Here is a 51,320-nt window from a genome sequence, read left to right as displayed (position 1 = left end):
GCTTTACGCAATGAAGCTTGAAATCAAAACTGTGTTTCTTTTTTTTTGTCATAAAAATGCCCCCAGAAAGTGTCTAACTTTTTGGGGGCATTGCATTATGTGATTGTCGGGAGCTCCTTTAAGAGATTCAAAACCAAATGCATGTATCAACGCACATCAGTTTGTAAACAAAGAACAGCCGGACTGTCGTATTTGAATATATATCGAAACCTGGTACAACCATGAAAAGCTATATTGGTCATTGGGGCTCGTGTCCCTGAGGAATTTGGTCAAAACTTAATTAAACAAAATATTGCGGCTTAATCCAATTTCCATTTTATTGTTGCAATTCCAAATATAATTAATTTCAATTAAGCAGACACTAATTGTATCAATTGTTCATTATTTAGGTCGTTTATACGTTATACATTACAGTGACTCTGTTCTAATAATAATTATCTATATATTTGATTTTTTATGTGTAAAGAAATTTTATGAAAAAATCATATTATAGTTTTAACTTTTTTTAGTGATTATTGTTTAATAAATGCTAAATCTATAGTATCATTTTAATAAATGAACCTCGGCTATTTAAAATTGGTCGATTTTTTGATTAAATTTGCTCATTATTAAAAATATAAAATTTTGTTCAGTCAAATCAACATAGTACCTAGATGGATAATATTTACGCTTGATTTAACGATATGTTTTGCATCGCTAACATTGGCCTATCTAATCAAAAGAAATTTTGACCTCTCTACATTGGATTATGTAGAGTTTAGCAGGAACGTATTGATTACAACCGTGATCAGTACGTTAGTTTTTCTGAAAGTAAGAACCTTCTCAGGAATTATCCGTTATACCAGTGCTCAGGATACTTTTCGTATTTTGTATGCGGTAATTGTATCCAATAGTACTTTCTTCCTGATTAATATGGCTGTTGTTGCTACAGGTAATGTAGCTTTAATCCCAAATAGCGTATTGATAATAAATGGCCTTGCCAGTTTCTTGTTGCTAATCACTTACCGTGTACTGATTAAATACTTCTTTATTTATATTAAGAATCTTAAACTTGATAAGATCAGAGTCATGATTTATGGAGCTGGTGAAGCTGGTGTAGCAACCAAGCGTACTTTTGATCATGATCCGAATGTGAATAAGAATATTATCGCCTTTGTAGATGATGATCAGCGTAAGATGGGTAAGACTATTGATGGAATTAAAATTCTCGATGCAAAGGATCTGGTAAATCTGATTGTTGAACACGAACTGGATGAGATCATTTTTGCCTCTTACACTATTCCTAAAGAACGCAAAAATCAAATTATAGATGTCTGTCTTGAGAATGGTATTAAGGTTCTTAATATTCCTCCACCTAATGTATGGACAGATGGGAAATTACAGCCTACCCAGATTAAAAAATTAAATATCGAAGATTTGCTTGATCGCAAGTCAATCCATATTGATATTGAAGGTATAGGGCATCAACTGAAAAATAAAAGAATTTTAATTACTGGGGCTGCTGGTTCTATTGGAAGTGAAATTGTGCGTCAGTTATCAAAATTCGAAGTTGGATTGATTATTTTATGTGATCAGTCTGAAACAGCTTTACACGAATTATATCTTGAGCTAACTGAAACGGTAAAAAATCAGAATTTTCATGCTTTCATTGGTGATGTAAGAGATGAAAGAAGAATGGAAAACCTATTCAGTACTTTTAAGCCTCACTACGTATATCACGCGGGCGCATATAAACATGTCCCTTTAATGGAAGATAATCCATGTGAGGCCATTAAAACTAATGTCCTTGGGACAAAGACAATTGCTGACAAGGCTGTGAAATATGGAGTACAGAAATTTGTAATGATCTCCACTGATAAAGCGGTAAACCCTACAAATGTAATGGGGGCTTCAAAACGTATTGCCGAGATTTATGTTCAGTCACTCAATAATTCGTTACATCATAAAAATCATATTTTTAGTAATGGTTTAAGTTATATTAATGAACTTGAAGTTAAGCCAATTACGAAGTTTATTACTACCCGTTTTGGAAATGTTTTAGGATCTAATGGCTCAGTGATTCCAAGATTCAAGCAACAGATAGAAAAGGGTGGGCCTATTACAGTTACTCACCCGGAGATAACCCGTTATTTTATGACTATACCTGAAGCCTGTCGTCTGGTATTAGAAGCAGGCTGTATGGGAGATGGTGGGGAGATATTTATCTTTGACATGGGTAAATCTGTAAAAATCGTTGATCTGGCTAAAAAAATGATTCAGCTGGCAGGTCTAGTGCCTAATCAGGACATTCAGATAGAATATTCAGGACTGAGACCGGGAGAGAAACTTTATGAAGAACTACTAAATGATAATGAGAATACTATGCCCACTCACCATGAGAAAATTATGATTGGTAAAGTAAGGGAGTATGCATTTGATGAGATACAACTTCAGATTTATGCTTTGATAGAACATGCCAAAAGATGTGACGATCTTCAGGTCGTTACTTTAATGAAAGAGCTTGTTAAAGAGTATAAAAGTAAGAACTCAGTCTTCGAAGATTTGGATGTAAAATCCTGATAGTTATTGCTTAATCCAAAGTTTTAATGCTTCTCCGGTAATATGTTGAACCCTCTTGTAGGCAGGAGGGATATATTCATTACTGCAATGAAAAGTGGCCACTCTTGTGCCAGAAGGTTTGTCTTCCAATAATTCATAAAACATCTTAAGATATTCATCGTAGATATCCTGTGAACAATTAATCAGATTGTCAATTGGTTTGTAGTGAAATAGATTTTCACTGAAAGAGTTGTAAAAATAAATATGATCATATTCATCCATATTGAGCTCGTTAAAGTTCGCATGGATGAAATTTACATTGATAAGCTTTGTTGCATTTTGGGCAATAATTGCCTCGTCTACCAGTGCTTTCCTCTGTTCCACACCATGAAAAATATAGTCCGGAAAATTATGGGCGGCCACGAGGCAGAATTTTCCAACACCACTTCCAATATCTATAATATTCCTGCCTTTCCCTCCGGTAAGGTATGTAGCTGCCTTTATTGCGATATCAATGGGAGTCCAGTGGATAGAAGAGAGTTGTTGTGCTCTTAGAGAATATAAATTGTCGAATGCGGCATCACTTGAAAAATTGTCAATCATATTTTTTAATTGCTCTCTCCAAAGTTACGGCGTAAATTTATCAAAGCTATTATGGTTTTAAGAAAAGATGGAGTAACTTTTGCTATTTTGTATTCAACTATTTAAAAATCTATGAATACAACAAGACCTTCTCTCGTTATATTGGCTGCTGGTATGGCGAGCAGGTACGGGGGGAACAAGCAGATAGAATCTTTTGGCCCTGCGGGAGAAACTATTATGGAATATTCTATTTTCGATGCCATAAAAGCTGGATTTGGAAAAGTAATATTTATCATAAGAGAGGAATTTTCAGTTGCGTTTAAAGAAGTAATAGAACCAAAATTAGCAGGTAGAATTGCAACTGACTACGTATATCAGTCACTGGAAAGTTTTAGCGGGGGTAGAAAGATCGCTGCCGGCCGGACAAAACCATTCGGGACCTCGCATGCTTTATTATGTTGTAAAGATGTATTAGATGGGCCATTTGCTGTAATTAATGCGGATGATTTTTATGGCTTTGATGCCTTTAAACAGGCTTATAATTTCCTGACGACAGGAATTCAAACTGATAAATATGCATGTATAGGTTATGAACTGAAGAATACACTTAGTGATAACGGGTCAGTAACACGCGGGGAGATAAACGTAAGTGAACAACATGAAATTGTAAGTATCACTGAGCGTAAGGAGATTTATAGAAATAATAATAAAGCGTTTACTAAAAATGGAGATGCTGTCATAGAACTACCAATGGATACAAAGGTGAGTATGAATTTTTTCTGCTTCACGCCAGATTTTGTCGACTGGTCAGAAGGGGAGTATTACAAATTCCTGGATAATAACAGAAATGAGTTGAAAGCAGAGTTTTTGATACCGGAGGTGGCTGATATATTGATTAAGTCAGGTAAAGGAGTTGTCAAAATGATCCCTACCCAGGCTAAATGGTTTGGTGTGACTTTTAAAGAAGATGCACCCGTGGTAAGAACTGCATTGCAGAAACTTGCAGAGGAAGACGTTTATCCGATTAATCTTTGGGCATAAAAGGATATGTTTTCACTTAGAGAATATTGGTGGAAAATTAAAAGCCTGATTGAACAGGCCGTACTGAGGAACTCTGATCCTTCTGAGGAAGAGCATGTTTTCTGGCGGAAAAGACTTTTTACCAATATGATAAGTTATGGCTTTATCGTTAGCTTAATAGCATTTGTCTCTTCAATGACTTTCGGTTTTTTTGCAGGGAGTGCTATAGTCCAGTGGTTCAACATTGTTTTTGTATTTGCTTTACTATCTATTATTTTCAATAAGAAAATTATGATTCATACCAGGAAAATATTGGCACTTTTTCTCTTATACGTTCTGGCCATCATTTATATAGCAGTATTAGGTTCAGAAGGTCCGGGAGTACTTTATCTGATTATTATTACCATATTCTCTGCAATGATTTTCCCCCGCCCGGCTGCTTACTGGCTCGTTGGGCTCAATGTGTTAATTTGTGCAGGTTTTGGTGCGGTAATACAATATAAATTATTTGCAAGTCCCCTCCTGGAAAGTTATGATTTGCCATTATGGGCATCTTATTCAGGAAATCTGATCTTTGTGAGCCTGATCAGTGTGATGCTGATTAGCAAAGTTTTGAATGGTCTGGAGCAGACCATCAAAAAAGAGGCAAATCTCATCTCCAGGCTTGATGCATCAGAGCGGTATTTTCGTAATACTTTTGAAGCTAATCCAGTTCCGATGTATGTTTTTGATATGGAGAATGGTAAATTCCTGCATGCAAATGATGCAGCCTGCACTAAATATGGATATACAAAGGAAGAGTTCCTCACGATGAGCATTGGAGACATCCGGCCTCAGACGGAGAGTAGTAAACTGATGGACCTGAACAGCATGGTTAACAACAGGGATTATTCAGGAATATTGATTCATGTCAATAAAAATAAAGAGGTATTTCCGGTTGAAATTGAAACCAATACTATCCGTTTTGAAGAACGTGAGGCAAGATTAGTCTTAGCTACTGATGTGTCGGAGCGAATTAATTATATTCAGAAAATTGAACGTCAAAACAGGGATCTGAAGGAAATTGCCTGGATGCAGAGCCATATGGTAAGAGCTCCGCTGGCTAATATCATGAGTCTGACGGAATTTCTGATCAAATATCCGGGAGAAGATACCCAGCAGACTTTAAATTTCCTTAATGATTCTTCTCAGAAATTAAATATGGCTATAAAATCTATTGTAGGACAGGCTGGGGGCTCTGGTTTAACAAGTTAGCAGGTTCTCCTTTGAAAGTAATTGTAAACGTGGTTCCTTCATCAATGTTACTGTTTACTTCGATACTGCCTCCGAGAGAGACGATCTGTGACCTGGTTATGTATAAGCCAACTCCGTTTCCGTTAATGTGACTGTGGAATCGCTGATGGAGGCCAAAGAGCTTGTCTTTGTTCATGCTCATATCGATGCCTGTTCCATTGTCTGCGAAGGTAAGGACACAATTGTTTATTTTGTCTTTGGTTAAGGTCAGCTGTATTTCCAGCTGTCTGCTTTGTCGGCGGTATTTAATTGCATTAGACATTAGATTTGTCAATATACTTTCCAGATAACTCTTGTTGAAAATAATATGGTTGTAATTGAAATTACAAATTAGCTTAACCCCTAATTGTTTTATCTGATCATTGAAAGACAGACAAACCTTTTCGAACACTTTTTGCACATTTACCTTCGTCACTTTTACTCCCTGATTATCTTTAAGTGTTAATATATGGGTCAGATCAAAAACGGTTTCAGTTAGTCTATCTGTGGAAGATTTGAATAAGTCAATAATTCCTTTGTTATAGTCATCAAGGAGGTCGATTTCCAGGATGTTGATGAGCCCGATCAAATTAGATAATGGGGTTCTTAGATTATGTGATATAATATAAACAAACTGGCTAAGATCCTGATTTCTTTTGTTGAGTTCCAGAAGTTGTAAAGTTTGTCCCTGTTCATTGAGTACACGATTATTGATATCATCGAATCTGATTATAAGAACATCCATATTATCGTCCTGCATATTGATAATTTTACCCTCTATCCAGCAATATCCACCTTGTTTGTTGAGGCTCCGTAATTTGAAGTTGACCCTGGAATTTTGTGAAGATAAAACAGTTCTGATTTTTTCTCTCACTTCTTCGAGGTCATCGGAATGAATAATATCTGTGATGTTGAAATTTCTGTATTCCTCGGCAGTAAAGCCAAATAGTTGTTCAGCGGCTGAAGATACATGAACAAAATCCCCGTTTTTTTTGGTACAGAACATCAGTTCATGGCACTTTTCTATGAAGGTGATAAAGCTTTTGTTCATTTCAGTGTATGGTAACGTATGTTCGGTATTATATCCTGTATGACGCCTAAAGTTTTGTCTCATAGTTATTTAAAACTCTAAATTATTCAAACATCCTGACAATTTCTGATTTTTTTACAGACAATGAACAATACATCCGACTGTTATTCACATATTTATTGGTACAGTGAATAAAAAGAACGACAGTTTACTTTGAAGCAAGATTGAATGTGGAGAAAAAATTCTATCTTGGATAAATGATCAAAGGTGATTTTCTTTTTTAACAAAAGAATCAATCTAATAACTAGCTTTGTATTGTCAAAATTGTTGACTGAAACCTGCATATGATTAATATCCCATCACTTAGGAATGAAGCTGATAGAATTGCTGCGCTTTATGTGTTGGAAATTTTGGATACCGGTGAAGAACAGGAGTTTGATAATATTGTCAAACTTGCGTCTATTATAACACATGCACCAGTTTCGGCAATTACTTTTGTGGATAAGCACAGAATCTGGTACAAAGCGAAATTGGGTATCGAATTGAAGGAAACACCCAGAGATAATTCAGCAACGGATGATTATCCTTTTTTTATTGCCATACCAATTATTGTAAACAAAAATTTGGTTATCGGGCATTTGAGTGTAGCGGGGCCCGTTCGGATTGTATTGAATCAGGAACAACACAAAGGACTTGCCTTACTGGCACAGCAAATTACTACGCTATTGCAACTCAAACTTCCGGTAATAAATAATAGCATTAAAGAATTTTATGAGAGCATCCTGAATAATATTCCACAGGATATTGTTGTGTTTGATGCGGATCACAGATACCTCTTTGCTAATCCTATGGCAATTAAGAATGAGGAATACAGGAAATTTATTATTGGAAAGGACGATTTTGAATATGGTGCTTTCAGGAACCGGGACCCTAAAATCGCGGAAGCCCGCAGAGCACAATTTCTGGAAGTTAAAAATACTGGAAAAGCAATAGGTTGGGAGGAGAGCCAGAAAGACCCGGAAGGAAATACAATTACTTTTCTACGAAGAATGTTTCCGATGCATGATGAAAGTGGGAATTTTATCATGGTTATTGGCTTCGGAATAGACATTACGGAACGTAAAATCCTGGAAGAGAAGCAAAGCATGATTATGGAGCAACTGGCTATTCAGAATACCCAACTGATAGATTTTTGTAATGTCGTTTCCCATAATCTAAGAGGCCCATTAATCAATATGGCCATGCTTGCAGAATTTATTCAGGAAGCTGAAGATGCAGATGAGCAGAAATTATTAGTCTCTAAACTGGAACCGGTAATTGAAAACCTGAAGAGTACATTTAACGAACTGGTAGAATCTATCCAGATCAGACTGGACCGGGATATCAAGTTGGATAGACTGAACTTCAGTACGTGTTTACAGGAAGCATTGGATGGTTTATATGTTGAAATACAAAAAGCAAAGGCGAAGATTAAGGTTGATTTCGATGATGCTCCTGCTGTTATGTACCCGCATAAATATCTGGCCAGTATATTTTATAATCTCATTAGCAATGCCATTAAATACCAATCTCCAGAAAGACAGTTGTCATTAAACCTGGCTTCTAAAATAAAAGAAGGAAATATCGTTCTGACGGTTCAGGATAATGGACTGGGTATAGATCTCGTCAAACACAAGGACAATATATTTAAAATTGGAAAAGTATTCCATCGTCACCCCGATGCTAAAGGGCTTGGACTATTTATGACTAAAACCCAGGTAGAAGCAATGGGAGGTAAGATTTGGGTGGAAAGCTTACCTGATCAGGGCTCTATATTTTCTATTGAATTTGTAAATCAAAATATGAACTGGTGATGAAGAAAGTATATCTTATTGATGATGATGATATTTTTGTTTTTCTTACAAAGAAAACGATCTTAAAAGTGTCTGAAAATGTAGATGTTGAAGTTTTTTCTGATGGACTGCAAGCCATCACTCATCTTAAAGAAATTCTCGGTAAAAAGGAATTACTTCCGGATGTTATCTTTCTGGATTTGAATATGCCCGTTATGGATGGATGGGAGTTTCTGGCTGAGTATCGGGAATTATATCCTTCTTTTGCAAAAACTAATGAGTTGTATATTGTATCCTCTTCTATCTCTCCTCATGAAATGGAACGGTCCAAAAATATCAATGAAGTCAGCGAATTTATTATTAAACCTCTGGTCAAAGAAAAATTTCTGGAAATTCTGGAAAATTTATAGTTTAGAGGATGTTTCAATCCCAATCCGTTAACCTGGATATTCTAAAAAAAAGAGCATTTAATTTAAGATGGGCTACTGTGCCTGAAGGAGTAATTCCGCTTACAGCTGCTGATCCTGACTTTCCTAGTGCACCGGAAATTGCAGAAGCCATTATCCGGTTTACCAGAGACAGATATTTATCATACGGGCCTCCTGCAGGGCTTCCGGAGTTTAAAGAAAGTGTTGCTACTTACTTTTCTGTTAAGCGTAATATCCCTGCAAAACCAGAATTCATATTCCCTGTTGATAGTGCTGCATTTGGGATTTATTTGACCTGTAAGGCTTTTTTAACCGTCGGAGATGAAGCAATTATTTTTGATCCTGTAGATTTCCTTTTCAGATACTCTATTGAAGCAGTAAACAGTATTGCAGTCCCTTTTGCTATTCCACCTGGATCAGATACAGTTGATTTTGCCCATTTGGAAAGTCTGATCACTCCAAGGACCCGGATGATCTGTCTTTGTAATCCATTAAATCCTACGGGTAAAGTTTTTAACAAAGAGGAGTTACTCCAGCTCGGTGAAATAGCCTGCAAACATAATCTGGTAATTTTATCCGATGAAATATGGAGTGACATTGTTTATACACCCCATTTATATACAAGTATAGCTTCATTAAACGAAGAAATCAGGAATCAAACAATAACAATAACCGGGTACAGCAAGTCTTATGGCCTTGCGGGATTGAGAATCGGGGCCGTAATGGCATCTTCTCAGGCTCATTATGACCGCTTGTTTGAAGCTTCACTCCATGGTTCCACTATACATGGAGCTAATATCCTTTCTCAGGTTGCGGTAGTCACCGCACTCAACGATTGTGATTACTGGTTGGATAGTTTTCTTGTTCATCTTCAGAAAATGAGAGATCTATGTGTCAGAGAACTGAATGCAACGCAGGGATTCCAATGTATTTCCCCTGAAGGCTGTTATGTGGCCTTTACGAATATCACCGGAACACAAAAAAACAGTACAGAAATTTATCAGCTACTTCTGGATAAAGCCAAAGTGGCTGTTGTTCCGGGAGCGAAGCAATGGTTTGGTGAGGGAGCTGAAGGATTTATAAGAATGAGTTTTGCTACTTCAGAAGAGATTTTGGGGCAGGCTTTATATAATATACAGCATACGATCAATAATTTATGAAAGTAGTTGTTTTGGGCGGTGGGATCGCCGGATTATGTATGGGGATTTACTTACATCAGCATGATATTGATGTTTGTGTGAATGAGCGCCAGGTTTTCACTGCTGTTGGAGGCCATGCTTTTCTCATGCACCATGATGGGATAACAGTCCTGAATGAACTGGCAAATGAGAGTGAACTGCATCTTCCGGGTAGGGCAGTACATACATTTATGCTTAAAGATCCGGATGGGGGTCTTATTATGGAATTGCCTCTGGAAGACTGGCAGTGTTTTAAACGTACAGATCTGCTAGCCTGTTTAAATCAGCTTCTGCCAGAATCACATATAAATAACAACCGTATATTTTCCCATTTTATTTATGAGGATCAAAAGATTGTTGCAGCTGCATTTTTAAATGGGGAACGGGAGTACGGTGATATCTTTATTGGAGCAGATGGGGCAAATTCTCTTGTGCGGAAGGCATTATTCGGAGAAGTGAAGTTTGAGCCTGGCAGGGTGAAAGAAGTGGTCGGTATTATAGAGCATGCTGAACTTGCAAATCTGCTTAATGGAAAGTTTACCAAATTTCAGCAACAAGATAAAGGACTCTCCTTTGGCCTCATTCCAACATCCGGAATAGAAATGGTTTGGTTCATGCAATATGACCCATTACTTGGTGACATTCCTGACGGAATCACTGAGCGCACTTCTGAACAGTACCATACACTTCTGCATGGGTTATGTTTAAATTTGCTGAAGGATTTTCCTGTTGAAGTAAAGACTGTTTTAAATCACAATGATTTCCAAACCAGTTACATCTGGAATACCAGAGATTTCGATCTGCTGCCCGCTTTCCATTCTCAAAATGTAGTATTAATCGGAGATGCTGCCCATGTTGCTCTCCCATTTACAAGTGCAGGTACTACGAATGCTATGCTTGATGCGAAGATATTATGCCAGTGTTTATTGGATTACCCTGATCATGACAAAGCATTCTCTGCTTATTACCAGGAAAGGGCAAATAGTATAAAAGAACACGTAAATATGGGTAGAAATTTAAGAGATTCTTTCCTGAATCCAGTTTCTGAATTTGTTATTCCATTGATTAATAAGTAGTTGGTTTTTGTTGTTTCTTCTGTTATTAACGTTTGCGAATGAACAGAATGAACAGGAGAGCATTTAAAGTATTGCTTAACTTTATTTCATATCATTTCAAGCTATTTACTTAAAGAGGTTAAAGAAGGGGAGAACTATGATTAAAGTAGGAATTATAGATAATAATCAACAGAGCAGAACTATGGTGCGTGTAATGCTGGATCATCAGCATGAGCATAATTTGAAAGTAACCCTTGATATTGGGTCAATTGGTGAATGCAAGAAGGTACAGCCTTCACAAGAGCCAAATGTTACTTTACTGGATATTGAAGTCAACGGAATTGGTGTTATCCCTGATATTTACCGTAAATTTCCAAATACAAATGTGGTTGTCTATAGTAATATTCAGGATCATAATACAGTCCTAGCCTGTGTAAAGGCAGGCGCAATGGGATATCTGACAAAAGACACCTGCGTTAATGATGTGATTTCTACTATAGTAACTACCTATCGTGGAGGATCAGTTTTTAGTCCTTCCATCTCCAGGAATGTAATTCAACAAGTACAACAGACAATAGACTATCAGTCTAAGCTTAGTTATAGGGAACGCCAGATCGTGGAAGGACTTCAGCATGGATTGAGTTATAAGCTGATCGGTTACAAATATGGAATTTCACTGGATACGGTACGTCAATATATTAAGCGCACCTATAAAAAACTGAATATTAACAGTAAAGGTGAATTGCTTGCCCAATTCAAATAAAAACCAATAGGCGATATTCCTGCTCTAAGCAGGATGTGCTTTTATCATTCTCTCATGATGCATAAAATCGGCTATTTGAATATACTATATGTGATTCTTTGCTGTCTGGTTGTAGCGAATGCTTCAGCCCAGGTAAAATACAATTTCACCAGGGATACATTAGAAGTTAAAGGAGGGGAGACTTTCGCTAATCTATTAAAGATTACCAATGCTACACAGATTACAGTAACACTTAAACAGGATAAAAAGGAAAAAGAATTGTCAAGAGGATTGATTTCTTTACCTGATAGCCTCGTACTAAAAGCAGGTGAAACCAAAGTTTTTCCTTTGAAGTATATCGCTGACCGGCAGACTATTATTAGTAATAGTCAGTTGTTCGTACTCCATCTGATTGCGCAGACTCCAGGCATTGAGGTGCAGCAATCAGCAAGATTTATGACACAGCTTACAGATGTTGGCGGGCTGACCATCGGTACAGAAGAAAATGAAGTTTATCTTAGTCAGCTGAGTAACCAGGCACAGGTAATTGTACGCTGTGCAAATAATGGTTTTGTACCCATAACCTTCAGGCTGCTATTATCTGGTATTCCGGACGGATTAGAGTTTACCGGGCAAACTATGAATCTTACCCTTCAACCAGGGACACAACAATTACTTCCTTTTCTGGCTAGAAATAAAGTTAATACGAGTATACCCGCCGATTTTACTGTTACTATACAAGCTGTGGATGCCGCTAATAACCGGCTTGCTGTTAAAATACTTCGTATAGTGAATGTAACTAATGCCAGGAGGATGAGTATGGGGAATGATCAATACAGTGGAGCTCTGGCAAATACTGTGGCTTTCAGATATGCGAATATGAGTAGTAATTCTTCTTTCTACCAGCTGCAGGCTAACGGTAAGGTGAAAACAGGAGATAACAGCATGCTGGAATATCGTTTAAATGCTGACCAGTACCACCAGCAAGATGTAAACGGAATTAATATTTATAATACCTACGTAGATTATCAGGCAAAAGACTGGGGGCTTAAGTTGGGCAATATATACGAAAATGTAGACTTTTCTTTAGGTGGACGAGGAATTAAAGCGAGTTTAAAGCTGAAAGATAATGGAACATTATCCGTCTACGGAATTCAGAATAACTTTCTTTTGTATGACCAGATCAGTACCACTATTCCAGGGGCGAAGATTCTGGCTGTTGATTATAATCTGACTACACCTGACGGTAAAGGAGATAAACGTATTACTTATATCCATAGTCATGACTCATTTACCGGAATTGATGCGAATCAGTTAAGTATTAAAACCAATTTTAAACTTAAACAGGGACAATTACTTGGGCTTGAGGCAGGGTATTCTTTAGAGGATCAGAAAAAATCTGCCTCATCCCCTAAACCTGCAGTCTCAGCGGGGGTAAATTATGCGCTGAATAGTGCTGACTATCAGTTTTCTGCAAATGGGTACTATAGTAGTCCATATTACACCGGTTTAAGACGTGGTTTATTATTAGGGGACCTTCGTTTGGTCCGTAAATTTGAAGAAGCTGGTAGTCTCTCTTTTCATATCAGTACACAAGATAACAATCCAAAATATCAGTATAATCAAAACAATGTTTTTAATACGGGCATAAATAAAAATGCCATTTATCTTTATGAACTGGGCTACAATACTAAAGTGGGGAATATCTTTATGGGCTTTGGGCCTTATTTCATGAACCAGCACTTAATCTCCACTGTACTGACTGACCCTTTATCGGGAGATGTTAACTGGAAATCTTCTTCTATGCGTTTTACTGCAAATATGTCCTATAGTGGACGTGTGCAAAGTTTCTCGATGACAGCAGATTACGGTTATACCTATATTAACACTTCCGAAAGGCCAATTGCTCCATTTCATTCCATTAAAATCAATACCAGTTACAATATGCCCATCCTGGGTTTCAGTGGTTATATACAGTTAAACCCTTATTATCTTTCCGATGTTTTATCATCTACCGGAAGTAACAGATACAGGTTATATTCTTTTGGCCCAAATATTCATTTTGATGTTTTACAGCGCAATCTTAACCTGCGCTTTGGTGGAATGTATAATTATTATGGGTTTACGCACAGTAACAACTACTCAGTAACAGGAAATATAAGGTGCCAGTTAAGAGGTAACTGGGCACTAACCAGCGATTTCTTATATACAATGACAAAACAAAAACCAATAGTCCTTCTGGATAATCAGGGACAGAATACAGGGAACCTTAATAATCTGTATTTTGAGAGCAGACAATTGCGTATTGGGATAGAGAAACAATTCGGTGCACAGTCAAGAGGAGGTTCTATGAAACTGGAACTTACCTATTATGAAGATCGGAATAGCAATGGAAGACGTGATGTGGGAGAGGTTGCTGTGGATGGATTATTAGTTAAGATTAACGGGGAGGCTGCACTTACGAATGGTAAAGGTGTCGTTGAGTTCAGAGATATGAAAAAGGAGGCTTATACGGTTGCGGTGACTAATACAAGAGGATGGAGTCTGCAGGAGCCAACAGTAGTTTTTCTTGATAAGAGTAAAAAATTAGAAATTCCATTGGTTAAAACCCAGGCATTAAACGGCTGTATTAAATTGAAAGCTAAGAAATATGCAGACGAGAAACCTGTTCTGGCAGGTATCAGGATTAATGCTGTAGATCCGAATGGACGGATCCATCAGACCTTAACAGATGATCAGGGGAATTTTTGTTTTTATCTGCCAAGGAATAAATATACCGTTTATATTGAAACAGCGGGTATGCCCTTTTCTATTGAAAATGACAAAGAAGAAGTTACGTTACAGGGAGGGACAGTCGGTATGCTCACTTTCCTTTATAACGATGAACGCAGAAAAGTTATAGTTAGTCGTTTTTGATCAGGGGGCAACAATCGTATAAGTGATTGTAGTACTATAACTACCTGCTGCTTTATTCAATAGATTGGCTGTTTGTGAAGATGGTATGGTATATTGAAGACTGAGGAAGTTATCTATCACCGGATTAGCCGAGGTCATTAATGCCTGGGGGCTTGCAGAAAGGACAACAGGAGTAATTCCAGTCTGTCCGGTCATTCCCTGAATCGTAATTACCCCAACTGGAATCTGAACTCCTCCCGATGAAGACAATGTACTGCTACTTGCCTGAACTGTCACATTATAAGGGACAGTACTGCTTACTTTGACATGATTAGGCATTTGTGTGGAGGTACCCTGTGCATATAATGCGGCGGTATTCACGGTTAGCGTTACACTGGGATCTTGAACGACCAGTTCCATTATATTACTCACATTTACCTGAACGGAGGTATTCATGGTTTGAGAAGCCAGTGTACTGGGAAATGTAGCAGCTGTTTTAGCGACGGTGTATACTGCCGGTACGGTATAAGTCCCGGCCTGTACAAAATTACTTTTAAGATTGGCTCCGCTAATACTTAATGTAGAATTATAGGTTGTACTTTTATTAGTCAGAATTACCGGGACCCCTGTACCAACAGTTAAAAGTTGACTGGTAGTAGACAGATTAATAGCAGATCCTGCATATGGCCCTGAAATCAATGCACTCATCAGGTTTACATTATTTGCAGCGGGCAAACTATTGTAAGGTTGAGTTGTAGAGAAACTAAAAGTACTGCTGTTGGTATTGAGGCTGAATAGAGTAGGTACAGTCGTGAAGTAATCATAGTTATTGGCTGCACTGCTTACTCCTCCCACACTTCGGAAAAGAGCCAGCGAGTTTACATTCAATGTAGTAGTAGCAGGTATTTGTGTGTTTAGTGCAATAAAGGCAGGTACTGTAATGGCAAGGTTCTGTGTTCCCGGTGTTATTTTACCTGCTGGTGTAAAAATCATGGGTATTGTATAAGTTCCCGCGGCCCATATAGTTCCTGGAGTAATAACCGTGTAATTTACGTTCATTACTCCTCCGCCTAATCCCAGAAGTACATAGTAAATAGTCTGAGGACTTGTGGTAAACGTTATAGCCGAAGAGCCAGATAGAAGATTTATGCCGCCGATAGAGCTTACCTGGAATGACGCAATACTAAGCGGAAGATTCGGTAAGGTACTGGGGGCCGAAGTAAAAGTTGACTGTCCGGATTGTCCATATATAGATGAGAGTAAAGATAGTGCTCCGGAGCTCCCTGTGGCGACAGCTGTGGCTACATAATTAGTCTGCCCGGTAATATTAGCCTGTGGTAGGCTGAGAGCTACCTGTGCGCTGACATTTCTAACTGTAAGACAGCAAAAAATAACACTAAGGGCGATATATAAGCTCTTTTTCAGCAACTTTTAAATCATAAGAAGATCCGGCATCAAGTAAGGCCACAACAAGGAATTTACCCTTCAGATCTGTTGGGAGATCGAGGATGACTGATTGCGTTGCGTCAGGTAACATAGCGAGTGTTATAGGGTCAATTTTTATTTCTTCACCCGTTTCTTTATTAGTGAGTTCGAAACGAACAAAGGCATCTCTGTTCAGACTGCCCTTATTATGTATCTTTAATGCCATCCTGCGTTTCTTTACTTTTCCGTCAGTATGGATCCCACGGTCATCAAAGGACAGAAATTCAAAATCCCCCTGGTTCAATCCTCTGGGAACATAATAAACTTGGATTCCAACTTCCATTAAAACATTAATGCCAATTTTATCCGTTTTTTTTTGTTGTACTTCCTGCTCCTTAACCTGAGTAAAGAACAGCATACTGTTAGTCAGTTTTTTTGCATCTGCCGGAATAGTCAGGGATATAATAATCTGCTTATTTTCACCGGGCTGAACAGAAACAGCATTACCAGAAAGTGTAATCCATCTGGCATTTGAAGAGGGTAACGTATTACTGTCGTAATAGATTTTATTACCCAGTGAGTCCCTGTCCCAGTCCTGTATCCTCGATACAAAAGAAAGTACCTTGTCCGAAGAATTGCCGAAAGTGATTGTCTGAGTAACTGTTTCGCCTGGATTTCCACTGAAGAAAATCCTGGAGGGAGAAATGGAAAAGCCTTGACCTTTCACCGGGTTCAACAGGGAGGAAAAAAGAAATGCAGTAAGTAAAGTAGTAAATAACCTCATCAATATGTTTAGGGTTGTGTAATCGTGTAAATCACATTTGTAGCATAAGTACCATCGGCTTTACCAATTAAGCCTGCGGCTGTGGCAATAGTGTAGTTTACGTTGTAGGCGGTACTTACAGTTGCTGATGCGGCAGAGACCAGTGACTGGCTGGTTGTTGTTAATGCCGGGGTTGCGTAAGTAGCTCCTGTAGCAGGGGTACTTGGGTCAATGCTGACCTGTACAACACTTAAAGATACTGGTGTTGCATTTCCTACAATGGTATTAAATTCAGCTGTGGCTTTCACTGTGATACTATAAGACTTATTGCTGACTACGGTAAAATGTCCCACTTTTGCAACAGTTTTACTTCCAGCATAATCTGCAGCTGTAGCGTAGGTGAATACTACGGCAGGCGTTGCACCTAAAGTAATAGAGAAAGCATCTGAGAGCACTATACTAAGCGGAACATTCCCTGTGACAGACTGTGCTCTTGTTTTTTGACTAAAAAGTGTAATAGCGGTTAGCAGGACTAAGATAAAGAGCAGGTTTTTTCTCATATTAGGTAATTATGGCTGAGTAATCGTGTATATTACATTGGTGGCGTAAGTCCCATCAGCTTTACCTATAAGTCCGGCAGCAGTGGGAATAGTATAATCAACATTATAAGCGGTGCCAATAGTTGGTGATGCTGATGTGATAAGGGATTGACTGGAAGTAGTGAGTGCAGGAGTAGCATAAGTAGCTCCTGTAGTTGGCGTGCTGGGATCAATGCTCACCTGTACAATACTTAAAGATACTGGTGTGGCATTACCCGCAATGACGTTGAATTCGGAAGTAGCCTTTACGGTGACGCTGTATGATTGATTACTAACTACGGTGAAATGGCCAACTTTAGCTACCGTTTTGCTCCCTGCATAATCTGCTGCAGTTGCATAAGTAAATACGACAGTTGGCGTTGCACCAAGGGTGATAGAAAATGCATCAGACACTACGATACTTAGCGGAACATTCCCTGTTACAGTTTGTGCATTAGCTTTTAGATTGAAAAGAGTAATGATAGCTAATAAGGCGGCGATGATGAGTAGAATTTTTTTCATGTCCTTGAGAAATACGTTACTAACAAAATTAGTGGTAAAACAGTATCGAATTACTCATAGAATGACACATATTGATGTCACATAAATGCTTGTTTTTTAAAGATTACAGTAAAAACAGCCCCCCTGTCTACTTCGCTCTCAACTGCGATTTCGCCTCCCATGGAGACAACTTGCGTTTTAGTAATAAACAGGCCGACCCCACTTCCGTTAACATGATTATGGAAACGCTCATTTAATCCAAAGATCCGGTCTTTATGCCTTATAAGGTCGATTCCCATGCCGTTGTCTGCAAAGGTAAGAACAATATTTCCATCTGTATTTAACTTAGTCGCAAGTTCGATTTTGAGCGGTCTGTCTATTGCACAATACTTTAACGAATTAGACATTAAATTCATCAGTACACTTTCCAGGTAACTTTTATTAAAGGGAACCAGTTCGTATTGAAAATCAGTGTGTATATTAATTCCCGTACTGTGGATTTGTTTATTGAAATAATTACATACTTTTTTGAAGATGCAGGTGATATCCACATTTTCAATGATTTTTTTTTTGTTGCTTTTGATACTTAGCATCTGTGTAAGATCATAAATTGTTTCATTTAATTTATGAGCCGAATCCCTGAACATATCTACAATTGTTCTGTTATACTCGTCGAGTAAATCATAATTCAGGATATCGATAAGACCAATCAGGTTTGATAAAGGGGCACGCAGGTTATGAGATGTGATATAAGCAAACTGATTCAGATCCTGATTACGGGAAGTTAGATCCTCTATTAACTGATCCCTTTCTTCAGCGACTTTGTTTCTTGCGATATACTCTCGGAAATTAGCCGCCAGTGCACTAATGTCAGAATTCTTAATTCTATTTTTATTGATCTGATTTGACATGAGTTTATCTTATCGATGATGTCTGATGATGTTCAAACACCTTGCCATATCCTGGATGATTATCTATATTTTAACAAGCATTTTTATTCCTGCAGGATGTAAAGTTGTGGAAGCTTTGTCTGGATTAAATAAATTACATTATTTGTGGTTATCTAGTTGTTTACTAGTGTTGTATGTTTGTTTTTCTGATTGTTTTATTTCTTGAAAAGCTGAATGTTTTTTGCTCTTGAGTATGATTATTGAATGCTGGTTAAATACTATTGGTTTGATCAGTAAATTGATATGCAAGTTCAGTAGCTACTGCTGATCCGGCAGTCAGGTCTGGCTGATTATGTTATGGAGTTTATTTTCAGCCCCTAACTTTAGAGTAATCGGTGGATGTTTATAACCAATGTTAATTGTTTATAACCGTTTTTGTAGGATTTAAAGTTTGTATGTTGTGTTAATGTGTTGATTTTTAGTTTGTTGTTGTTTGTTTGTTAACCCTGCTAAAGCATCACACCTCGTGCTTAATTAACATTTTCAATAGGTTATCCACAAGAAAATGTGGATAACTGGTGCCGTGATATCTAGGGAAATCTAAATCTGCCGGACAAGAAAAAACCCGCCCCTTTACAGGGCAGGTTTTTAGTCTTTAAATAGATTTCGGTTATTGAATAACAACGCCGTCTTTACCAATTTTTAAGGAAGCAGTTTCATTTCCTTTTTTTGCATCAACCTGGTAGTATTCTGCTTTTTTTGCATCTGTAATTTTGAATGCTGCTACCGGAGCCCAGTCTTTATACTTGTCTGATGACAAAGTTGCTTTTACAGCATCAGGTAACTCTTCGATTTTAACAGGAGTTTTAACTGTGCTATCCTGTTGAGCCACTACAGCTACCGGATTTTTAATATCGTTTGCTTTAACTGTTGAAACTCCTGCAAATGCTAATATGGCTGCGCCTAAAATTAAATTTTTCATCTTTATAGTTTTTTATGTTTGATACAATGATTTGTATTAGCGATACAGAATAATGATGCCAGTCATTGTTTTTGTTGTAATTTGTTGATATTTAGGTTGTTATTGTTTTTGTTAGGTCTGAGTGCTGTAGAGGTATTCCACACTTTGATGCGAATAGAATCACATTTAATGCTCTTAAAGCTAAAACGTATTAACTATGTGTCATTTGTCACGAAAAATGAGGCAGTAGTTTTATTTGGTGTAAATAAATCTTTAATTGACTAGATTTACACCTTTATACTAGAATAATATGTGTGGAATAGTAGGATATATAGGTTATAGAGAAGCCTGGCCAATAGTACTTAAAGGCCTGAAGAGATTAGAATACCGGGGATATGACAGTGCGGGGATCGCACTGATCAATCAGAACGGATTGAATATTTATAAAAAAGCAGGTAAAGTTCAGGAGCTGGAGAACTTCAGTGAGGGAAAAGATAAATCGGCAACGATTGGTATGGGACATACCCGTTGGGCCACTCATGGTGAACCTTCTGACAGGAATTCACACCCTCATACTTCTAATGACGGTAAATTAAGTATAATTCATAATGGAATTATAGAAAACTATGCAACGCTGAAAGAAGAACTTCTTTCCAGGGGGCATAGTTTTAATAGTGATACAGATACTGAGGTTCTGATTCATTTAGTAGAAGAAATCTATAAAAAGGAAAATACTGATTTACTGGAAGCTGTGCGTCTGGCTCTGCACCAGGTGAATGGTGCCTATGCTATAGTAATTATGGATAATGATCATCCTGATCAGCTGATTGCAGCCAGGAAAGGTAGTCCAATGGTTATTGGTGTAGGAGAGGGAGAGTACTTTATTGCTTCTGATGCTACCCCGATCATTGAGTATACAAAGAATGTAATTTATCTGAATGACAATGAAATAGCATTTGTTAAACGTGATGAGTTATTGATCAAACGATTGGATAACGTAGTACAGACACCATATATCCAGGAGCTGGAGCTTAAACTGGAAATGCTGGAAAAAGGTGGATATGAACACTTCATGTTAAAGGAGATCTTTGAGCAGGCAAGGTCTATCAGAGATTGTATGAGGGGTCGTATTTATCCAAATGAAGGCAGAGTACAGCTGGGAGGGATTAAGGAGTATGCGGATAAACTTAAAAACATTGACCGCATTATCATTGTAGCCTGTGGAACCTCCTGGCATGCTGGGTTGGTTGGAGAGTACTTAATAGAAGAATATGCCAGGATACCTGTTGAGGTTGAATACGCATCAGAATTCCGCTATAGAAATCCTATTATTACAGAAAAAGACATAGTTATTGCAATTTCACAATCTGGTGAAACTGCGGATACAATGGCTGCTATTGAGATGGCTAAGGAGAAGGGGGCAACAATTTTTGGTGTTTGTAATGTTGTTGGTTCTTCTATTCCACGTCTTACTCATGCAGGTGTTTATACCCATGCGGGCCCTGAGATTGGGGTCGCTTCTACTAAAGCATTTACTGCACAAGTTACAGTCCTTACCTTGATGGCTTTCTATATGGCACAACAGAAAGGCACTTTAACACAAGCCAAACTAGTAGAATTATTAACAGAACTTGATTGTATTCCTGAAAAAATTACCAGGGCTTTAGAATCTAATAGTTTAATAGAGGAGATAGCCCATAAATTTAAAGATTCAAGAAACTGTCTTTTCCTGGGTAGAGGAAGTGGATTTCCGGTAGCCCTTGAAGGAGCCCTGAAGTTAAAAGAGATCTCTTATATACATGCTGAAGGTTATCCTGCTGCAGAAATGAAGCATGGTCCTATTGCTTTGATTGATGAAGAGATGCCAGTAGTTGTCATTGCTACCAAGAACTCTTCTTACGAAAAGGTAATCAGTAACATCCAGGAAGTGAAAGCAAGAAAAGGAATTGTGCTGGCTATTGTTACTGAAGGAGATACTGAAGTACGTAAAATGGCTGACTATTGTATCGAAATCCCTGATTCAAGTGAAGCATTCCTGCCTTTACTGGCTACTATACCTTTACAGTTGCTTTCTTATCATATAGCTTTACTGAGAGGGTGTAATGTAGATCAGCCAAGAAATCTGGCTAAATCAGTGACTGTAGAATAGCAGAGCAAGTTTTATTTATATAATAAGTCCTGTTTGCTGACCAGCAAACAGGACTTATTTGTTTTATATAGATATGAGAAGGCAGTTCTTAAGATGCAATGGTAGCGGTTGTCCTGCTGATTGTTATCTTCTTAACTGTTTCTATAATTGAGTTCTTATCATAACCACAGATTGACCATAATTCGGCCTGCTCACCATGCTCAACCACTTCGTCAGGCATACCCAGACGGATCACATTGGCCTGGTAATTATGATCAGCCATAAATTCCAGCACTGCAGATCCCATTCCACCTTGCAGACATCCATCTTCTACGGTAACTATCTTTTTATAACGGGTGAAAACATCATGTAATAATGCTTCGTCCAGCGGTTTAACAAAACGAATATCGTAATGTGCCGGGTGGATTCCATCAGTGTTAAGTTCTTTACAGGCCTCAACAGCAAAATTACCCACATGTCCGATAGTCAGGATGGCTACATCTTCACCATCACATATTTTTCGCCCTTTTCCAATCTCAATGGCTTTGAAAGGGCGTTTCCAGTCAATCATAACTCCATTCCCTCTCGGATAACGAATTGAAAATGGTCCCTTGTTCTCCAACTGAGCTGTATACATCAGGTTTCTCAATTCTTCCTCATTCATTGGTGCAGCTACAGTCATATTTGGAATACAACGCATATAGGCAAGGTCATAGGCTCCATGGTGAGTCGCACCGTCAGCCCCGGCAACACCTGCACGATCCAGACAGAATACAACATTTAAATTTTGTATCGCCACATCATGGATCACCTGGTCGTACGCACGTTGCATAAAGCTGGAATAAATATTACAGAAAGGTAACATCCCCTGAGCAGCCAGTCCTGCCGAAAACGTTACAGCGTGCTGCTCTGCAATGCCCACGTCAAATGCGCGCTCAGGCATAGCCTTCATCATAATATTCATAGATGAACCAGAAGGCATGGCAGGTGTGATACCTACAATCTTCTGATTGGCTTCAGCTAGCTCAACTAATGTGTGCCCAAAAACATCCTGATATTTAGGGGGTTGTGGTTTGTCGTTGACCGATTTCTTGATTTCACCGGTTATCTTATCGAAAGTACCAGGAGCGTGCCATTTGGTCTGGTCCTTCTCAGCCAAAGCGAAGCCTTTACCTTTAACTGTTACACAATGTAATAGCTTAGGACCAGGAATATCTTTCAGGTCTTTCAGGATAGAAGCCAGTTTTTTTACATCATGACCATCTACCGGGCCAAAATATCTGAAATTTAAAGCCTCAAATAAATTACTCTGTTTGAGTAAGGTACCTTTGATACTTTTTTCTATCTTTTTTACAAACTTGTGCGCATTAGGCCCAAGTTCAGAAAGTTTGATCAGTACACTTGAGATATCGTCCCTGAAACGGTTATATGATTTAGAAGTAGTTATACTTGTAAGATACTCTTTAAGCGCTCCGACATTGGGGTCAATGGACATGCAGTTATCATTCAGGATAACCAGCAGGTTTGAATTCTCAATCCCGGCATGATTAAGGCCTTCAAAAGCCAGTCCGGCAGTCATCGCACCATCACCGATTACGGCGACATGCTGACGGTCTTTTTCGCCTTTTAACTGAGAGGCGACAGCCATTCCCAGTGCAGCAGAAATCGAGGTAGAAGAGTGGCCAACGCCAAAGGTGTCATATTCACTTTCACTGATATTCGGGAAACCACTGATCCCGTTCAATACCCTGTTCGTATGGAAAACAGATTTCCGCCCCGTAAGTATTTTATGGCCGTAAGCCTGATGACCTACATCCCAAACCAGTTTATCATAGGGAGTATTAAGCACATAGTGTAAAGCAACAGTAAGTTCTACAACGCCTAGACTGGCCGCAAAATGACCGCCATTTACACTTACTGCATCAATGATATACTGTCTTAATTCCTGGCTGATTTGCTCCAGATCTTCTTCTTTATACTGCTTTAAATCAGCAGGATAGTTTATGTTAGGTAGTAATGGAGAGTTGAAGTTTTCCATGCATGTTTTAATAGACAACAATATACAAAGTACGGGATTTTAGTTAATATAACTGCAAAATAATAGTCATTCAAGTTATATGAACCTTCTGAGCTATCCTGACACCATATTTATAGGTTGTATTTCTATGAAAAATGACGTGACCCTGGCGATACGATCCTGGATATAAAAGGAAAATAAATGCTGTGAAAGATGAGCCCGGGCAGAACCGGATTCAATTCAAATGGTCTTATAACTGACTTATGAACACAAAAACAAGATAAGAACTGATGAAAAATAAATTTATACTGATGAAACCATCATGATTTTTCAAATCACACAATGGAATGAGAATAAAATCATGAGAGCTTCATTACCATTAAAAAACAATATATACTCCAATGAAAATGATTATTTTTACAGAAATATACTTTGATAAATGGAACGAGATACTTTAATTTTTGATTTGATTGACAGGGAATTAGACCGTCAGGAAAACGGCCTTGAGCTGATTGCTTCAGAGAATTTTGTAAGCAAACAAGTTATGGAAGCTGCGGGTTCAGTATTAACCAATAAATATGCTGAAGGCCTTCCGGGCAAACGTTATTACGGCGGTTGTCAGGTTGTTGATGAGGTAGAAAATATTGCAATTGAACGCGCAAAAAAACTATTTGGTGCTGAATGGGTAAATGTTCAGCCACATTCAGGTGCACAGGCAAATGCTGCGGTAATGCTTGCTGTAATTCAACCTGGGGATAAAATCCTTGGTTTTGACCTGTCTCATGGAGGCCATTTAACACATGGTTCACCGGTTAACTTTTCTGGTAAGTTATATCATCCTCTTTTTTATGGGGTAAAAAAAGAAGACGGACTGATTGACTATGCTAAACTGGAAGAAGTAGCATTAGCTGAACGTCCAAAATTGATTATCTGTGGTGCATCTGCTTATTCAAGAGAGTGGGATTATGCATTTATTCGTAGTGTAGCTGATAAAATCGGTGCGTTGGTTCTTGCTGATATTTCACATCCTGCAGGTTTAATTGCAAGAGGATTATTAGCGAATCCACTACCTCATTGTCACATTGTAACAACGACTACCCATAAAACACTGCGTGGACCACGCGGAGGTCTGATTATGATGGGTAAAGATTTTGAAAACCCTTTCGGTTTAAAAACACCTAAAGGAGAGACCAGAATGATGTCATCTGTTTTAGATATGGCCGTTTTTCCTGGTACACAAGGTGGCCCTCTGGAGCATATTATTGCTGCAAAAGCAATTGCATTTGGTGAAGCCCTGAGTGATGAATATCTGGTTTATATTAAACAAGTGCAGGCTAATGCACAGGCGATGGCTAAAGCTTTTGTCTCAAGAGGATATGGTATTATTTCTGGTGGTACTGACAACCATTTGATGCTGATTGATTTACGTAATAAAAATATAACTGGAAAACTTGCTGAAAATGCGCTTGAAAAAGCAGATATTACCGTGAACAAGAATATGGTGCCGTTTGACGATAAATCTCCTTTTGTAACTTCTGGTATACGCGTGGGAACCGCTGCGATTACAAGCAGAGGATTTAAAGAGGCGGAAATGGAAAAAATCGTTGATTTAATTGATCAGGTTTTAACCCGTCCGGAAGACGAAGCCCATTTGATTGAAGTGAGAAAACAGGTGACTAAATTAGTTGCAGGTTTCCCATTATACAAGTAAAAAATCGGGTAAATCAATTATGCCAATAAATACAGGAGTATTATCACCTAATGAAAAGGAGAGATTATGTGCTTTGTACGCATATGATATACTTGATACCCCTGTTGAAAAAAGCTTTGATAACCTAACAAGACTTGCTTCGCAAATATTTAATACACCCATTGTCCTGATTTCTTTAATTGATAAAGACAGGCAATGGGTTAAATCTGCTGTAGGTACAGACCGGAAGGAACTTCCCCGTTATCAGTCCTTTTGCGAACATACAATTCTGGGAAACACCATATTTGAAGTATATGATGCACAGAAGGATAGTCGTTTTGTAGATTATCCCTCTGTGAAAACCGAGCCATATGTGAGGTATTATATTGGTGCCCCGCTGATTGATGACGAAGGGTTTAAGCTGGGTACGCTTTGTTTGTTTGATATAGTTCCCAGAGCATTGACTGATAGTCAGAAAGATATACTGAAAGGGCTGGCAGAAGAAGTGGTTGTACATCTGGTACTCAGAAAAAAAGATCAGCAGATCCACTCCGGTGCTTCACGTTACCAGGAACTGTTGGACATTACTGCGGTATCCCCCGAAATACATTGCATTCTTGATTTCAGAGGCAGGGTTTTGTTTATTAATGAGGCAGTTACAAGATTACTCGGGTACTCTGTAGCGGAGGCAATGGAACTGGGGCTGCTGGACGTCTGTTATCCTGAAGATATACCAAGAGTAATTAAAAGTATAGAAGAAGGCCTGGGGCAAAAACAGAAAGAACTTCATATTGATTTCCGTATTGTTGGACGTGATCATATTGTTCGCTGGATAAGTTGGTCCCTGGTCGCGAAAAATCACAGATGGTATACATACGGGAGGGATATAACTGATAACAAGAAGGTCGAAAGTGACCTGATGAAATTGTCATTTGTAGCCAGCAAAGTTAATAACGCGGTAGTTATTAATGATGCAAACAATCATGTCACCTGGGTGAATGCAGCCTTTGAAAAAATTACAGGGTTTAACCTTGAAGACGTAAAAGGAAAAAGACTTGGCGATCTGATTATAGGCCCTAATACCGATCTGGAATTAATTGATGAGGTTAGAAAACTTACCGAACAGAGGCAGTCTTTTACGATAGATATGCTGGCTTACCGGAAAGATAAAAAAGAAATCTGGCTTTCCGTTTACAATACTGTTGTATTGGATGACAGAGGAAATGTAGATATTGAGGTAGAGATTATCATAGATATTACCGATAAAAAAAGAGCTGAAGAAGAGTTGCAGGTTCTGTCTATGGTTGCAAGCAAAACAAATACCGGTGTGAATATTCAGGACAATGAAGGAATCACTACATGGGTCAATAAATCACTGGAAAAATTAACCGGTTATAGAAAGGAAGAGCTTTACGGTCATCATTTGGGAAATATTCTTTCACCCAATTTTTATGACCAGGAGTTGATTGCCACTTCAAGGAATAAAAGCAGGAACAACCAGTCTTATACCATCGAAGTACTGGCAGAAAAGAAAGACGGATCTACTATCTGGTTGTCCGTATCCAATACCCCTATTATTAACAGTAAAGGGAAAGTAGAGCGCCAGATTGACCTGATATCAGATATCACACAACGTAAACAGGTTGAAAAGGAAATGATCGAGGCTAAGGAGCAAGCTTTAAAGCTGAGCCAGGCTAAAGAGATGTTCCTTTCCGTGATGAGTCATGAAATTCGTACACCTTTAAATGCGGTAATAGGTATGACCCATTTACTGTTGGACAATGATCCTAAGATCTCACAGATTGATGATCTGAATATTTTAAAATTCTCCGGAGAAAACCTGCTGCATATTATTAATGATATTCTGGATTTTACAAAGATGGAAACTGGTAAGATGGAGCTGGAAGTTTTTCCATTTAATCTGAAAACCCTGGTTAATGACATTATTAATTCTTTACAGGTTAATGTAAAGAAAAAGGGGAATCAGCTGGTCCTTGTTTTTGATCCGATGGTTCCTGTATTGGTTGCCGGGGATAAAAATAGGTTATATCAGATCCTGATGAACTTTTTAGGTAACGCTATTAAATTTACAGATAACGGGCAGGTACAACTAAGACTCAGTCTCGCAGCAGAGAGTGAAGAAGAGTCAATTATCAGGTTTGAGATCGTTGATAACGGCATAGGAATCCCTAAAGACAAACAAAACTATATTTTTGAAACCTTTACACAGGCTAAAACTGATATTTCCAGAAAATATGGAGGCACCGGCTTAGGATTGGCAATTACGAAGAAATTACTTCAGATGTTTAATTCTGAGATTGTTGTTGATAGTGTTGAAGGTGAAGGAACCACTTTCTCTTTTGAGATCGCATTCAGTAAGATGAGTGAAATAACTGCTACTCCTGGGAATAACACAGAAATGAGTGTTTTTATAGGAAAAAGAATACTGGTAGTAGATGATAATGAGATTAACATTCTGATCGCTAAACGTATTTTGAGTAAGTGGGGACTGGACGTTGATGCAGCTATTAACGGATATGAAGCTATAGAGAAAATTATGACAGAGAGTTATGATTTGATCTTTATGGACATTAAGATGCCAGGTATAGATGGTTTTGAAACTACAGGGATCATAAGAGATATCAGTGGGACGTATTATAAAGAGATACCAATCATTGCCTTAACGGCTTCTACGTTAAAAAATGATCATCATAAATTTAAAGAATGTGGTATGGATGGTCATGTTCTGAAACCATTTAATCCTGAAGAGATTAAAAAATTACTATCCGGATTTTTTTCCAAAGAAAAACAGCAGTAAAATACACTGGGCTGATAAAAGGAAGGGCCGGAACTCCAGAAGGAATCCCGACCCTTAAATTAACGCTCTCAGTATATAAACGATTAACTCAATCAATTGTTTTAGGTAAAACGATTTTTTTTATGATACAATGTATTTTTTTTGTATCTTATTGATTGTCAGTTGTAAAAAAAAATAAAGGGCTGGTGTTTCTATAAAAAAAACACCAGCCCTTATCATCTAAATTAACGCTCTCAAAAATATAAACGCATATCAACTGAAAATGTTGCAACCAGTTTTGGTTTTTGTACCTGCTTTATTCTGCATAGGCTACTGTAGCGACCGATAAATTTTCAAATCCGTTAGCCAGGAGTAAATGGCCACACGATTCAAGGGTGGCACCTGTGGTTATGACATCATCTACCAATAAAATAGCTTTATGTTTTAAAGAGAGTGACTGTGAAATCCTGAATATATATTCCATGTTTTCGAAACGATTGTATCTGCTCCTTTTTGTCTGTGTCCCGGTATTTATCTTTCGGGTCAGCAGTTTAGTGTTTACTGGCAGTTGCAGGACTTTGGCTATACCATCTGCAATACATTTACTTTGATTATAACCGCGTTTGCGTTCTTTTAACCGATGAAGAGGGATCGGGATGATCAATTCTGTTTTTTGCCCGGTCAGTAATATTTTCTCACCAATCATACAGCCTAGCATAAAACCTAATTCCGTGTTGCCATTATATTTTATGCGGTGGATAAGGTCCTGTACCTTTGACCCTTTACGAAAATACAGTAAGGACATGGCTCCCTGGAATGGCATTCTTCCCCAGAATAGTCTGGCTACGGGATTATCAGCGAATAGATGGAAATCAGTATAAGGCAGATCATACAGGCACCTGATACAGATCTGTTTTTCTCCATGAACCAGCTGTACGCCACAGGCATTGCAATGTTCGGGAAACAGCAAATGAAGGAAATCAGAAGTGATTTGTTGAATGAAAGGCATTTCCCAATGTAACCTGTTACATCGGGAAATAGTTAGTGTTTTGTTAAAATCAGGCCTGGTCTTTTACGGCTAGTTGTCCGCAGGCAGCATCAATATCCTTACCGCGGCTACGTCTGATATTTGTATTTATTCCCTGACTTTTCAAATAATTAGAGAAGGCATCAATTTTATCTCCTTCTGCATTGATGAAATCTGCAAACTGAATAGGATTATATTCAATAAGGTTTACCTTGCAGGGCACATGTTTACAGAATTTGGCCAGATCCATTGCATCCTGAATTTCATCATTGAAATTATTGAATACTATATATTCATAGGTAACAGGGTTTTTGGTTTTGGCAAAATAATATTTTAAAGCTTCAGCAAGTACCTTTAGCGTGTTTTGCTCATTAATAGGCATAATTTCATTCCTTTTTTGATCATCTGCAGCATGCAGTGAAAGTGCCAGGTTGAATTTAACGCCATCATCACCCAGTTTACGGATCATTTTGGCAATTCCTGCTGTAGAGACAGTAATTCGTTTATAAGACATATTTAAACCATCAGGAGCGGTAATCCGTTCTATTGATTTAAGTACGTTTGCGTAATTTAAGAGTGGTTCACCCATTCCCATGTAAACAATATTTGTTAATGGGGCGTTGTAGTTTTTCTTGGCTTGCTGATCAATTAAAACCACCTGATCATAAATTTCATCTGCATTGAGGTTACGTTTTCTGTCCATGTAACCCGTTGCGCAAAATTTGCAGGTTAAACTGCAGCCCACCTGAGAACTGACACAGGCCGTCATCCGTTCCTCCATAGGGATTAATACCCCTTCAACGATATTTCCATCGTATAAACGAAAAGTATTTTTGATAGTCTGGTCATTACTGAACTGAGAATTGTTTACCGTTACAATGTTGATGGTATAATTCTCATCCAGTTTCTTTCTCAGCTCTTTAGACAGATTACTCATTTCTTCAAAAGAACGGGCAGACTTTTCCCAGAGCCATTGGTAAACCTGTTTGGCCCGGTAAGCCGGTTCTTTCATTTCAGTAAAGTGTTGCTGAAGCTGGATAAGACTCAGTGAACGGATATCAGTTTTAGTTATTACAAGCATTTGATGCAAAGTTACCTAAAAATAATAAGTCGCCCAATTTTCGGGATACAAATTACTTTCAGGTGTCAAGACCTTGCTTGTTTATGCTTGTTCTGTAAGAACTTGAGAATCAGTTGTTCTTAGCGTTTAGGACTTTTGGTTTTAGCGCCTGCAGCACCTGGTCTTCCGTTCGAAGGTCTTACCGATCTCCTGCTTGGACCATTACTTTTATTCCAGTCCGAAGTTGTGGAGGCGGCTTTAAAAGAAGAAGAACCTGATGGTTTTGCTTTTGCGCCTCTTGCTGGTTTTTCTGATTTTTCTCCTCTGGCAGCTGTAGCCCTTGGTGCTTTTCCTTTAGAAGGGCCTGCTGGTCTTAGTCTTGCTGCTCTTTTTGGTGTTACATTAACCTCATCAGAAACTTCTTTTGGTGCTTTTTTAGCTACTCTTTTAGGTGCTGAAGCTGCAGCAGAGCTGGATTTGGCAACCATCTTATTGATCTCTGCCATCTCTTCTGGAGTCAGTTCTCTCCATTCACCTACAGGAATACCCTTAAGATTGACATTCATGATACGTGTACGCTCCAGTTTGGTAACTTCAAAACCGAAATGCTCACACATACGTCTGATTTGTCTGTTTAAGCCCTGGATCAGCGTAATTTTGAAAATGAAAGGACTTTCTTTAGTGACTTTACATTTTTTGGTCATTACCCCTAAAACAGGTACACCCTTTGCCATGCCAGTGATAAACTGCTCAGTTAATGGTTTGTTAACTGTCACCAGGTATTCTTTTTCATGGTTATTCCCTGCACGCAGGATTTTGTTAACCAGGTCGCCATTATTGGTCATGAAGATCAGTCCCTGTGAATCTTTATCCAGTCTTCCAATAGGAAAAACTCTTTCACTATGATTTACATAATCAACGATATTGCTTTTTACACCAGCTTCAGTAGTGCTTGTAACACCAACAGGTTTATTAAAGGCCAGTAAGATTGTATTCTCTACTTCTTTAGGCTCGATAGTTTGTCCGTTCACCGTGATCACGTCACCGAAGAAAACCTGGTCACCGACTTTAGCTTTTCTGCCATTAATAAACACATTTCCCTGTTCAATGTATCTGTCCGCTGCTCTCCTTGAGCACATGCCGCTTTCACTAATGTATTTATTTAATCGGGTGGTAGAATCAGACATAATAGTATTTCTTTTTACAAAGTAATCAATTTATACCCATATATGCTATCAAAATTATTTAATACACAGATTTTTTCAGTTAATCCTTCGTAAAAAAGGCTATATCTGAGCTGATTTTTTTAAGCTTTGGGCAGAATAACCGTAATTTGCAAATATGAGTTCATATTTGTCGGCATCATGGGTTTATCCGGTGAGCAGCCCACCTTTGCAAAATGGAATAATTGAGGTTAATGAAAAAGGTACTATACTTAATGTCTGGACTGCAGCGCAGGGGAAAGCATTAGATATAACAGATGTCAGGTATTACCAGGGGGTGCTGGTGCCAGGCTTGGTCAATACACATTGTCATCTGGAGTTGTCACATCTTGCCGGAAAAATAGCAGAGCATACAGGCTTACCAGGTTTTGTGCAGCAGATTATGCAGCAAAGACAGGCTTCAGAGATAGAAATTGAAAACGCTATGCAACTGGCAGATGCTGCTATGCACGCGAATGGTATTGTGGCAACGGGGGATATTTCCAATCAGTCTGGATCAAAAAGAGTAAAGTTAAACAGTCCGGTTTATTACCATACCTTTGTAGAGGTTATGGGTTTTAATCCGGAACGTGCTGCCGAAATCATAACCAAAGCAAAGGAAACCAGAGATGCTTTTTTACCTTTGAAAGCAACAATTGTTCCTCATGCGCCTTATTCTGTTTCAACAGAATTATTCAAAGAAATTAATCAGACTTCAGGTACAGCAGATGATATTGTCTCTGTACACAATCAGGAGACAGAGGCAGAAAATCTCTTTTTTGAAGAGAAGAAAGGACATTTTCTGAAATTGTATGAATTCCTGGGTTTAGATATCAGTTTTTTTCGGGCAGAAGGGAAGACCTCATTGCAGAGTTATCTGCCTTTATTGGCCAGACAGGCCAGTACTTTGTTGGTGCATAATACATTTACCAGCAGGGCAGATATTGAATTTGCAAAAAGCACTCACCCAAAACTGTTCTGGTGTTTATGTCCAAATGCAAATCTGTATATTGAAAACAAATTACCCGATGTAGAAATGCTGAGAGATTCGGGAGTGACTATTACATTAGGTACAGACAGCCTGGCAAGTAACCATAAGTTGAGTATTCTGGCAGAAATGAGGACATTACAAATGCATGCCAATATTACTTTTGATGAACTTCTATGCTGGGCAACACTCAATGGTGCAACTTTTTTAGGGATGGAAACTCAGCTGGGAACCCTCGAAAAAGGAAAGACACCAGGAATAAACTTAATCCAGCAGCTGGAAAACGGCCATATAACGCCGGACACCCATATTCAGCGGATAATATAAAATGATAATATATGTCAGATCGTATCACACGTTTATTTAATATTCAGTATCCCATTATTCAGGCTGGTATGATCTGGTGCAGTGGCTGGAGGCTGGCAGCGGCAGTATCATCTGCTGGTGGCCTTGGAATTATAGGTGCAGGTTCTATGTATCCCGAAGTATTGAGAGTGCATATTCAGAAAATAAAGAAGGCTACATCAAAGCCATTTGCTGTGAATGTACCCTTACTTTATCCTAATGTGGAGGAGATTATGCAAATTCTGGTGTCCGAAGGAGTGAAAATTGTATTCACTTCGGCGGGTAATCCTGCAACATGGACAGGTTTTCTTAAGGAAAACGGAATAACTGTCGTTCATGTCGTTGCCAATACTAAGTTTGCACTGAAAGCTGAAGCCTGTGGGGCAGATGCACTAGTGGCCGAGGGCTTTGAGGCAGGAGGACACAATGGAAGAGAAGAAACTACGACCCTCTGTCTGATTCCGATGATAGCAGATGCTGTGAAAATACCGGTAATTGCTGCCGGAGGGATTTCTTCCGGACGCAGTATGCTTGCCGCGATGGCATTAGGTGCTGATGGAGTCCAGGTAGGTTCTGCTTTTGCAGTTGCAGAAGAATCCTCAGCCCATCCATCTTTCAAACAGAGAATTGTTAGTGCCGGAGAAGGAGATACTAAATTGCGTATGCAAAAACTTGTTCCGGTGAGATTATTAAAAAACTCATTTGAATCTATGATCGCTGCTGCAGAAGCTGAAGGGGCGGATGCAGAAACATTACAGCGTCTGTTGGGGCGTGCAAGAGCAAAATTAGGTATGTTTGAAGGAAATTTAGAAGAAGGAGAGCTCGAAATCGGTCAGGTTTCCGCATTACTGAAGGAAGTCAGACCGGCTGAAGTAATTCTGAAAGAGATCTGGAACGGATTTTTAACAGCAAAGAGCAGAATCAGCCAGTTCAATTATTAAAATAGAGAATGGAAATGAAACAAATCATAATCAGAGTAACAGGAAAAGTGCAGGGAGTAGGATTCAGGTATACCACAAAGGTTGTAGCCGATCAGATGGGTGTCCGCGGAATCATCAAAAATGAAAAAGATGGCAGTTTATATATTGAAGCCGAAGGGGATGATACCTTGCTGGATGTTTTTGTAGAATGGTGTAATGAAGGACCGGACCGTGCGAAGATTGAAAACGTAGAGATCACACCCGGTGAACTGAAAAACTATCGTAATTTTGAAATCATCAAGAAATAAGTTCACTTTATTATCCGTTTAACCAGATCAAGTGTCAGTTATAAAAAAGTTTTTAGGTCAGACTGCGGTATATGGGGTGAGTACCATATTATCCAGACTACTCAATTTTATCTTAACCCCGATTTATGTCAGGGCTTATTTGCCGGGTACATTTGGTATATTAACCAAACTGTTCAGTTATGCCTCACTGATTAATGCAGTATTGGCATTCGGTATGGAAAGTACTTATTTCAGGTATCTGAATAAATACGAGGACAAAAAAGATGCAGTATATAATAATTCCTTTATCTGTATAGCTTTTATAGCCGGCTTATTTCTGATTACAGGCTCAGTTTTCTCTGATTCTATTGCTGCATGGATTAGTAATGGCGACATAGGACAGTCGGCAGATTATCAGAAATATGTGAAGTATTTTGTCGGGATTTTATTTGTGGATGCCATTTGTGTCATCCCTTTTGCTAAAATAAGGGCGGATAATAAGGCTTTCAGATACAGCGTAGTCAAATTTCTGAACATAGGAAGTTTCGTAGGGCTTAATCTTGTTTTCATTTATATTATTCCGGCGGTGATCAAACATCACTGGCTGATGTCCGGCTGGTTTGAAAGCTGGTATCGTTATCAGTGGGTGGGCTACGTTTTTATTTCCAACCTTGCCGCAAGTGTGCTTACTTTTTTGGTATTGCTGCCAGAATTCTTACAAATCAGATTCAGGTTTGATAAAGATTTGTTCCTGAAGATGATCTCTTACAGCTGGCCGATACTGGTTGCAAATTTATCTTTCATTATTAACGAGAATCTGGATAAGATTGTATTGAGTAAATTACTTCCCCGTTCTGTTGCTGATATTGACGTAGGAATATATGGTGCAGTCTGTAAGATCGCTATGTTTTTAAGTATTTTTATCACCGCTTTCAGACTTGGGGCAGAACCCTTCTTTTTCAGTCATGCAAAAAATGAAAATGCGAGAAAAACTTATGCAACAATTCTGCATTATTTTGTGATCGCCCTTTCCTTACTGTTTGTTGCACTGGTCGCTAATATCGAAATCCTGAAATACTTTATTAGCAGGGATAAAGCCCATCTCGCCCAGTACTGGTCAGGGTTACCAGCAGTACCCTATTTATTATTCGGTTATGTCTGTCTGGGGATTTATATGAACCTGTCTATCTGGTACAGATTGTCCGATCAGACCCGGTTTGGTCTTTACATTTCATTGGTAGGTGCAATACTGACAATTGTCCTTAATTTTGTATTGATTCCAAAATACAGTTATATGGGCTCTGCTTGGGTATCCATGCTGGCGTATTTCGTCATGATGGTTATCTCCTACGTACTGGGGCAGAAATATTATCCGATTCCCTATAAACTGAAGCGGATTGCAGGTTACCTGATTACTTCAGTAGTACTGGTTATCCTGTCTTTCTGGGTGTTTAACAGGAATATTTATATCGGAAATCTGTTATTGCTGCTGTTTTTTGCGGGGATAGCCTATATAGAAAAAGATGAATTAAAAGTGCTTTTAGCAAGAGGAAAATAATAACAAATACACAACAAGATGAAGATTAATATTATCAACAAATCAGGATTGGCATTGCCTCAGTATGAAACAGCTCATGCAGCAGGTATGGACATGAGAGCATTTGTAACCGAAGAAATTGTAATCAAGCCTATGCAGCGTATATTAGTGCCAACAGGTTTACATATTGAATTACCGGTTGGGTATGAAGCACAGATCCGCCCGCGCAGTGGTCTTGCTTATAAACACGGGATCAGTATCGTAAATTCTCCGGGTACTATTGATGCAGATTATCGCGGAGAGATTAAAGTACTACTGATTAATCTTTCAGATACTGACTTTGTAGTAAATAACGGAGACAGAATTGCACAGATGGTGATTTCAAAACATGAAACCATTACCTGGGAGAACGCTGAAGAACTAAGTGATACGGCACGTGGTGAAGGTGGTTACGGTCATACAGGTAAGTAATTAATAAATAATGAAAAGGATAGTTGTTTTATGCAGTATACTTATCCTAGGGCTGACATCAGCTGCCCAGCAGCTACCTGTTTCTGCCGGTGACAGTGTCCGTATTAAACAACTTTTCTTTGCCGGTCTCAGCGATAAACTCAAAGAGAACTATCAGCGGAGTAAGGATAACTTCAGTAAAATTACCACCCTCGATGCCAGGAATGCACCGGCATGGTACGAGATCGCTTTATTAAGTTTCAGACAGAATAATATGGCTGAAGCTGAAACAGCCATAAAGACCGCTGTTGCTATCGATCAGAGTAATATCTGGTATTGGAAATTATTGGCTGAAGTCTATAAAACAACGGGTAATATGGTCAACTTAATTCCCGTATTTGATCAGCTGATCAGGTTAGCTCCGAATCAGCAAAGTTATCAGTTTGACCGGGCCAACGCGATTGCTATATCAGGTAAAAAAGAGGAGGCCCTTGCAGCTTATACTTTACTGGAAAAAAAATTCGGACCTTCAGAGTCAATTGATAATGCACGCAGGAGGATTACTGAAGGACCATCAGCCAGAGAGACAGTTTCTACTGTAAATGCTGGTGAGGCTATGGCAGTAGCGACCTTATACCTTTCCCAGAAAAAATATTCAGCAGCCTCCAGGGTTCTGGAAAATATTGCGGGTACCCATCAGGATGACCCGCTTTTTCTTGCACTTTATGGAGATGTATTATATGAAACCGGGAATTTGCCAGCTGCTCTTGTCAATTATAAAAAGGCGCTGAAACTCACAGATCAGCTTTATGGTGTCTGGGAGAAAGTCCTCAATATATCTATCCTGATGGGTCAGTATCAGCAAATGATTAAGATTGGAGAGGATGCCCTTTCCGTATATCCTAACCAGGCAATTCTCTATTATTATATGGCTTTCGCCCTTCACCGGGAAAACCAGAATAAAGAAGCACTCGAACATATAAAATCTGCATTGACACTGGACGGGGATAATAAAGAACTGCAGGCATTGATTTTTGCCCTTCAGGCAGAAATATTAATAGACGAAGGGAAAACTTCTGCTGCCGATAATGCCTTTGAGCATGCTGTGCAGCTAGATCCGCAAAATTTTCTCATTATGAACAATTATGCATACTACCTGGCGTTAAGAAATGAAAACCTGACCAAAGCAGTGGCACTGATTGCCGTTGCAGCCAAAGCTTTGCCTGGGGATGCTTCCATTGCAGATACCTACGCACTGATTTTATTTAAAATGGACCAGCTTGATCTTGCCCGCTTATGGATAGAAAAAGCATTGCAGAACAATGAATCCGGAAATAGTATTTACCTGGAGCACTATGGTGATATTTTATTTAAGGACGGAGCATTGGATGAGGCTTTGATTCAATGGAAAAAATCAAGGGATGCAGGTAATGAGTCCCCTGTGTTAAAACGAAAAATAGATGAAAAAAAATATTTCACGAAATAGTCTGCTGATTCTGGTACTGTTAAGTACTGTGATGGCTTGTAAAACTAAAAAAACAATAGTGAAAACACCTGATTTGACAGCTGTACCTGTGACCAATGTCAGGAAGGCCGAAAACTTAAGGATGCTTAGGGCTAAAGATATTCCGTTTAATACCTTGTCTATGAAAGGGAAAGTAAGTCTTGATATCAATGGGAGTGTAAATAATGTGAATATGACTATCCGGATCCAGAAGGATCAGAAAATCTGGGCAAGTGTAACCGCTATAGCCGGAATTGAAGTAGCCAGAGCGCTGATTACTCCGGATAGTGTCTTTTTACGTAATAATTTACAGTCTGTCGGTGTGAAAAAGCCCTTTAGTTACCTGAACAGTTTTACCAGCAAACAGGTTACTTTTAAGATGCTGCAATCTATTCTTTCCGGAAATACAATCGCAGAGTTTACCAATGATCAGGCTACCCTCGATGCTGATTCTGGCGTGTTTACAGCAAAAGGAGTACAGGGCGAACTGGCATTCAGGGTGTTATTCAATACCCTGCAGAAAACGGCCGAACTGAATATGAATGAAGTGAAAGCTGGGAAATCACTGAAAGTAGTTTATTCAGATTATCAGCAGGTAACCGACGCACTATTTCCATCGGTGATGAAAATCAATTCTATGTCCGGGACGAAGAAAACAAATCTGGCATTTGATTTTTCAAAAATAGAACGTAATGTCCAACTTGATTTTCCATTTACTCTTCCCAAAAGGTTTGAGTTAATAAACTAAATTTTTTTATACTTTTGATGCAATGAAGCTACACAAACTACTTTTGTTTCTTTTGTTTATGACGTTTGCGTCAGCTGGCTTTGCCCAGAGCAGTGCACAGTTAAAGCGGAAGAAGGAAGCCATCCAGCGTGAGATTGAACTTTTACAGAAAAATCTGAACAAAGCAGCTCAGAGTAAAAAACTTACTTTGAGTGAAATACGTGCCCTGAATACAAAAATCGCGTTGATGCAGAGTAAGATTACAGTGATCAACTCAGAGATAAAAAATCTGGATAACGAAATCCACGAAAATACAAATACCGTACATTCATTGCAGGGTCAGCTGGCGCAGCTTAAAAAAGAATACGCCGGAATGATCAGGTTTGCACAGCGCAATAAAAATTCATACGACAAAATGATGTTTATTTTTGCGGCGCGCGATTTTAACCAGGCTTATAAAAGAATAAAATATTTACAGCAATTTGGTCAGTACCGTAAAAAACAGGCTGACTATATCAAAGGAACTGAGAAAAACCTCAACTATAAAATTGTAGTTCTGGATAAAAGTTTAAAAGCGAAGAGCAGTTTATTGCGTGAGCAGGAGAATGAGCAAAGTAAACTGGCTAAAAATAAAACCGAGCAGGCTTCAGTACTGAATAAATTCAGTAAACAGGAGAAACAGTTTAGTCATGATATTGCTAAAAGGAAAAAACAGCAGTCAGCTATAGACAGGGAGATCAGAAATGCGATTAACCGTGAAATTGCCCTGGCCCGTAAAAAGGCAGAGGAAGAGGCCCGAATTGCTGCTGCGAAGGCCAGAGCTGAAAGTAAGCCGGCACCAGTTGAAAAAGCAAAAACAAATAGTAATTATCTGACTTCAACGCCCGAGGCAGCGAGACTGTCAGCAGGATTTGAAAACAACAGAGGCCGTTTACCGTGGCCGGTGGCGACAGGGTCCATTACGGAAAGTTTCGGAAGACATACCGAAGGTCAGGCAGGTTATACCAATGATGGTGTAAACATACTGACCAGTGATGGGGCGACGGTACGTGCCGTATTTGGAGGTGAAGTTTTATTTGTCAGAATCATACAAGGTATCTATGTGGTGGCTATCCGTCATGGTGACTATTTCACGATTTACCAGAATCTGAAGTCTTCCAGCGTATCAAAAGGCGAAAAAGTAGAAACCCGCCAGAGTATTGGTACAGTTGCGACAACATCCGATGGGGCTTTACTGCATTTTGAGATTATGAGGGGGCAGTCAAAACTGAATCCTGAGGCCTGGATAGCAAAGTAGTACGGACGTCATCATCACGATTAAAATACAATATGTACATTTGAAAATGTTTATATTTGCTAATATTATAATTAAATTGATATGTATACTGGAGTAGTATTAGAATTTTTAAACATGGGTGGCAGTGAAATCATGCTTATCCTGGCTGTAGTACTGTTGTTATTTGGTGGTAAAAAGTTACCAGAATTAGCGAGAGGTCTTGGAAAAGGGATAAGAGATTTTAAAGATGCCTCAGAAGGGGTGAAGAGAGAAATTCACCGCAATATAAATTCGATGGATATCGATGATGAAATCAAGTCAACTGAGGCTAAAGAACCAGTAGTCTTAACAAAAGAAGAAAGCGCTTCTGTACATGTTGATCCTTCAGCACCAACGGTGACACCATCAGAATCAGATAAAAACAAAATCTAAATCAATAATCATGTTGAATACAACCCTATTAGCAGCACTCGGTACCCCGGAAATCCTTGTTATTTTAGTAGTAGTTTTACTGCTTTTTGGTGGTAAAAAAATTCCTGAACTAATGCGTGGTCTGGGTAAAGGCGTAAAAGAATTCAAAGAAGGTAAAGACGGAACTGATAATGATCCTGATAACTCACATAAATCCTAGATTTATTTTTTGAATTTCTAACCCTTTAATTCCTTTCCTTTAATTGAAGAAGTATAACTCTTTATCAGAGATACAAGCACTTATTGCGCAAAAAAAGCTTGATCTTTCTGACCTACTCGCTTATTACTTTACGCAAATAGAAAAACAACAACACCTCAATGCATTCAACGAGGTGTTTACTGTTTCTGCTAAAAAACAAGCAGTTTTGATTCAGCAGAAGTTAGCTGATGGAACTGCTGGTAAACTGGCAGGTATGGTGATTGGTATCAAGGATAATATTCTTTATAAAGATCATACCACTACTGCTTCTTCAAAAATGCTGGAAGGGTTTATCTCTCCCTATTCTTCTACTGTTGTAGAACGTTTAATCCTTGAAGACGCTATTATCATCGGGAGGTTAAACTGTGATGAATTTGCGATGGGTGGCTCCAATGAAACCTCCTTTTACGGCCCGGTAAGAAATGCTGCAGATACAGAAAGGGTAGCTGGGGGGTCATCAGGTGGATCGGCTGTTGCAGTACAGGCTGATTTATGCTTATCTGCTCTGGGTACTGATACGGGTGGTTCGGTAAGACAACCTGCCGCATTTTGTGGTTGTTTTGGATTAAAACCAACTTATGGCCGTATCTCAAGATATGGTGTCATTGCCTATGCTTCCTCTTTCGATCAGGTAGGTACAATTACTTCATCAGTCAGCGATGCTGCACTATTGCTGGAAGTACTGGCGGGTGCAGATGAAAATGACAGTACAGTATCCCGTTTGCCTGTTCCTGATTATCTGTCTTCCATAGATAGTACATCGCCCAAAAAAATTGCTGTACTAAAAGAGACACTGGAAAGCGAAGCGCTTGATCCCGAAATTAGACAGTCCATTCTGGAGGCTATTGAGCAGTTTAAAGAACAGGGACATACCATCGAATACGTTTCTTTTGATTTACTTGATTACCTGGTTCCTGCCTATTATGTATTAACTGCAGCAGAAGCCTCTTCTAATCTTTCCAGATATGATGGTGTACATTACGGACACCGGAACCTGCAGGCAGAGAACCTGAACAGTTTATATAAGAAATCCAGGGCTGAAGGTTTCGGAGACGAAGTCAAAAGACGGATTTTGCTGGGTACATTCGTACTGAGTGCAGGGTATTACGATGCTTATTACCAGAAGGCACAGCGGGTAAGACGTCTGATCAGAACTAAAATCGAATCATTACTTACAGATTTTGACCTGATACTAACACCTGTGTCGCCTACGCCTGCATTTAAAATCGGCGAGAATATGCAGGATCCACTGGTCATGTATATGGCTGATATCTTTACTGTCCTGGCTTCATTGACAGGTGTCCCTGCAATAGCTGTCCCTTTGGGCAATAATAAATCAGGTTTGCCGTTAAGTATGCAATTGATGGCCAGGCATTTCGAAGAAGAGACATTGCTTTCTTTCTCGGAAAGTTTTGCTAACTTGACCAAAACCTAAATCATAAACCAACCATTTTCATTGCATACTGCAAGAACAGCCTATGAAAAGAAATGTACTTATCCTCTCATTTTGTGTATTTACTCTCGCAGCTCTGACCAGTCGCGCACAGCAAAAAATTAACAAGCTGGATTCCATTTCTCCGATCAGCTTTCTTTCCACTACTTTTACCGGTGATACTACAGCAGTACCCCAGGTTATAGAAAACCCTTTGTTTTACAATTATAATTTTGCTTATAAAAAGCGTCTGGACTCTATTCAAAGAGATATTCCGCTCAATTATAATGAATCTGTACAGCGTTATATCGATGTTTACAGCAGTAGAAAAGATATGATGGGTAAAATGCTCGGCCTGTCTGAATATTACTTCCCGATTTTTGAAAATGCATTAAAAGCTTATAATGTTCCGATGGAACTCAAATTTCTGCCAATCATAGAGTCATCTATGAATTCGCATGCTATTTCAAGAGTAGGAGCGACAGGATTATGGCAGTTTATGTTTTCTACCGCTAAAGGTTACGGTCTGAATATGGATAATTTCGTAGATGAGCGGAAGGATCCGATCCAGGCAAGTTATGCGGCTGCGGCTTATTTTAAAGATGCTTATAAAGAGCTGGGTGACTGGCTGCTGGCAATTGCTGCCTATAATTGCGGAACAGGCAATGTAAACAGGGCTATTGCAAAAGCACATTCCCGGAATTTCTGGGCAATCAGACCATTTTTACCTCTGGAAACCAGAAATTATGTGCCTGCCTTTATTGCGGCAATTTACGTCATGAACTGCCCGGAGAAACATCAGATCAAGGCCCAGAAGTCATTATTCGCAATCAAAACAGATACTATTCAGGTGAGCCGGTTTGTATCCCTGACCGAACTGGCCGAAGCACTGGCGATGGAGGAAACCGATTTGTGTACACTGAATCCCTCTTATAAGAAGAAGATCGTGAATGGATCGGAAGATCAGCCAAAGAGAATTATTATTCCTAAAGTCAGCCTGGCAAACTTTGCCAATATTTATGAGGTGCTGAATAATCATACCGTCGAAACAAGTACCCGTGTTATCCTGGCCTCAAATGATGACAGAAGATTGCATAAAAAGCAAAGAGAGACTACCGAAGCGCGTCATGCTGTTAAATACCATAAGGTTACTGCCGGACAAAACCTCAACACGATTGCCGATGAATACAATGTAGAGGTTCAGGACCTGAAAGTTTGGAACAAGCTTAAAGGGAGTACTATAGTTCCCGGACAACGTCTGATTGTTTCTCAGAAATCAGGGTTAGGTAAATCGGCAGAAACTACTAAATCGACAAAGAAATATCTCTCTTATAAATCAAAAGCAAAGGCGGCTGAAAGGTTGTAAAACCTGGGCGTTCTTTTTGTTCATTTCTTTTATTACTATTCTTTTACTAAAATATTTATTCATATTCGTTTTGTGCATATCCGTTGAACAGCATTGTTTAGCTGTTGTTCAACGGATTGTAAACTGCCTGTATTTGTGATTTATATCTACGTTAAATTTATGTAGACCTTGTGTTTTTATTTTAAGGCGTATTAAAAGAATTGTAACTTTGAGTCTTTTATCCAAAACAAACGTATGAGCAAAATTAACAGGAAGCAAGATGCATTAGACTACCATTCACAAGGTAGGCCAGGAAAGATCGAAGTTATACCCACCAAACCAACCAATTCACAAAGAGATTTAGCGTTGGCTTATTCTCCGGGAGTAGCAGAACCTTGCTTAAAAATTGCAGATAATACTGAAGATGTATATAAATACACTGCTAAAGGGAATCTTGTAGCGGTGATTAGTAATGGAACAGCTGTGCTGGGCTTAGGTAATATTGGACCTGAAGCCTCGAAACCAGTGATGGAAGGTAAAGGACTGTTGTTTAAAATATTTGCCGATATCGATGTATTCGATTTGGAGCTGGATGCAACCGATGTAGATGAATTTGTCCGTATCGTTAAAGCACTGGAGCCTACTTTTGGAGGTGTTAACCTCGAAGATATCAAAGCACCCGAATGTTTTGAAATAGAGCGCAGGTTAAAAGAGGTCATGAATATACCTGTTATGCATGATGATCAGCATGGTACAGCAATTATATCGGCTGCAGCATTATTAAATGCCTGCGAACTGCAGAAAAAGAGAATAGATAAAGTTAAAATTGTAGTGAATGGTGCCGGTGCGGCAGCTATATCCTGCAGCAGGTTGTATATTTCATTAGGCGCAAAGAAAGAAAACCTGGTGATGTGTGACCGTTCAGGAGTTATCCGTGATACACGTGAAAACCTGGATCCTACAAAGGCAGAATTTGCGACTTCCAGAAACCTGAATACACTGGCAGAAGCGCTGAAAGATTCAGATGTATTTATTGGATTATCCTCAGCTGACTGTGTAACCGTGGACATGCTGAAGTCAATGGCCAGAAATCCTATTGTATTTGCCATGGCTAATCCTAATCCGGAAATTGCCTATGAACTGGCTATCAGTTCGCGTAAAGACCTGATTATGGCTACAGGACGTTCCGATTATCCTAATCAGGTGAACAACGTACTTGGGTTTCCTTATATATTCAGAGGAGCTTTAGACGTAAGAGCTACAGGGATCAATGAGCCGATGAAAATTGCAGCAGTAAAAGCGATTGCCGAATTAGCTAAAAAATCAGTTCCTGAAGCCGTTAACATGGCTTACAATGAAAGAAATATAAAATTTGGTAAGGAGTACATCATTCCCAAGCCAATGGATTCGCGTTTAATTACCAATGTATCCATCGCTGTAGCCAAAGCCGCTATAGATTCAGGCATTGCCCGTAAAGTCATTACCGACTGGGATGCTTACGCTGAAGAGCTGAAACAGAGATTGGGTGGTGATGACAAGATTATGCGTGCCATTACCAATAAGGCTAAATCTGATCCAAAAAGAGTTGTCTTTGCAGAAGCAGATAATTATAAAATCCTGAAAGCTGCACAGATCGTAAAGGATGAAAATATAGCTATTCCGATTTTACTGGGTAAAAAAGAGGTGATCCAGAAAATTATTGAAGAAACTGCGCTTGAGCTGGAAGGTGTACTGATTATAGACCCTTTGCTGGAGCCTGAAAGAATGGCGAAATATGCAAATTCTCTTTATCAGAAAAGACAGCGTAAAGGAATTACCCTTTTTGAAGCTGAGAAGCTGATGCGTGACCGGAACTATTTTGGTTCTTCCATGGTAGAATTTGGTGAAGCAGATGCGATGATTTCAGGTCTAACTAAAAATTATGCTTCAACTATCAAACCTGCCCTGCAGATTATCGGAACAGAACCCGGTGTTAACCGTGTTGCAGGTATGTATATGATGATGACTAAAAAGGGACCTGTATTTTTTGGGGATACCACTGTCAATGTTGATCCTACTGTCGATGAGCTGGTTGATCTGACACTATTATTAGAACGTGCAGTAGCTAAATTTAATATACAGCCAAGAATCGCTTTACTTTCTTATTCTAACTTTGGCTCTAATGACGGTGTTGTTCCTCAGAAGGTAAGACAGGCAGTGAAAATATTGCATGATAAACATCCTGAGATTCTGGTAGATGGAGAAATGCAGGCAAATTTCGCTATTAGCAATTCTTTATTAAAAGATAACTTTCCTTTTAGTAGATTAGCAGATAGCCCGGCAAATACACTGATATTTCCTAATCTGGAATCAGGAAATATTGCTTATAAGCTATTACAGGAATTGGGAGAGGCTGAAGCAGTTGGGCCAATTTTATTAGGATTGAAAAAACCGGTACATATTGTACAACTGGGTAGTTCGGTTCGTGAAATTGTGAATATGGTTACTATCGCTGTGCTGGATGTACAGGGAAAACAAGCAGGTGCAAAACCGAAGAGAACTGGATTATTAAAAAAAACGAGTAAAGAATAAGAAAATATGTACGATTATATTGATGGCAGACTGACTTTTAAATGTCCTGCTTATATTGTGGTAGAGGCAGGTGGTATTGGATATCACATCAATATATCATTAAATACCTATAGCAGTTTGGGTGATAACGAACGTTGTAAGATCTATGTGTGGCTTCATGTTAAAGAAGATGCGCACACTTTATACGGATTTCTGGATGAAGGAGAGCGACGTTTGTTTCTGCACCTGATCTCGGTGTCAGGTATCGGACCAAATACTGGTCGCATGATGCTTTCTTCTATTACTCCTTCCGAAATTCAAACTGCTATAGTTAATGGCGATTTACCTTTGATACAACGTATCAAAGGTATCGGTGTTAAATCGGCACAACGTCTAGTGCTTGAACTCCAGGATAAATTAAAAAAAGAAGGCACCGGGTCGTTAATCGCGGCTCCCTTAAATCATACTGTCCGCGAAGAGGCATTGTCCGCATTGGCGATGCTTGGATTTGCCAAGGCACCAGCCGAAAAAGCAATAGATAATGCAATTAAGAGTGGTGGTCAGGATTTAACGGTTGAACAGATGATTAAAATAGCTTTAAAGAACTTATAATAAAATAAACATTTAGCCTTTGAGAAACACTTTTACTTTAATCATATTATCGATTTTTTCCTTTTGGGGGCAGCAAGCTTTCTCTCAGGTTAATCAGGGGGATCCGGTTACGGATACCACCAGGAATACCTTTGGCCTGAAAGAAAAGCAGCGTCTGGGTATCCGGCAGCCGTTTAATTCATTTGCCCCGCTACCTGATAATATTAAAAGAGAGGTGACTTTTGATGCGGTAAATAAGCGTTATATTATCAGAGAAATAGTTGCTGGAAGATATTTTAATCCACCACAATATCTGACCATTGAAGAGTACCAGCGACTGGTCAATTCAGAGCTGAAAAGAGATAACTGGCGCGTCAGTTCGGACGCAGAAGCTAATGAATTCAGAAAAACAGGTATTATTCCAAGTCTGACTGTGAATAACCCTGCTTTTGATAAAATATTTGGTGGAAATCAGATTAACATCCAACCCAGAGGAGAGGCCGATCTGACTTTCCTGGGACGTATCAATAAGAATGAGAATCCGCTGTTTAATGAACAGCAAAGAGTGCAGAGCAATTTCGATTTCAATCAGCGGATCCAGATGGACCTGGTAGGAAATATCGGAACCAAGCTTAAGCTCAATATGAATTATAACACCGAGGCACAGTTTGATTTTGAGAATCAGATCAAACTGGACTATACTGGTAAGGAAGATGATATTATTAAAAAGATTGAAGCTGGTAACGTCAGCTTGCCTTTAAGTACCTCCCTGATTACAGGTACACAGGCACTTTTCGGGATTAAAACGCAGTTACAGTTCGGGAAACTGAATGTGACTACTGTGTTTTCCCAGCAGAAATCACAATCCAGGGAATTACAGATCAGCAATGGTGCACAACATAATGACTACAGGATCACAGGAGATAATTATGAGGCCAACAAGCACTATTTCCTGGCTAAATTTTTCAGAGATAATTATAACAAAAGCTTAGCTAATGCACCGAATCTGTTATCCGGAGTAAATATTACGAAAATAGAGGTCTGGATTACCAATAAGACAGGGAATACCCAGGATTCAAGAGATATCCTCGGTCTGATAGATTTGGGTGAGAATACGCCTTATAACAAAGGACAGATTATCGGCGGATCAGGTTTTGCCCAGATGCCATCTGGTTTTGCTATACCAGGAGTAAAACAATCCAATGATATCTTGTCTAAGCTGCCCCCTGGTGCCAGACAGACCAATTCTAATGATGTTATTTCTTATTTTCAGGCGAATGGCGGGACAGACAATTATGCAAAACTAACCTATGCCCGTAAACTGACAGACAGGGAATATACCTTCCATTCCCAATTGGGATATGTCTCCCTGAACAATGCACTGAATTCTGATGAGGTACTGGCCGTAGTTTTCCGTTATACTTATAACGGCGTCGAATACCAGGTCGGTGAGTTCTCAACCGATATTCCTTTTGATCCCAATTCACCTAAAGTTTTATATGCGAAATTGCTGAAAAACGAGACTATCAAAACCAATTTGCCAACCTGGAACCTGATGATGAAAAACATCTATTCCATAGGTGGGTATCAGATCAGCCCGCAGAATTTTAAACTGGATATTTTCCGTCTGGATAATGATAGCGGTATCGAAAAGCCAGTGATGACTGAGGGGGTTAAAACCCAGGATAAATTATGGATAAACCTGACCGGCCTGGACAGGTTAAATCAGCAGAATGACCGCAAGCCTGATGGGGTATTTGACTTTGAAGCAGAAGATAAGCCATTTACCAGTACAACAAGCGGTACAGTTCCGACTTCGGTAGGAAGTATTGGTAACAGCGGGAATATCGGCAATACCGGCAGCATCAATAATTCTGGTACAGGTATTTCTTTTGCGACCAATGCCAGTAAAGGCTATATTACCATAGACCCACTGAATGGAAGGATTATATTTCCGGTATTAGAACCGTTTGGCCGTGACCTGGCAGCACAATTTAACCCAGGGGAGCAGAACCTGATAGATAAATATACTTTTACTGCGCTGTATGACTCTACTAAAGTAGTAGCCCAGCAGCTTTTCCTTAAACAGAACAGGTACATCATTAAAGGGGTTTATCAATCACAGGTAGCCTCCGAATTCAGTCTGAACTCCATTAATGTTCCGCAAGGTTCTGTGAAAGTTTTTGCCGGGACAATTCCTTTACAGGAAGGGGTCGATTTTACGGTAGATTACCAGGGAGGAAGAGTACAGATTATTAATACTGCCGTTCTGCTTTCGGGACAGGCAATCCGGATTACGACCGAGAATAATGAGTTGTTTGGATTACAGCAGCGTTCCCTGTTCGGGACAAGACTCGATTATAAGGTGAACAATAAGCTGAACCTCGGAGCAACTTACATGAACCTTTCGGAAAAGCCACTTACTCAAAAAGTAAATATCGGAGAAGAGCCTATCAATAATACGATCTGGGGAATGGATCTGAACTATAGTTCTTCGTCCCGTTTCCTGACGAAACTCGTTGACCGCTTACCTTTTATTTCTACAAAAGCCCCATCTAAGTTCTCCTTCTCGGGAGAGTTTGCCCAGTTGATCCCCGGACATCCCAATGCGATCAATAGTGCCGGTGATAAAGGAGGGGTAAGTTATGTAGATGATTTTGAAGCTACCCGTTCGGTTATAGATTTAAAGAGTGCAATTGCCTGGCAGATTTCCGGTACACCACAACTCTTTCCTGAAGCAGGTCTGACCAACGACCTGGCTTATGGTTATAACCGCGCAAGGCTTGCCTTTTATAATATTGATCCTACATTCTATAATAAAACAGCTTCAAATATTCCGGCCAGTTTAAGGAATAATAAAAACGAGCTGTCCAATCATTATGTAAGGGAAATTATTGAGCAGGAAGTTTTTCCGTTTAAGGAAACTCCAACAGGACAGGCTGTTTCTCTGCCAACCCTGGATTTAGCTTTTTATCCGACCAAACGTGGCCCGTACAATTATTCAACTAACGGTTTTGGCAGTAATGGCGATCTGCTAAATCCAAAATCACGCTGGGGTGGGATATTCAGAAGGATTGACGCCAATGATTTTCAGGCTTTGAATATTGAGTATATTGAATTATGGGTGATGGATCCGAATATCTATAAACCTAATTCGGCTGGTGGAGATCTGTATTTTAATCTTGGAAATATCTCAGAAGATATTTTGAAAGACGGCAGAAAATCACTGGAAAATGGCTTACCTCCGGATGGGGATCCTACCAAATTTGATGAAACAGCCTGGGGAAGGGTGCCTAAATTGCAGCCCGTAGTTCAGGCATTCGATAATGATCCGAACTCCAGAAAAGCTCAGGATGTTGGTCTGGACGGATTAGGTGATAATGATGAGCAAACCAAATTTGCTCCGGTCCTCAGTCAGATTGTTCCACAATTAAGTCCGGCTGCAGCAAGCGAGTTGAAAGGTGACCCGAGTTCTGATGATTATGTTTATTTCAGAGGGCCTCAGCTGGATCAGGAAAATGCCGGTATTCTGAAACGTTACGAAAAATATAACGGTACAGAAGGAAACTCTAAAACTTCACAGCAATCTCAGCAGGAGCTGGGTATAGATAATTCGGCTTCAACTTCTCTGCCTGACGGCGAGGATGTGAACAGAGATAATAACATGACCCAGTCAGATGAATATTTCCAGTACAAGGTATCCATGCGTAAAGGAGATCTTCAAATCGGAAAAAATTATGTGACAGATGCAGTTACTTCCCAGGTGAAACTGGCAAACGGACAGACACAGCCAGTGACCTGGTACCAGATCCGTATCCCTCTGTCCGATTACCAGCAGAAGGTAGGAAACATACAGGATTTTAAATCTATCCGGTTTTTCAGGATGTTCCTGACCAATTTTGCAGATACTTCGATTTTAAGGTTTGCTAAAATTCAGTTGGTCAGAGGAGACTGGAGAAAATATAATGAAGATAATGTAGGTACCCAGATCATTACCGATCCCGCTTTAACTACTGTTGTTCCTGATAACTCAACTATTGAAGTGAGTACTATTAATATTGAGGAAAATGGAAAACGTTCACCTATTCCTTATGTTGTTCCACCAGGTATTCAGAGGGAGCTGGATTATAATAATTACCGTACCAACACCAGGTTAAATGAACAGTCACTTGCTTTCCTGGTTACAAGTCTGCGTGATGGTTATGGACGGGCTACATTTAAAACGGCATTGAACGATTTCAGATCATACAAGCGACTGGAGATGTTTGTCCATCTGGAAGCATTGGGTAATACCGTAGTTAACAATGGTGATCTGAGTGCATTTATCAGAATAGGATCAGATTATCAGGATAACTATTATGAGTATTCACAACCTTTGACCGTTACCCAGCCCAATACCTCCGACCCCTATGCGATCTGGCCTGATGCCAATAAATTTGATATCGCTTTATCACTTTTTCAGGATGCTAAACTGGCCAGAAATAAGGCAACAGGCGCAAATGGAGTGGCCTGGGATATTACCAAACCTTTTATTTACTCTGTAGCAGGAGGCAAAACCATTACTATAAAAGGACAACCAGATCTGGGCCAGGTTAAGGTCTATATGCTGGGGGTGAAAAATCCTTTAAAAGTAGTTTCTACTCCTGGTGGTGATGATGGTCTGGACAAAAGCGGTCAGATCTGGTTTGACGAACTGAGGTTAACAGAATTTGATGAACGTGGTGGCTGGGCTGCCGCCGCCAGAATGAATGCACAGCTGGCTGATTTTGCGGAAGTGAATGTATCCGGAAGTAAATCTACCATTGGTTTTGGTTCAATCGATAAACGCGTGAGTGAAAGAAACAGGTCGGATAATACCTTTTTTGATATCTCCTCAAATATGGAATTAGGTAAGTTTTTCCCGAAAAAATCGGGGTTAAAAATACCAATGTACATTAGTTATTCCCAGCAGATAATGACGCCTCAGTATGATCCCAGAATGCCGGATATAGAACTCAAGACTTCACTGAAAAATGCAACTTCAGCGGAGAAAAAGGTTATTCTGGATTATTCGCAGGATGTCACTACGCGGAACAGTATTAATTTTA

General features: G+C 39.2%; 39 protein-coding genes (1 of these 39 running past the window's edge). 27 read left to right on the top strand and 12 right to left on the bottom strand.

The window, feature by feature from the left end:
* Nucleotides 1-624: 624 nt before the first annotated feature.
* Nucleotides 625-2,559 carry a polysaccharide biosynthesis protein gene (locus HDF25_RS18145; RefSeq protein WP_184627333.1) on the top strand — a complete coding sequence of 645 codons (1,935 nt, stop codon included), beginning with the start codon at nt 625-627 and terminating at the stop codon, nt 2,557-2,559.
* A gap of 3 nt (nt 2,560-2,562) precedes the next feature.
* On the opposite strand, the gene HDF25_RS18140 is transcribed toward HDF25_RS18145, so the two are convergent.
* Nucleotides 2,563-3,141 carry a class I SAM-dependent methyltransferase gene (locus HDF25_RS18140; protein ID WP_184627331.1) on the bottom strand — a complete coding sequence of 193 codons (579 nt, stop codon included), beginning with the start codon at nt 3,139-3,141 and terminating at the stop codon, nt 2,563-2,565.
* A 111-nt stretch (nt 3,142-3,252) separates the two neighbouring features.
* Between HDF25_RS18140 and HDF25_RS18135 the strand changes: the two genes are divergently transcribed.
* Complete coding sequence (locus tag HDF25_RS18135; RefSeq protein ID WP_184627329.1) at nt 3,253-4,161, top strand: NDP-sugar synthase; 909 nt, start codon at nt 3,253-3,255, stop codon at nt 4,159-4,161.
* A 6-nt stretch (nt 4,162-4,167) separates the two neighbouring features.
* The gene (locus tag HDF25_RS18130) at nt 4,168-5,394 is read left to right on the top strand and encodes a PAS domain S-box protein (protein WP_184627327.1); all 1,227 of its coding nucleotides are present in this window, start codon (nt 4,168-4,170) and stop codon (nt 5,392-5,394) included.
* On the opposite strand, the gene HDF25_RS18125 is transcribed toward HDF25_RS18130, so the two are convergent.
* Nucleotides 5,354-6,526 carry a sensor histidine kinase gene (locus HDF25_RS18125; protein WP_221450944.1) on the bottom strand — a complete coding sequence of 391 codons (1,173 nt, stop codon included), beginning with the start codon at nt 6,524-6,526 and terminating at the stop codon, nt 5,354-5,356. The genes HDF25_RS18130 and HDF25_RS18125 overlap by 41 nt on opposite strands.
* Nucleotides 6,527-6,786: 260 nt before the next feature.
* Between HDF25_RS18125 and HDF25_RS18120 the strand changes: the two genes are divergently transcribed.
* From HDF25_RS18120 to HDF25_RS18095, 6 genes are all read left to right on the top strand, one after another.
* The gene (locus HDF25_RS18120) at nt 6,787-8,295 is read left to right on the top strand and encodes a sensor histidine kinase (protein ID WP_184627323.1); all 1,509 of its coding nucleotides are present in this window, start codon (nt 6,787-6,789) and stop codon (nt 8,293-8,295) included.
* Complete coding sequence (locus HDF25_RS18115; RefSeq protein WP_184627321.1) at nt 8,295-8,684, top strand: response regulator; 390 nt, start codon at nt 8,295-8,297, stop codon at nt 8,682-8,684. Before HDF25_RS18120 ends, HDF25_RS18115 begins: the two co-directional genes overlap by 1 nt.
* An 8-nt stretch (nt 8,685-8,692) precedes the next feature.
* A complete protein-coding gene (locus HDF25_RS18110) occupies nt 8,693-9,862 on the top strand; it encodes a pyridoxal phosphate-dependent aminotransferase (RefSeq protein WP_184627319.1) in 1,170 nt (389 codons plus the stop codon).
* Nucleotides 9,859-10,956, top strand: a complete 1,098-nt coding sequence (locus HDF25_RS18105; RefSeq protein ID WP_184627317.1) for an FAD-dependent oxidoreductase — start codon at nt 9,859-9,861, stop codon at nt 10,954-10,956. The genes HDF25_RS18110 and HDF25_RS18105 overlap by 4 nt, the downstream gene beginning before the upstream one ends.
* 136 nt (nt 10,957-11,092) lie before the next feature.
* The gene (locus HDF25_RS18100) at nt 11,093-11,698 is read left to right on the top strand and encodes a response regulator transcription factor (RefSeq protein WP_184627315.1); all 606 of its coding nucleotides are present in this window, start codon (nt 11,093-11,095) and stop codon (nt 11,696-11,698) included.
* A gap of 54 nt (nt 11,699-11,752) precedes the next feature.
* A complete protein-coding gene (locus HDF25_RS18095; protein WP_184627313.1) occupies nt 11,753-14,593 on the top strand; it encodes a collagen binding domain-containing protein in 2,841 nt (946 codons plus the stop codon).
* Here the strand turns inward: HDF25_RS18095 and HDF25_RS18090 are convergent, their stop codons facing one another.
* The 6 genes from HDF25_RS18090 to HDF25_RS18065 form a co-directional block, all read right to left on the bottom strand.
* The gene (locus HDF25_RS18090; RefSeq protein ID WP_184627312.1) at nt 14,594-16,000 is read right to left on the bottom strand and encodes a hypothetical protein; all 1,407 of its coding nucleotides are present in this window, start codon (nt 15,998-16,000) and stop codon (nt 14,594-14,596) included.
* Nucleotides 15,969-16,781, bottom strand: coding sequence for a hypothetical protein (locus HDF25_RS18085; RefSeq protein ID WP_184627310.1), 813 nt, complete (start codon nt 16,779-16,781; stop codon nt 15,969-15,971). Before HDF25_RS18085 ends, HDF25_RS18090 begins: the two co-directional genes overlap by 32 nt.
* Before the next feature lie 8 nt (nt 16,782-16,789).
* Complete coding sequence (locus HDF25_RS18080; protein ID WP_184627308.1) at nt 16,790-17,320, bottom strand: hypothetical protein; 531 nt, start codon at nt 17,318-17,320, stop codon at nt 16,790-16,792.
* A 9-nt stretch (nt 17,321-17,329) separates the two neighbouring features.
* A complete protein-coding gene (locus tag HDF25_RS18075; protein WP_184627306.1) occupies nt 17,330-17,860 on the bottom strand; it encodes a hypothetical protein in 531 nt (176 codons plus the stop codon).
* A gap of 77 nt (nt 17,861-17,937) precedes the next feature.
* Nucleotides 17,938-18,750 (bottom strand): sensor histidine kinase, encoded by an 813-nt coding sequence (locus HDF25_RS18070; RefSeq protein WP_184627304.1) that lies wholly within the window; start codon nt 18,748-18,750, stop codon nt 17,938-17,940.
* Between the two features lie 649 nt (nt 18,751-19,399).
* Nucleotides 19,400-19,711, bottom strand: coding sequence for a hypothetical protein (locus HDF25_RS18065; RefSeq protein ID WP_184627302.1), 312 nt, complete (start codon nt 19,709-19,711; stop codon nt 19,400-19,402).
* Nucleotides 19,712-20,000: 289 nt separating this feature from the next.
* On the opposite strand from HDF25_RS18065, the gene glmS reads away from it, so the two are divergent.
* Nucleotides 20,001-21,839: a glutamine--fructose-6-phosphate transaminase (isomerizing) gene (glmS, locus tag HDF25_RS18060; protein ID WP_184627300.1), complete on the top strand. Its 1,839-nt coding sequence runs from the start codon at nt 20,001-20,003 to the stop codon at nt 21,837-21,839.
* Nucleotides 21,840-21,927: 88 nt separating this feature from the next.
* Here the strand turns inward: glmS and dxs are convergent, their stop codons facing one another.
* Nucleotides 21,928-23,856 carry a 1-deoxy-D-xylulose-5-phosphate synthase gene (dxs, locus tag HDF25_RS18055; protein ID WP_184627298.1) on the bottom strand — a complete coding sequence of 643 codons (1,929 nt, stop codon included), beginning with the start codon at nt 23,854-23,856 and terminating at the stop codon, nt 21,928-21,930.
* 418 nt (nt 23,857-24,274) lie between these two features.
* Here dxs and glyA point away from each other — a divergent pair, with 418 nt between their 5' ends.
* Nucleotides 24,275-25,546 carry a serine hydroxymethyltransferase gene (gene glyA / locus HDF25_RS18050; protein WP_184627297.1) on the top strand — a complete coding sequence of 424 codons (1,272 nt, stop codon included), beginning with the start codon at nt 24,275-24,277 and terminating at the stop codon, nt 25,544-25,546.
* Nucleotides 25,547-25,565: 19 nt separating this feature from the next.
* On the top strand, nt 25,566-28,343 hold the full coding sequence (locus tag HDF25_RS18045) for a PAS domain S-box protein (RefSeq protein ID WP_184627295.1): 2,778 nt from the start codon (nt 25,566-25,568) through the stop codon (nt 28,341-28,343).
* Between the two features lie 295 nt (nt 28,344-28,638).
* Here the strand turns inward: HDF25_RS18045 and HDF25_RS18040 are convergent, their stop codons facing one another.
* The 3 genes from HDF25_RS18040 to rluF all read right to left on the bottom strand — a co-directional run bounded on the left by HDF25_RS18040 (nt 28,639) and on the right by rluF (nt 31,596).
* On the bottom strand, nt 28,639-29,331 hold the full coding sequence (locus HDF25_RS18040; RefSeq protein ID WP_184627293.1) for a ComF family protein: 693 nt from the start codon (nt 29,329-29,331) through the stop codon (nt 28,639-28,641).
* A 49-nt stretch (nt 29,332-29,380) separates the two neighbouring features.
* Entirely contained in the window at nt 29,381-30,430 is a 1,050-nt protein-coding gene (gene rlmN, locus HDF25_RS18035) for a 23S rRNA (adenine(2503)-C(2))-methyltransferase RlmN (protein ID WP_184627291.1), read from the bottom strand.
* A 119-nt stretch (nt 30,431-30,549) separates the two neighbouring features.
* Nucleotides 30,550-31,596, bottom strand: a complete 1,047-nt coding sequence (rluF, locus tag HDF25_RS18030) for a 23S rRNA pseudouridine(2604) synthase RluF (protein ID WP_221450943.1) — start codon at nt 31,594-31,596, stop codon at nt 30,550-30,552.
* 154 nt (nt 31,597-31,750) lie between these two features.
* Between rluF and HDF25_RS18025 the strand changes: the two genes are divergently transcribed.
* The 15 genes from HDF25_RS18025 to sprA all read left to right on the top strand — a co-directional run.
* A complete protein-coding gene (locus HDF25_RS18025) occupies nt 31,751-32,926 on the top strand; it encodes an amidohydrolase family protein (protein WP_184627289.1) in 1,176 nt (391 codons plus the stop codon).
* 11 nt (nt 32,927-32,937) lie between these two features.
* Nucleotides 32,938-33,885 carry an NAD(P)H-dependent flavin oxidoreductase gene (locus HDF25_RS18020; RefSeq protein ID WP_184627287.1) on the top strand — a complete coding sequence of 316 codons (948 nt, stop codon included), beginning with the start codon at nt 32,938-32,940 and terminating at the stop codon, nt 33,883-33,885.
* A gap of 14 nt (nt 33,886-33,899) precedes the next feature.
* Nucleotides 33,900-34,172 (top strand): acylphosphatase, encoded by a 273-nt coding sequence (locus HDF25_RS18015; RefSeq protein WP_184627285.1) that lies wholly within the window; start codon nt 33,900-33,902, stop codon nt 34,170-34,172.
* Between the two features lie 31 nt (nt 34,173-34,203).
* Nucleotides 34,204-35,709 carry a polysaccharide biosynthesis C-terminal domain-containing protein gene (locus tag HDF25_RS18010; protein ID WP_184627283.1) on the top strand — a complete coding sequence of 502 codons (1,506 nt, stop codon included), beginning with the start codon at nt 34,204-34,206 and terminating at the stop codon, nt 35,707-35,709.
* A gap of 18 nt (nt 35,710-35,727) precedes the next feature.
* Nucleotides 35,728-36,159 carry a dUTP diphosphatase gene (gene dut / locus HDF25_RS18005; RefSeq protein ID WP_184627281.1) on the top strand — a complete coding sequence of 144 codons (432 nt, stop codon included), beginning with the start codon at nt 35,728-35,730 and terminating at the stop codon, nt 36,157-36,159.
* A 10-nt stretch (nt 36,160-36,169) separates the two neighbouring features.
* Nucleotides 36,170-37,624: a tetratricopeptide repeat protein gene (locus HDF25_RS18000; protein ID WP_184627279.1), complete on the top strand. Its 1,455-nt coding sequence runs from the start codon at nt 36,170-36,172 to the stop codon at nt 37,622-37,624.
* Nucleotides 37,599-38,390: a DUF4292 domain-containing protein gene (locus HDF25_RS17995; RefSeq protein ID WP_184627277.1), complete on the top strand. Its 792-nt coding sequence runs from the start codon at nt 37,599-37,601 to the stop codon at nt 38,388-38,390. Before HDF25_RS18000 ends, HDF25_RS17995 begins: the two co-directional genes overlap by 26 nt.
* Before the next feature lie 22 nt (nt 38,391-38,412).
* Nucleotides 38,413-39,666 (top strand): murein hydrolase activator EnvC family protein, encoded by a 1,254-nt coding sequence (locus HDF25_RS17990; protein WP_184627275.1) that lies wholly within the window; start codon nt 38,413-38,415, stop codon nt 39,664-39,666.
* An 81-nt stretch (nt 39,667-39,747) separates the two neighbouring features.
* Entirely contained in the window at nt 39,748-40,077 is a 330-nt protein-coding gene (locus HDF25_RS17985; RefSeq protein WP_184627273.1) for a twin-arginine translocase TatA/TatE family subunit, read from the top strand.
* Between the two features lie 10 nt (nt 40,078-40,087).
* Entirely contained in the window at nt 40,088-40,276 is a 189-nt protein-coding gene (tatA, locus tag HDF25_RS17980; RefSeq protein ID WP_184627271.1) for a twin-arginine translocase TatA/TatE family subunit, read from the top strand.
* Nucleotides 40,277-40,319: 43 nt separating this feature from the next.
* Entirely contained in the window at nt 40,320-41,750 is a 1,431-nt protein-coding gene (gene gatA / locus HDF25_RS17975; protein ID WP_184627269.1) for an Asp-tRNA(Asn)/Glu-tRNA(Gln) amidotransferase subunit GatA, read from the top strand.
* A gap of 43 nt (nt 41,751-41,793) precedes the next feature.
* Nucleotides 41,794-43,113, top strand: a complete 1,320-nt coding sequence (locus HDF25_RS17970; protein WP_184627267.1) for a lytic transglycosylase domain-containing protein — start codon at nt 41,794-41,796, stop codon at nt 43,111-43,113.
* A gap of 234 nt (nt 43,114-43,347) precedes the next feature.
* Nucleotides 43,348-45,663, top strand: coding sequence for an NADP-dependent malic enzyme (locus tag HDF25_RS17965; protein WP_184627265.1), 2,316 nt, complete (start codon nt 43,348-43,350; stop codon nt 45,661-45,663).
* A 6-nt stretch (nt 45,664-45,669) separates the two neighbouring features.
* Nucleotides 45,670-46,254 (top strand): Holliday junction branch migration protein RuvA, encoded by a 585-nt coding sequence (gene ruvA, locus HDF25_RS17960; RefSeq protein ID WP_184627263.1) that lies wholly within the window; start codon nt 45,670-45,672, stop codon nt 46,252-46,254.
* A gap of 19 nt (nt 46,255-46,273) precedes the next feature.
* A protein-coding gene (sprA, locus tag HDF25_RS17955) for a cell surface protein SprA (protein ID WP_184627261.1) crosses the window boundary here: on the top strand, nt 46,274-51,320 show its 5' portion. It continues 2,141 nt past the right edge of the window; only the first 5,047 of its 7,188 coding nucleotides appear in the window; the start codon lies at nt 46,274-46,276; its stop codon lies off the right edge, out of view.

The sequence above is a fragment of the Pedobacter cryoconitis genome, from assembly GCF_014207135.1.
Taxonomy (GTDB): domain Bacteria; phylum Bacteroidota; class Bacteroidia; order Sphingobacteriales; family Sphingobacteriaceae; genus Pedobacter; species Pedobacter cryoconitis_D.
This window is presented reverse-complemented; position numbering and strand designations above follow the sequence as displayed.

Coding starts and splice junctions, on each gene's coding strand:
- HDF25_RS18140 (WP_184627331.1), bottom strand. CDS start 3,141: ATGATTGACAATTTTTCAAGTGATGCCGCATTCGACAATTTATATTCT.
- HDF25_RS18135 (WP_184627329.1), top strand. CDS start 3,253: ATGAATACAACAAGACCTTCTCTCGTTATATTGGCTGCTGGTATGGCG.
- HDF25_RS18130 (WP_184627327.1), top strand. CDS start 4,168: ATGTTTTCACTTAGAGAATATTGGTGGAAAATTAAAAGCCTGATTGAA.
- HDF25_RS18125 (WP_221450944.1), bottom strand. CDS start 6,526: ATGAGACAAAACTTTAGGCGTCATACAGGATATAATACCGAACATACG.
- HDF25_RS18120 (WP_184627323.1), top strand. CDS start 6,787: ATGATTAATATCCCATCACTTAGGAATGAAGCTGATAGAATTGCTGCG.
- HDF25_RS18115 (WP_184627321.1), top strand. CDS start 8,295: ATGAAGAAAGTATATCTTATTGATGATGATGATATTTTTGTTTTTCTT.
- HDF25_RS18110 (WP_184627319.1), top strand. CDS start 8,693: ATGTTTCAATCCCAATCCGTTAACCTGGATATTCTAAAAAAAAGAGCA.
- HDF25_RS18105 (WP_184627317.1), top strand. CDS start 9,859: ATGAAAGTAGTTGTTTTGGGCGGTGGGATCGCCGGATTATGTATGGGG.
- HDF25_RS18100 (WP_184627315.1), top strand. CDS start 11,093: ATGATTAAAGTAGGAATTATAGATAATAATCAACAGAGCAGAACTATG.
- HDF25_RS18095 (WP_184627313.1), top strand. CDS start 11,753: ATGATGCATAAAATCGGCTATTTGAATATACTATATGTGATTCTTTGC.
- HDF25_RS18085 (WP_184627310.1), bottom strand. CDS start 16,781: ATGAGGTTATTTACTACTTTACTTACTGCATTTCTTTTTTCCTCCCTG.
- HDF25_RS18080 (WP_184627308.1), bottom strand. CDS start 17,320: ATGAGAAAAAACCTGCTCTTTATCTTAGTCCTGCTAACCGCTATTACA.
- HDF25_RS18075 (WP_184627306.1), bottom strand. CDS start 17,860: ATGAAAAAAATTCTACTCATCATCGCCGCCTTATTAGCTATCATTACT.
- HDF25_RS18070 (WP_184627304.1), bottom strand. CDS start 18,750: ATGTCAAATCAGATCAATAAAAATAGAATTAAGAATTCTGACATTAGT.
- HDF25_RS18065 (WP_184627302.1), bottom strand. CDS start 19,711: ATGAAAAATTTAATTTTAGGCGCAGCCATATTAGCATTTGCAGGAGTT.
- glmS (WP_184627300.1), top strand. CDS start 20,001: ATGTGTGGAATAGTAGGATATATAGGTTATAGAGAAGCCTGGCCAATA.
- dxs (WP_184627298.1), bottom strand. CDS start 23,856: ATGGAAAACTTCAACTCTCCATTACTACCTAACATAAACTATCCTGCT.
- glyA (WP_184627297.1), top strand. CDS start 24,275: ATGGAACGAGATACTTTAATTTTTGATTTGATTGACAGGGAATTAGAC.
- HDF25_RS18045 (WP_184627295.1), top strand. CDS start 25,566: ATGCCAATAAATACAGGAGTATTATCACCTAATGAAAAGGAGAGATTA.
- HDF25_RS18040 (WP_184627293.1), bottom strand. CDS start 29,331: ATGCCTTTCATTCAACAAATCACTTCTGATTTCCTTCATTTGCTGTTT.
- rlmN (WP_184627291.1), bottom strand. CDS start 30,430: ATGCTTGTAATAACTAAAACTGATATCCGTTCACTGAGTCTTATCCAG.
- rluF (WP_221450943.1), bottom strand. CDS start 31,596: ATGTCTGATTCTACCACCCGATTAAATAAATACATTAGTGAAAGCGGC.
- HDF25_RS18025 (WP_184627289.1), top strand. CDS start 31,751: ATGAGTTCATATTTGTCGGCATCATGGGTTTATCCGGTGAGCAGCCCA.
- HDF25_RS18020 (WP_184627287.1), top strand. CDS start 32,938: ATGTCAGATCGTATCACACGTTTATTTAATATTCAGTATCCCATTATT.
- HDF25_RS18015 (WP_184627285.1), top strand. CDS start 33,900: ATGAAACAAATCATAATCAGAGTAACAGGAAAAGTGCAGGGAGTAGGA.
- dut (WP_184627281.1), top strand. CDS start 35,728: ATGAAGATTAATATTATCAACAAATCAGGATTGGCATTGCCTCAGTAT.
- HDF25_RS18000 (WP_184627279.1), top strand. CDS start 36,170: ATGAAAAGGATAGTTGTTTTATGCAGTATACTTATCCTAGGGCTGACA.
- HDF25_RS17995 (WP_184627277.1), top strand. CDS start 37,599: ATGAAAAAAAATATTTCACGAAATAGTCTGCTGATTCTGGTACTGTTA.
- HDF25_RS17990 (WP_184627275.1), top strand. CDS start 38,413: ATGAAGCTACACAAACTACTTTTGTTTCTTTTGTTTATGACGTTTGCG.
- HDF25_RS17985 (WP_184627273.1), top strand. CDS start 39,748: ATGTATACTGGAGTAGTATTAGAATTTTTAAACATGGGTGGCAGTGAA.
- tatA (WP_184627271.1), top strand. CDS start 40,088: ATGTTGAATACAACCCTATTAGCAGCACTCGGTACCCCGGAAATCCTT.
- HDF25_RS17970 (WP_184627267.1), top strand. CDS start 41,794: ATGAAAAGAAATGTACTTATCCTCTCATTTTGTGTATTTACTCTCGCA.
- HDF25_RS17965 (WP_184627265.1), top strand. CDS start 43,348: ATGAGCAAAATTAACAGGAAGCAAGATGCATTAGACTACCATTCACAA.
- ruvA (WP_184627263.1), top strand. CDS start 45,670: ATGTACGATTATATTGATGGCAGACTGACTTTTAAATGTCCTGCTTAT.